The sequence below is a fragment of the Streptomyces sp. NPDC002144 genome (genome assembly GCF_053593695.1).
Window position 1 is genome coordinate 1 of the sequence record NZ_JBSFDB010000062.1, and the last position, 43,026, is coordinate 43,026.

Genomic DNA, 43,026 nt, shown 5'->3' on the forward strand with positions numbered 1-43,026 from the left:
ATCACCCACTACCCCCAACTCCACCCAGACCAGCGGCGCCTGCTCGGCCACCTCGGCCTCACCGAAGATGAAGTGGCCCGCTTCCACACCCGGCCGCACCGCCGCCGCCCGCTCGCCTGTCGACGACGCTGAAAACGCTCATTAACCTCGCGGACGATCACGCCGGGGTGACGCCCGGAGACGGACCGCGCCCGGAGCCGGACGATGTGAGGCACCCGGAACTCGATGGCTCCGGGAACGCATCCCTGCGGAAAAGCGGCCGGCAGCGGTGGTAGTGCCTGCACTACCACCGCTGGGCAGCGCGCGGGATCGATGCCTGCTACCCGTCGGGACAGGCTGGAATCCAGGAATTGGGAATCGTCCAGCAGGGAGTTGTCCCGTGTCGCACACTCGTACTTCAAGGCCCCGTAATCGTCGGCGGTCGGTCCTGGCGGCATCGACGCTCGTGGCACTCGGGCTCACAGCGATGGGCATCACCACTGCGAACGCCGACCAGACCCCCACCAAGTCGGGTGGTGCGGTGCAGAAGAGCCTGAACGCTCTTGTAAATGACGATGGCTTTCCCGCCGCGCTGGCCTCGGTGCAGGACCAGACGGTCACATCCGCAACTACACTGCCGGAGTGGGCGACCGGAAGACCGGTTCCAAGGTCCCAGTCGACGGGCAGGTGCGGATCGCCAGCTCCACCAAGATGTACACGGCGATCGTCGTCCTGCAGCTCGTCGGCGAGGGAAGGATCAACCTCGACGCGAAGGTCGACACATACCTTCCGGGCGTTATCCGCGGACCCGGCGGCGACGGCCGGAACATCACCGTACGGCAGCTACTCCAGCACACCAGCGGACTGCCCAACTACACCGAAACCATGCCGAAGTTCGCCGAGTGGCGGCACACCTACGTGGAGCCTGACGACCTGCTCGAGATGGCTCTGAAGGAGAAGGCGTCGTTCGCGCCTGGCGACGGCTGGGAATACAGCAACACCGGCTACACCGTCGCAGGACTCATCGTGCAGAGGGTCGCCGGCCGTCCGATCGGTGAGGAGATCACTCACCGGATCATCGACCACGTCGGCCTGCGGCACACCTACTGGCCGGACGCCGGCAACCAGACCATCCGCGAAGCCCATCCACACGGCTACGCGTCCGATGTCCGCGGCGGGCCGCTCGTCGACGCCACCGAGGTGGACCCCTCCTGGGGCGGGGCCGCCGGGCAGCTCATCTCACGCCCAAGCGATGTAAATCGTGTCCTCACTGCCCTGCAGGACGGCAAGCTGCTGAAGCCCGAGCAGCTGAAGCAGATGCAGACCTCGGTTGCAACCAAGGGACTCCCCGACGGCTGGCGCTACGGGCTCGGCCTCGTCGAGATGAAGCTGAGTTGCGGCGGCGTGGCCTGGGGCCACGGCGGCGACTTCGACGGCTACGAGAACCGCAACGGCGCCACCGCGGACGGCCAGGCGGCCACGGTCGCCGTGACAACCCTTCCCTCCAGTCCGGAGTCTGCGGAACACGTCAACGCTGCTCTCGACACCGCACTGTGTGCGCGGTGACCCGAACATCCCCCACCCACCACCTCCGCCACTCGCAAGGGGAATTCCATGTCCCATCGTCGTAACTCGCTGCTCGCACTGAGTGGTGTCGTCGCCGCTCTTGCGCTGACCGTGCCCGGTGCGAGCGCGCTGGAGAGCCGTGCCGACGCCTCCGTGAGACAGCAGACGCAGGACGCACAGGGTGGCCGCACCGACGCCGCCGTGCGCAAGAGTCTGAAGGCACTGGTGGCCAAGGACGGCTTCCCCGGCGCGCTGGCCTCACTGAGTGACCAGAACGGGCACACCCGCAACTACACGGCCGGCGTGAGCGACCTGAAGACAGGAGCCGAGGTGCCGGTCGACGGTCGGCTGCGGATCGCCAGCAACACCAAGATGTTCACCGCGACCGTTGTCCTGCAACTGGTCGGGGAGGGCAAGGTCGACCTCGACGCGCCGATCGACACGTACCTGCCGGGCCTGGTCCGTGGTGAGGGGATCGACGGCCGGAACATCACTGTACGGCAGCTGCTCCAGCACACCAGCGGACTGCCCGACTACGACGAGGAAGTCTTCCGGGATTACCTCACCAAGCAGCAGCACCACTACTTCGAGCCGCGCGAGGTGCTCGACCTGGCCCTGACCAAGAAGGCCCTCTTCGCCCCGGGCACCAGCTGGAGCTACAGCAACACCAACTACATACTTGCCGGCCTGCTCGTGCAGAAGGTCACCGGCCGGCCGATCGGCGAGGAGATCACCCACCGGATCATCGAGCGCATCGGCCTGCGGCACACCTACTGGCCGGGCGTCGGCGACCAGACGATCAAGGGCCGGCACCCGCACGGCTACTTCGCGTCCGCGCCGAACACCCCGTACACGGACGTCACTGAGAACGACCCCTCCGCGAGCTGGGCCGCGGGCCAGCTGGTCGGCACCCCCAGTGACCTCAACCGCTTCCTCAGCGCGCTCCTCGACGGCAAGCTGTTGAAGCCCGCGCAGCTCAAGGAGATGCAGACCACCGTCGAAGCCCCCGACCTCGACACGGTCGGCGACGGCCGGTACGGTCTCGGCCTCGCCACCTTCAAGTTGAGCTGCGGCGGCTTCGCCTGGACTCACGGCGGCAACGCCCCGGGCTTTACCACACGCAACGCTGTAACGGCGGACGGCCGGGCGGCCACCATCGCGGTCACCGCGCTTCCGACGACGCTCCCCGCCGCGGAACACATCGAGGAAGCCCTCGACACTGCGCTCTGCAGCTGAGCGTCGCTCGTCCTGATCTGGGCCGCCCTGGCAAGGCGCGGACGCCACCGCCTACCTCGCTCGGATGCTCACCGACCCCGCCGCGTACGCAGGGTCTACGCTATGGCCGCGGCCACCGCACGATCTTCGTTTGTCCACACACCAACCGATGATCACGCGGTGGCCGTACCCGTTCCCGGCCAGGTACGGCCACAAGATCGCGAAACCAGACTGGAATACTAAGCCAGGGGTTCCCAGGTGAAGGCACCATCAACGCGCCGGACCCGGCCGAACGGGACGTCGGCGAAGTGGATACCGAACCCCATCATCCCCTCGTCGGCTAGCCGACCGAGCACCCGGCGCCGGAGCTTGGACGACTCGCCGTCCGCGGCCTCCCCCACGATCACCCAGTCCGGGTGGGCCACCTGCGCCGGAGAGTGCAGGACGTCGGCGAACGCAAGCAGCCGCTGACCGCGGGACGTCACCTCGTATCCCATCTGCCCGGCCGTGTGGCCGGGTAACGCGATGGCGCGCACCCCCGGGAAAACCTCGTCCCCGTCCGTCACGATGCGCAGCCGTGCCGCGAGGGCGTCGGCGATCTCCTCGGTCACTCCGAACGTCGTGTGTCGGTCGTCCCATTCCCTCTGCGAGACGAGGTACGCCGCATGCCCAAAGGCAGGGCCCGGCATGTCCGGCCCCGGGTGGGCCGCCCAGCCCAAGTGCTCCATGTGGAGGTGGGTGATCGCAACTGCCTCGATGTCTTGCGGGCTACGACCGAGCTCGTAAAGGCTGTCCAGGAGCGAACCCCCGTACATGGTCGCCATGCCGTGCTCCATCATGGAAACCGGTTCAGCGAACGGACCGTAACCGGCGTCGACAAGCATGGCACGCTCACCGTGTTCGATCAGCAGACCACCGGCGCTGATCGTCAACCAGCCGGACGAGTCCAAGTACTGGCCGTTCTCCGCCCACGTCTCGTCCGATGTCGCCGGGTAGAGGCTGCGCGGGACCATCTTCACCGCGCCGTCGGGCACATAGCTCACTCGGAGGTCCCCCACTCGCAGTGAACGGATGCGCGCCGGCTGGCGCAGCCTGTCCATGATGTCCAGACTCTTCAATTCCTCTTCCTCCTCGCTATCGGTCATCTTCCATCAGACTAATAGTTTCATCGATTGGGGTGCACGTCCCCTGCATGGCACCGACGGTGACTGCACAAGCGCATCCTTTTTGGCGGCTTTTGGCACATAGTGGGCGCAAGGAGGCGAGGGAGACCCGGGAGAGGTGCTCAATAACATGAGACTAATAGCTCAATAGCGTAGTGACGCCCCGCGCGGACGATCGCCGCCTACACTTCCTCGCGTGAAGGAGAACGGTGACGGGTCCCAGGCAGGGACGGATGGCGAACCAACCGCAAGGGACTGCGCGAGCGGGGCCGCCGATGACTTGTCCGCTACCGCGTACGCCGTCCTCGGGGTCCTGTCCATCAACGGTGAAATGCTCTCGGCCGGCGAGATCAAGCAACGGACGGCCTTCGCCCTGCGCTTCTTTTATTCGGCACCCGCCGTCAGCCACATCCGCCGCGAGCTACGGCGTCTGCTCGCCCTGGGCCTGGTCCAGGACAGCGAGGTGTCGCTCGGCGGCTCCCGCCACGCCCAGGTCTTCCGCATCACCCCCGCGGGCGAGCACACCCTGCGGCAGTGGGTCGCCGAAGGGGCCGATGCTGCCGTGACGGTCAAGGACCCCACACTCCTCCGCATCTTCCTGGGCCGCGGTGTGCCGCTGCCGAGGCTGCTCGCACTCGTCGACGCCCGCCTGCGGCGGGTGGACGAGGACATCCGCGATGTGCTCTGGGGCCACCGCCGGGCCGCGGAGATGGGGCTGATCCCACACCAGGACCGTCGATACACCATGGCCGTGTCGCAATACACCCTGCGGGCCCTGTACTTCGAGCAAGGCAATCTCCGCCAGCTCCGCGACACCCTCGCCGGCTACGACGAGGAGTCGTTCCAGCAAGACAACAGGTGGCCGCGCGAGGAACTCAGCTTCCGCCCCTCGGACGTCCCCCAAGACCCCGCTTAGTACTACAGCAGCACTTCGCTGTTTTCCCTGGTCAGGGGCGGCTTGGGTGAGTGTAGTGAGCTGGTTGCCGGCCCGTGTTCTTTTTCCCGGGCCGCCCCTCGATCGTGTGCAGCCGACGCTGATAGTGGCAGCGGCGGGCGACGGCTTGGCGTCGTCTGCGCCAGTGTGACCATCTCAGTGTGCGTGCGCTGATTTAGGGCTGGTGAACGGCGCGGGATGAGTGGCCAGTTGCCAGGAGTCGCCGAACTTCTGCCACAGTGAGGGGTGCGAGGCAGGAACCGTTTCTGCTGCCCCCTTTGCCGCGGCATCGGCGGCCATGACGGACAGGAAGGCATGCGCCAGCATGGCCAGGGTGATGTGCCGCATCCAGCCGGTGTAGTGGCGGACTTCGTACTGGTCGAGGCCGCATTCGTTCTTCGCTGCCTGGAAGGCTTCCTCAATCTGCCAAGCACACTGCACCTATGAATGGGTATCAGGTAGCTGAAGTGCCGGTTATCGGGCGTGAGGGCCTCTTGCGGCTGGTCTCGGTAGTCGAGCGGCTGCGGGCTCGGCAGGGTGAAGAGGAGAGCGAGTCGTCGTGGACGACGCAGGGGGCTGCTGCCCCAGAGCCTGACCCGTCAGGGCCTGGGCGAGGAGGTGTGGGCGGGGCTGCCGGAGGTGAACCGGCTGCTGGCGGTGCGATGGCTGGCGGTGCTGGCGGGCCGGGCTCTTGCGGAGGCGGCAGCGGGAGCGCCGGTGAGCGATGAGGCGGGCCGGTCATGACGGCGCTGCTGCCGCGGGAACGGTCGGGGAGCAAGGTGACCGACCGGCAGCTGACCAGGCTCGCGGTCGTCTACGTGCGGCAGTCCAGCATGCAACAGGTCGCGGATCACCAGCAATCGACCCGGCTGCAGTACGCGCTGGTGGACCGGGCCGCTGCGCTGGGCTGGCCCGCCTCACGGGTGGTGGTGATCGACGAGGATCTGGGCCGTTCCGGGGCCAGTACGGTCGGACGCTCGGGGTTTCAGCGCCTGGTCACCGAGATCGGGCTGGACCATGTCGGCCTGGTACTGGGCATCGAGATGTCCCGCCTGGCACGATCGGGAAAGGACTGGTATCAGCTCATCGAGTTGTGCGCCCTGTCCGGTGCACTGCTGGCGGACACCGACGGGGTCTACGACCCGGCCGAGCACAATGACCGGTTGCTGTTGGGGCTGAAGGGGACGATGGCCGAGGCCGAACTCTATCTGATCAGACAGCGGATGCAGGCCGGGCGGGTGAACAAGGCCCGCCGCGGAGAGCTGGCCGTGCCGCTGCCGATCGGCTACGTGCGCCGGCCGTCCGGCGAGACGGTCCTTGACCCTGACGAGCAGGCACAGACCGTGGTGCGGCTGGTGTTCACGAAGTTCGCCGAGCTCGGCACCCTGCACGCGGTGCTGCGCTGGCTGGTCGAGCACGGGATCGAGCTGCCCGTCCGGTTGCGCCAGGGCCCGGACAAGGGCGATCTGGAGTGGCGGCGGCCGAACCGGATGACGCTGCAGTGCCTGCTGCACAGTCCGGTCTATGCCGGGATCTACGCCTACGGGCGCCGCCGCATTGAGCACCGCCGGCAGCAGCCGGGGCGCCCGTCCACCGGCAGGGTGGTGCGTGGTGAGGACGAGTGGCTGGTGTTCATCCCCGACGCGCTGCCTGCCTACCTCACCATCGAGCAGTACCGGGCCAACCTGGCCCGGCTCGCGGTCAACGCCGCCCGGGCCGAGACCCCCGGCACGGTCCGCAGCGGCCCAGCGCTGCTGACTGGGCTGGTGCGATGCGGCCGCTGCGGCAAGCGCATGACCGTGCGCTACCACCAGCACTCGGGCAGCGCCCGCCCCGACTATGTGTGCGCCCGGCAGATGACCGATTACGGGGCCGGGGAGCGCTGTCAGGCCCTGAACGGGGCCTGCGTGGACGCCTTCGTCACCGCGCATGTGCTCGCGGCTCTGGCCCCGGCCGCGCTTGAGGCCTCCTTACGCGCCACCGAGCAGGTCCTGGCCGAACGGGCCGAGCTGGTGAAGATCTGGTCCCAGCGGCTGGAACGGGCCGCGATCAGCGTCGACCGGGCCCGGCGTTGTTACCGTCTCGCCGAGCCTGAAAGCCTGGTCGTACGGCAGTTGGAGAAGGACTGAGAGCAGGCCCTGGCCGCCCAGCAGACCCTGCAGGAGGATTACGACCGCTTCACCCGGACCCGCCCGCGCACCCTCACGGCCGCCGAGCAGCGGGCCATCACCGCACCGGCCGGCGACATCGAAGGTTTATGGCGTGCTGCGACGACCACCGCCGCCGACCGCAAGGAGATCATCCGTGCGCTCGTGGAGCAGGTCACCGTCACCGTGCTGGGCATCAGCGAACGCGTCACCGTCACCATCACCTGGGCTGGCGGCCAGACCACCACGGGCGAGACCACCCGCCCCGTCGCCCTCCTGCAACAGCTCAGCTACTACCCGCAGATCAAGGAGCGGGTCCGTGAGCTGGCCGGCCAGGAACACCGCGCCGAGGCGATCGCCCGGCGCCTGCACGCAGAAGGCTTTCGCCCGGCCCGCGGACGCGGGGACCGGATCAGTGCCACCGCGGTCAAGGAGAGCCTGCGCGAACTCGGCTGCCTGCCGCCGCCCGCCCCCGGCTGGCCCCGCCGACCGGGGAAGAACCCGGCCGCGATGAGTGGTGGCTGGACGACCTCGCCGCCGAACTCGACATACCCGCAGTCACCCTCTACTCGTGGATCTACCGCGGCTGGGTGACCGCCCGCAAGGAATCCCGGCGCCCTCACCGGTGGATCCTCCACGCCGGACCCACCGAACTCGCCGAACTCCGCGAGCGACGCACCCGCCCGCCCGGCTGGTACACCCGACTCCGCTGGACCGACACCGAACCGCCCGCCCCGGCCCAAGACGAAGATCAGACAGACATCACCTGTTCGAATGGGCCCGTCGCCTCCTTCAACAACATGGCGACTCCTTCGCGCGCTCCGCTGCTCGAGCACCCGGATCGCGGACCTCGTCCAAACGGTTCTCACCCCCATTTGACCAAATCAGACCGATGATGGAGAAAAGCTCACGTCTGAAACGGATTTGCCATGGTGCTGCGCAACACTGTGGACATCAACCGTAGATAGGAACGGTCGATGAGGTACCGAAGTGATAGGCCGAGTACCATTAACGGTCTTCCGATCTCGGCGATTTAGGGTTCGGGAAACAGGGCGCCGATCATAATCCATTTTTCCGTCCAAGTCGCGAGTTCGGCGCGCACTATCAATGAGCTTTCTTCCCAGGCTTCCGCAAGTCGATCCGCAGCGACACGAATGTTTCCGTCATGCACTCGCAGGGCGATCCACATGGCAGCCGCCTCGGGCGGGCACAGAAGCACCCCCTGTGCAGTTACAAGGAGCAACTCCCCACTCGTTAATATCGAAGTTTTCACTCCGGAGCCGAAGTGAAATGATGAAAAATGTGATTCTCTCAGCGCACCCTCCATAAGATTTGGTATTCTCCATCATGCTCTGTTCTCCATCGGCTAGAAGGGCAGTACAGCTGACGCTGGACCCTTAGCCGACTGATCTCCGGCCAGCAAAACACCGGCAGGAAAGTCGGGACGGTCCACTGCCACGAGACCCATGTATGTGGTGCGTCCCCATTGGGCCGTACAGTCGACCGATATGCCACACTGCAGGAGGCGTTCCTCGAGCCGTACCATCCTGGCCTGCAACGCTCTGCGACTCATCGGTCCCTCTGCCGTGCCTAGCATCAGACACAGATCGTGACAGCACCACGGCCGCGACCCAGCACAAAGGAGGTCGAACAGGACCTGCTGGGAGCGGTGTTGTGGACGGAGAAGGGCGTACTCCCACGCATCCGCCATCGCCCGCTGCGGCGCGGGCTGCCTCATGTCCAACCACCGGCGCTCCGCGGCGATTCTGCTGCCGAGCTCTTTGGGGGACGTATCGCGGGGAACGACGTTGGCGGCCCCCGCCGACAGGAGTTCCGCGGGCTCTGTGCGGTCGGGTACGAGCACAAGCACGGAGGAAATTCTGCTGAGCACGCGTACGCGTTCTTCGAGGCCTTCGCTCCAGCGGCGACTCGGCACGTCCAGGACGGCGAGCGGAATGCCGGCCTCGTGCTGCAGCAGGGCGCCATAAGCAAGTTCGGAGCCCCACGCGTGACTCAGGGGAGGCAGGACATGCTGACTGCGCATGGCACGGAGCAGGGGCGCCGTCTCCTGTCGCCCGAGCGAAATTACGACGCTCACAGGATAGGTGACGTTCTCCTCGGTCACAGGTGAGCGAGTGGCTGCTGGGTCGCGGATTTCAGCGATGAGCATGGAAATGCCTCAGCCAGCCACGTCTCGCGGGCATCCCAGAGGGAGCGTTTTCACAGGCAGAGTGCTCCACCCCGGCCCTCCCGCCCGCCGGCGGGGCAACCGCACTCAAGGGGGCAAACGTACCTGTACCTTCCCGCATCTCCTTCTGGCCTCCGTCCGACACTTGACCTGGGTTCGGTGCTCTGCGCGCAAACGGGCACTGCGCGATTCCCGCGGCAGGATCCAGGGGGGCACACGCGTCTACGCCCCGCCGTTTCAGGTGCGCCGCCCGACGAGGCGCGGGTAACGCCACGCAACACGATGAGGATCAGCCAGCCGCCGTCCACGGGCCCGAAGCTGCGGGCGACATCGGCTCGCTCCAGCGTGTAACCCCTGTGGAGGTACTGGTGCGCGCCGAAACACACGCCATATCAACGCCCTTTGTAAGGGCTGCACTGTTGGCACCGTCGGTGACTCTAGGCACAGACTCACCGTTCCCTGCGGGCAGCTGAGCAAAAAACGGCACGGAAGACCACCAAGGCTTTCCCGTCTGTACCGACGACGAGTAAACCGGTCGAGGACGCGAGATATCCCATGGCCGTCGTCGGGAGAGACCAGTGCGGTGCGAAGGCACCTCGTAATCCGACGGAATCTGGTGCCGGCGACGCGCCAGTGGAGAGGGCGTCAAGGACCACCGCACGCTGGAGGAGTTGACGCTGGCCCGCGACATCGACACCGCTGCCGCAGCCCTGGTTCAGCCCCTCCCCTTGACCCGTTCGGCAAGACCAACGTGCAGATCAGCGCATCGACTTGGACGTATGGTACCGGCCCCCTTCCGGAGGCGATCCAGTGCCGTACGGCCACAACTGCTGGCTCTCCGGGAGGTCGTGTTCCGGCTGAGTCCCATGTTCGGAAGTGTGCTGGCCATGTCGGCCCTCCTGTCCCTGCGCCTCCGTGATCGACACGCTGCGACTGACCCGGGCCACGGTGAAAAACCTCCCCGCGTACACCCTCGACTTCCTGATCAAGCACCTCGGGCTGGACCTGGCCGGTCCGCCGAGGCGGGGCCCCGACCGGCGACCGGTATCGAACCGCGTTCGACGCCTACATCGCAGCGCAGCTCCTGGTCGTTCTGGCCCGCCAATACGACACCTTCGAGGACGTGGTGGCTGCCGCCGTACCTCCCGGGCTGCCTGGAGCCCCGAGCCGGAGCCGAATCTGACCTTGTGGTGACCGGCTCTGGCTGATGTGTGGGACTGCGCCGGGGGGGTCCGCCGGTGAACGAACTGGCCACACATCCGTCTGACCCCATACGCCGCGCCGGAACTCGACGCTCTGCCCCACTACTACCGCGCCCGCCGCAGACCCTGGTGATCAAAGTACCCATGGTGGCCGCCGCCGACTACATGCACGCCGTCCGCCGCACCCTCGCCGACGTTCTCGACCGGCACCTCAACACGCCGTCCCGGCCCCCGGACCCGGGCCGTCCTGGGGCTCGCCGTCCGGGACAGGGCTCAGCCCCGCCATGAGTTCCGCGAAGGCGCGGGCGGCGTTGCCAGAGGTGAAGAGGCGGTCGAGCCTGGCGCGGGCCAGGCCTCGGTGGAAGGGGCCTGAGCGGGTGTCGTCGCCGGCGTCGTGGAGGGTCCGGGTCAGCCAGTGGGAGAACTCCTGATCGTTCCAGACGCGGCGGAGGCAACGCTGTGAGTAGGTGTGCAGGCCGGTGTCGTCGTGATTGAGGACGGAGTCCCGGACAGCGCGGACGAAGATGTCTGCGTCGTGGAGGGCGAGGTTCATACCCTTACCTCCCAGAGGGGAGACGATGTGGGCGGAGTCGCCGACGAGGAAGAGGCGGCCGTACTGCATGGGATCGTGGACAAGGCTGCGGAGCCGGAAGACCTCGCGGTCGGTAATCGGGCCGGGGACGAGGGCGGGATCGGCGAGCCGGGTGCGCAACGCCTCCCAGATGCGATGCTCGGGCCAGGCGTCGGGGTGGTCGTCGGGCGGGCACTGAAGGTAGTAGCGGCTGGTGTGCGGGCCGCGGGCGAAGTGGGCAGCGAAGCCATGCGGGCTGACGGCGAAAAGAGGGCAGGCCGGGGGCGGCGCGTCGGCGAGGATCGTGAGCCAGCCGATGCCGTGATCTAAGGTGTGGGCGGTGAGGACGCCGTCAGGGACGGTGGCACGGCTGATTCCATGCTCACCGTCGCAGCCGGCGACGAAGGCGCAAGTGATGGCACGCAGCGTGCCATCGGCGGAGCGGTAGCGGACGGTGGGGCGGTCGTCGGCCAGGTCGTGCAGGGAGATATCCGCGGCCTCGAAGCGCAGGTCACCGCCTTCGGCGAGGTACACGGCGGTGAGATTCTGGACCAGCACCTGCTGGGGACAGAGACTGGCCGGGGGACCTTCGGAGCCGTCGTCACTGGACACCAGGTGGCTCACGCCGTCCACCCGGAACTCCAGGAGGCCGCTGGACGGGACGCCTCCGACGACTTGGTCGGCCAGCCCCCAGGAGTCGAACATCCGGACGGCGCGGGCTTCGACGATGCCGGCCCGCTGCCGCTGCGCCACGTGCTCGCGGGTCCGGCGTTCCAAGATGACACAGTCGATGCCGCTGCGCCGCAGCAAGTTGGCGACGGTCAGTCCAGCTGGGCCCGCACCAATGACCACGACGGTCGCGGAGTCCGGCGACTCCCGCAACCTCGCACGCTCTTCCACTACTTGACCACCTCCAGTGTCAACACAGCTGGGTATCGGACGTTCGAATTGTTGAACCGGTATGAGGTCAGCACCCATCGCGGTCTAATCGACTCCCGCTCGGTGGGCAGGGGCAAGATTGCCGTGGGCCCGCTGGGATCGATCTGGCGCATCCCACATTGGGTGTGCCACGCAGAGCGGTGTCGACGGTCTGCAGCCCGATTGTGGACGGCTCTCGCCACGCAAACCCCATCCACCTGTCACTACGGGATCGCAACTCAACAGGGTTCGATCTTCACCAGTGACTGGCTTGAAGACGTTCACCTGACGCAAAACCGCTCCCATGTTCAAGCGCGTATGTACCCCGGCGCGGGCAACGGGTCAGCACCAAGTGGCGGCCGGGGTGAGGAGCCACGTCGCGTATTGCGGACGTCGGGACTCCCTCACCGGCGGTGATCAGGCAGGTGGCGGCGTCCGGGACCTGGGCGGTCGGCTGCCGCTCCAGCACGTGGATACGTTTGGTCAGGCCCGCGGGCGAGATGCGCAACTCGCGCGCCGCCGACGTGAAGTTCCGGGTCTGTGCGAGAACCACGAAACTCCGTACCCCCCGTTAAGTCCAATTCCCTGGCCTATCAGTGTGCAGGCAGACAGTGCGTCCGCAGAGACACTGGCGAGGTTGATGATGAAGCCGTTGCCGGCATTCACCATCTCGGGCAGGAACTCTGCAGTCAGGTGCACCGGCGCCATAACGTCTACGGCGATTCCGGTGGCGAGCTGTCCGGGATTCGCGCCGGGGAACAGGGCGAACGAGCCGATCCCGGCATTGTTGATGAGGCTCGTGACGTGGACGCCCCAATCAGCGACCGCCTGGTGAAGCTCGCGTGCGGCGGTCGGGTGAGAGAGGTCGGCTGGGATCGCGCTGCTGCAGGTCGCCAGCCACGCGACCACAGCCAACCTGATCTCGGGCGGTGTGCTCGCGCTGCTGCCCTACCCAGAGCAACTCGCCGCTCTGCACAAGGACATGACGTTGCCCGACGGGCGTGGAGGAGATGCTGCACTACAACGGGCCGGTGAAGGCGGCGACCTTCCGCTTCGCCACCGAACCTGTCGACATCGGCCGCACGGGATCCCCGGCGACTGCGAGCCGGTCCTTGTCCGGTGCGGCGCGGGTGACAAGGCCGCATACGAGTGGACTTAAGTGCAGACCTGCTCTCCTTTCGGGACAGCGAACCCACCATGGCCGTCGTATGCCGCAACCGCACTGTAGAGTCCTCCCGACCGAATTGTGCGAGGGGTTTTCGGCGCGCACTCGTGGTGACGCCACGGCACCCTTTCTTTTTGTTCCGTCGCAATCTCTGAACATGCGAAACCCTCGCAGCATCGGGGCTTTTTCCATACGGCACTGTATCCACCGATGCCAAAGCACGTGGATCAGTAGATATCGAGAACCAAAGACGAGGCACATGCGGTGAACATGCGTACCCAGTGGCCGACCCTGCTCGCTCCCGTGGCGCTGGCCTTCGCTCTGCTGACAGGGTGTTCCGTGTTCGGCGGCCCGCCGCGGCTCGTAGTCGGGATGTCCGATGACGTGCTGGCCACGGACCCGGCCTCCGGCTATGACCCCGGCTCGTGGCTGCTGTTCGACAACGTCTTCCAGACCCTTCTCAGCTTTCCCAGCGGCGGCACGGTGCCGCAGCCAGAGGCCGCCGAGGCATGCGGCTTCACCGACGGCCACGCCCGGATCTACCGCTGCACCCTCAAGAAGGGCCTAAAGTTCAGCAACGGGGACTCTCTCACCGCCGAGGACGTCAAGTTCTCCTTCGACCGCACCGTGATGATTGACGACGACGCCGGACCGGCGGTCATGTTCGGCACCCTGGACCGCGTCGAGACACCCGACGACAGGACCGTCGTCTTCCGGCTGAAGGTCCCCGACGCCGCCTTCCCCAGCAAGATCGCCTCCGGCGCCGGCTCCATCGTGGACCATCGGCAGTACCACAAAAAGGAACTGCGCACCGATGGCCGCGCTGTGGGCTCCGGCCCCTACACCCTGGAACACCTCGACAAGAACGAGGCTGTCTTCTCGATCAACAGCCGGTACAGGGGCACCGCCAGGGTAAAGAACTCCGGCATCACCCTGAGGTTCTTCCACGGCGACCAGAACGCTCTGAAAAGCGCCGTGCTCGGCGGCAAGGTGGACGTCGCCTACCGCGGCCTGACCGCCCGCGATATCGCCGACCTCGGCCTCCGGCACGGCCGCAAGGACATCGACGTCGTCGCGGGCAGCAGCGCCGAGGTCCAGCACCTGGTCTTCAACCTCCGCGACCCGGTGGCCGGAAAATTGGCCGTCCGTAAGGCCATCGCCTACGTGCTCGACCGGAACGCCCTGGTCAACAAGGTTTATCAGGATACCGCCATCCCGTTGTACTCGATCGTCCCGGCAGGCATCGGCGGACACACCACCTCCTTCTTCAACACCTACGGCGAAAACCTCTCCTCGGGCAAGGCGGCCGCCGTACTGCGCGCCGACGGGATCACCGGGAAGGTGAAGCTGACTCTCTGGTCCACCCCAGTCCGCTACGGTCCCGCCACCGACCAGGAACTGAGCGTGATTGCCGCACAGCTCAACGCCAGCGGGCTGTTCGACGCCGACGCGAAGTCCGTGCCGTTCGACCGCTACGAGACGGACATCGCCGCGGGCAAGTACGGCGTCTACGTGAAGGGCTGGGTGCCGGACTATCCCGACGCCGACAACTTCACCGCCCCGTTCTTCGGCAAGGACAACGTGCTCGGCAACCACTACGAGAACCGCACCCTCACCGACAAGCTGATCCCGCTCACCGCCACCGAGACCAACCGCAGGAATGCCGACGCGGTTTTCGGCCAGATCCAGGACATCGTCGCCCGCGAGATCCCAGTCCTGCCGATATGGCAAGCGAAGCAGTACGCGGTCGTCCGTGGCGACGTCCACGGCGTCGAATACTGCCTCGACGCATCCACGGTCTTCCGGTTCTGGGAACTTGGCAAGAACTGAGGCCGGCCCGCGGTGCGGCGGCGCATCTCCTGCCGGGTGTTGCTCGTGTTGCTGACCTTGAGGAAACCATTCGACCCCGGCCCGACCACCGACCATGAGCCCTCGACCATGGTCACGATGGGACACGAAGTCCGTGGTCGGGGTCACGGGGAGCCGACGACGGCCATCGCGTCCGGCGGTGATCCCTGGACCGGTGACCGTTGTGCGATCACGTGCCGCCTTGCCACAGGGTCCGGCAACCGATGCGCAGACCGAGGCTGGCCGGGCCGTGGCAGAGCTTCTGTGCAGTGCGCCAGACGGACCTGCGCAAGAGAAGATCGGGAACGCGCGGCGATTGCGCAGCCGACCCAGCACATCGCCACTGCGCAGGATCCTCAGGGCGGTTGCGCAACAACCAAGATCAGCCATCACTGACACACCGTTCATGCGACGGCGACACGGCGCCCACACCACAGACGCGACCGCGTCGTCGGTGGCCAGGTTATGGATCGCTTCGACCTTCTTCTGGACGCTTTCCGGGGAGTCGACCTTCCAGCTCACCACACGTTTCGCGCTGTCGTGCGTCCAGCGGGGCTCCCCGCCGCGGGGGTCGGGCGGGGGTTGTTCACCGCCTCGAACCGCTCCTCAGGATCCGGGATGCTGGCCAGGATCTTGTGGATCGTGTGCGAGACGTCTGTCCGCCGGCGCTCCTTCGGCCAGCGGGAGGCGACCTACCGGTAGTCGCGGACTGTGGAGGACGACAGGCCGATGTCCTTGGCGAACATGCGGATGACCTCGCTGACCGTGAACAGGTCGTCCTTCCCGGAGGGGTTCGCACCCCCATACGAGCGCATCGGCTCGATCTCCGTAGCCGCGTCGCCGATCCGCCACTAGGGCGTGTTTCGAAAGTGCTGGTCACAGCCACTCGTTGATGGCTGCGACCAGCACGGTCGCCTCGTAGCGGACGGCGAGCTTGTCGTACCTCGTGGCCACCGCACGGTGGCGCTTGAGGCGATTGATCCCGCACTCCACCGCGTGGCGCTCTTTGTAGTCGGCCGCGTCGAACTTCGGCGGCCGGCCACCGTGGGAACCGCGCTTTTTGCGGTTAGCGATCTGGTCGCGCTTCTCCGGGATCGTGCAGCGGATGCCGCGCTTGCGCAGGTAGGCGCGGTTCGCGCGGGAGCCGTACGCCTTGTCGGCACGCACCCTCTCCGGCCGGGTGCGCGGGCGACCCGGCCCGAGCCGGGGCACCCGGATTCTGCCCAGGACCACCTGGAACTGCGGGGAGTCACCGCGCTGCCCGGCCGTGATCACCAGCGACATCGGCTTCTGGGCCTGCTCGACCGCCAGGTGGAGCTTGGTCGTCAGCCCGCCCCGGGAGCGTCCGAGCCCGTGGTCGTCGGGCTCGGTGAACACACCACCTGGCGGCTCGACCTGCAGATCCCCTTTTTGCGGGCACCCGCCGCATGCTGGTGGGCGCGTGCGACGGTCGAGTCCACTGAAACGTCCCAGGTGATCAGCCCCTCGGCGTCGGCCCGGGCCTGCAGCTGCTCGAAGATGCGGTGCCAGGTGCCGTCCCGCTGCCAACGCCGAAACAGTCCGTACACCGTCTCCCACGGTCCGTACCGCTCGGGCACATCCCGCCACGGAGCACCAGCGCGGGTACGCCAGCGAATGCCGTCTATCAGCTGCCGCTTGGTGTGCACCGGTGGCCGTCCGGACTTCTTCCCAGCGGGAAGCAGGGGCTCCAGCTTCGCCCACTGCGCATTCGTGAGATCGTGCCTCCCCATGAAGTGGATCTTGACACATCAAGATCCACTTCTGAAACACGCCCTAGGCGGCGCTCATCGTGGCGGCCCAGTCCCGGCCCAGCTTGACCAGTTCGTCGTAGCGTTCCCGGGTCACGCCGCCGATCATCTTGGGCATCCGGACACCTCCCCCACGGGCCCGGGATCCACACCCTGCCGTGCCGTCAACTCACCCGGGCAGCCCGTCATTTCGCGCCCTCCGGCGACCTCCGGCCTCCGGAGGGCGCTCGGCCCCGGCGCACGGAGCGACCCTGCCCGCCGGATGCGCGGCCTCACACCCCGCTCTGCTGCGTGCGCCGCTTGTGCCAGGCCCGTTTTGCGACAGCAGGGAGAGCAGTACGTTGCCGAGGCAGGATGTTCGACGCCGACCGTCCAGGACGCCCCGCACTCCGGGCAACTGGCCGTCACGCCGGCCTTCGCCGCCTCGGACTTCACCCGCGCCCGCCGCATCCGTCGCCACTGCCGCGAACGGCAGGCAGTCGAACAAAACAGGGCCGTCGCCTTCGCCGACGGCATCAGCGGACCACCGCACCCACGGCACAACCGCGGCCCCGCATCGTCGTCCGTGACCATGACCAGCCGCAGCCGGGGCGCCCCATCCCTGCCCATGCCGCCACCGTACGACCGAGGGTGAACCGCGAAGCCCGGTTCACGTGCTCGGTCTTCCCGGGCCTCAGCGTGTCCGGGTTGTCGGTGCCGGCAGCAGGCCTTCGGCCCATGCCTCCCCAGGGGACAGCCAACGCAGTTCCCCTTCGGGTGTCAGGTGAGGCGTCAGCTCGTTCACGGTTCCTCCGAATTCCAGGGTGTCGGCAACCTGGTGCAGGTAGGCGCCGAGCGAGGGCCACCCATCGTCGAACTGACCGAAGATAGCCAGCGGCTGCTCGAACATCCGCCAACCCTCAACCATGTCATGTCCGGATCATGAACAGCTTCTAACCTTGACTCTGGCTGACGAACTACCGGTAGCCCCCCCCTCCCACCACCGCTAACAGTCCGAGCACTACCGGCAGTTCAATCGCGCGCACGAACGACGCCGCACCCCGGTGAATGCGTCTTCGCCCAGCTCACGGCCCGACGGCTCCGACAGCAAGCACGGGTTTTCACCCGCCGTAAAGGTAAAACAATTTGATTCACCTTAAGCAACTTAAAGCATTAGGATGAAAACGATTAATCGACTCCTATTGCAATGTAGTCGAAATTTCCATTCACGTCGCTTGTTATTAGTTTGAGGGGAATCTGATGTCTACCGAGGGCCGTTCCCAGGTGCGGGAGCCGCTGCCAGTTTGCCGCTGTCAACCCTGTACTTGAGAGGCGTGACAGTGTTTCCTCAAAAGGCGACCCAGGGTTGCCATTCGCCGCGAATAATTCCCTTCCCAGATTCGGGTTCTCTGTAAAGCGCGCATCGAGTTCTCTAATGAATTCATTCTCCCATCCAGTTTGCCGCAGTTTAGCATTTATGTCTGCGTGCACGTAGGGAACCGCTTCATCTTCGTCGAGACTCAACCTAATTCCGTAATAGTCAAATGCGTGCTGCAGGTTTGGTGTGACAAAATCCAAATGCACCTCACCGCGAAAGATGTGAAACATAAGGTCGCCGATTGGGCATTCCGTATTACGATCCAAAAGCACAGTGTCGCCCCGGCTGGGTAGATTCCCGCCCGTCGAAGGATTGTCGCACCATTTTTGGATCGCTACTGCATAGCACTCCGGCCCTAGTTGGGCTGCTAAATTCCGTATCATTTTAGGGATTTTCCCCTTCGATGTATGTGCGGTGTCGCCGAGACTCACAACGTAGCCAGGTGATCCGCGGTTCAAATGACTTCACAAAGAAACGTAGGAACCTTGGTGTACGACCGTAAATCGAGCTAGCCTCGAAGGTTCGTGATGGTCTGCCGACGGAGTCGGTGGACCGTTTTTGGGCTCATCGCAGACCAGGGTGTAGTCGCGGTCTCAAGCCGCCAGCCTCGAGCAGTGATCTAGCGATGTAGTTGGTGAGGTTGCGGAAGCCGAGTGTGCTGCCGCGGAGGTGTTCGAGTCGTCCGTTGATCGCCTCGGTAGGCCCGTTGCTGGTGCCGGGCCGGTCGAAGTAGGCGAGCACGTCGGCGGCGCGCTTCTTCAATGTCATCAGCTCGCGGCCACGGCGTCGGTCCTCTTCGCGGTAGGCAGTGATCATGCGTTGGTAAATGCCCCAGGTCGCTTCAACCTCGACGTGACGCTGGTCGGCGAACAGCGCCGTGAGTCGGCCGATCTGCTTGTCGGTGAGGAGCTTGGCGCCGGTGTGCAGGGTCCGGCGGCATCGCTAGAGCGGGTCGCCGGTGCGGCCACGGTGGCCGTGGATGGCCTGTTGGACGCGTCGCCGGCAGCGGTCGAGTGCGTCACCGGCCAGGCGGACGACGTGGCAGGGGTCCATGACCGCGGCCGCAGTCGGGATCTCTTCGGCTGCAGCGGTCATGAAGCCGGTGAACCCGTCCATGGCGACGACCTCGACGGCGTCGCGCCAGGCCGGGGCCCGGTTGACTAGCCAGGTCTTGAAGACCTGCTTGGAGCGGCCTTCGACCATGTCCAGCAGGCGCGCTGGGCCGGTTCCGGCGCGCACGGCGGTGAGGTCGATGATGACGGTGACGTACTTGTCGCCGCGGCGGGGGTGGCGCCACACGTGCTCGTCGACGCCGATGGCGATAACGCCGTCGAAGCGCTTCTCGTTGTTGATCAGGACTCGCTTGCCTTCGGCCAGCACGGCGTCGTTGGCGGTGTTCCACGCGACGCCGAGCCTCTCGGCGACCCGGGCCACGGTGAGGTGTTGGCACACGATCGCCTCGAGTGCCCACCGCAGTCCGCGACGCGACAGCTTCGCTCGCGGCTCTGCAGCCTTCGTGGTGCCTTGGCGCCACACATGACCGCAGCCGGTGCACCAGTAGCGACGGATCGTCACCAAGTGACCAGGTACTCGTCTGAGTGCGCCACTGAGTACGAAGTTATGTGCACCACTGCTCAGGCCACGTCGGAGTCCCGCTCGATGGCCTGGAGGCGGTTCTTGAGCCGGTAGCTGTTCCCGTTGATCGAGACGACTTCGCAGTAGTGCAGGAGGCGGTCGAGGATCGCGGTGGCCAGGACCTCGTCGCCGAAGACCTGGCCCCATTCATCTGGGGCTGGCACTTGTTCGTTCCCGGGGATCTGTGCTGCCACCGGCCCGTATCCATCTCCTCCTGTTCTCGTTGGTTCTCGTGGTGGGACTCGGATTCTCCAGGTGCCGCCTTGACCGTTCAGGCGCGAGGAAGGTGTGCCGGTGGCCGGGACGAGACTGCAGGTCATAGCCGGAGGGGCGGTTCCGCAGGAGCCGTTGAGTACGGACCCCTGGCAGTTCCAGACGATGTGCATCGACGCGTTCGTCGCCTCGTGGCGGGCCCGCGGGTTCAGCCCGGTGACCATCGACAACGACATCGGCCTGCTGGAGCGAACGCTCAAGGCCCTGGGGCGGCCCGCATGGGAGGTGACCCCGGAGGACATCGACCGGGTCGTCGGCGACCTCGCCGTCCAGGGCCGCAAGACATCGACCCGGCGCGAGTACGTGCAGATCTTCAAGGGCTTCCACCGGTTCCTCCAGGCCCGCAAGGCTGCCGAGATCGAGGCCGCCTTCGGTGTCCGACTGGTCTGCCCCATCGACGAGTTCAACGCCTCGCGGCATGTCGGTGACGACTCACCGGCCCTGGTGCCGCCGCCGACCCCGGAACGGGTCGGCGAGTTCTTCGACTTCATGAAGCAGCGGATCGCGACCGCGCGGAAGTACGGCCCCGCCGCCCGGGACTATGCGATGTTTCGGACGCTGTATCACGCCGGGCTTCGCTCGGAAGAGGCTTCCTTGCTGGAGCGGCCTGATCTGCACTTCACCCGGGGGCCGTTCGGCAAGCTCCACGTCCGCTTCGGCAAAGGCGCCCACACTTCCGGGCCCAGACCGCGCTGGGTGCCCATGCTCGACGGCCTCGACCTGGTCCTGCGCTGGTTCCTGGAGGACGTGCGGCCCAAGTTCCCTGATTCACCGGTGCTGTTCGCGGACGAGTCCGGCGGCAGTCTCCATCGCGGGACGATCCGCAACCGGCTGCGCTATCTCATGCAACTCGAAGGCCGACCTGCAGCCGAGTGGTTCAGCCCGCATGCCCTGCGTCGAGCGTGCGCGACCCACAACTACGAACGCGGTGTTGACCTGGTGGCCATCCAGCAATTGCTCGGTCACTGGACCGTCAGCTCGACCATGAGATATGTCCGGCCGTCGGCCACCTTCATCGAGGACGCCTATCAGCGGGCGGTGGCCAGCACACTCGCCGAACTGACCGGGAAGGAGTCAACGGAATGAAGATCCAATGGCGCCTGCGGATGGCCGCCGCACAGCGCGAGGTCTGGACCGGCACCGAACTGCGACGTCTGCTGGCCGAGAAGGCCGGCCTGGAGCTGTCCTCGGCGTCGGTGTCCGCGCTGTTCACCAAGGAGCCCTCCCAGGTGAAGATGACCACCCTGGCCGCGTTGTGCACCGCACTGGAGTGCACTCCCAACGACTTGATCGAGGTCGACACCACGCCGGTCGAACGGCCCGTCGTCCCGCCCCGTCCGGTCGCCGAACTGCCGCGAGCTGCCTCCGCGCGCGGTCGGTCGATGCCACCCATGTGACAGGCGGCCGACGTGGGGAAGAAGCAGCGGGACTGCGTCACTTGTGGCGCCCCGGTCGGGTTCCTCGACCGCGAGCACTGCTGCCGGTGTTGGCGTCGTATGAAGGAAGAGGCCGCACGATCGACATGTCCGTCCTGCGGCCTCGAGAGAGTGCTGCAGCAGGACACCGGCCGGTGCGTCCTGTGCTCGCGTATCTGTGAAGAGTGCGGTCACCCGGTGCGGGCGGCGGACAGCCGACTTTGCCGGGATTGCCGGAACAGAGCCCGGCGACTGGCCGCCCAGCAGACGTGTCCGCGCTGCAGCCGGCCCGGCTATCTGCGCGAGTCGACCGGCTGGTGCGGGTCGTGCTCACGGCCCCCGCCAGCGAAGAAGCCGCCGCGGGTCTGCCGCGAGTGCGGGCAACTCCGACGCCATGCCGGACTCGGCCTGTGCTCGACGTGCTGGCAGAAGCATCCCGCCCGACCGTTCATCCGCGGCGATCACCTGCGAGAACAACTCGCAGAACCGCCTTGGTGGCTCGATGACTTCGTAGCGCACGTCGCAAGGCGGCACTGCGTCTCGCGGGCCTGCGGATTCGTCACCGAGCTCGGCCGGCTCCTGCGGGACGAGCACTCCAATTCGCCGCAGGCCCTGCTGGAGCGATCCCGCAGACCGGGCCGGTCGATGGGATCCTTCGCTCGCGCTCTGGAGGACTTCTTCACCCGTCATGGCCTGGCACTGCCCACCGACCAGAGCGAACGCCTCGCGGCAGGCCGCCGCCGACGGCGCCTCGATGCCGTCCCCGATCCTCTGCGGCAGGCCGTCACGGCCTTCGATGCCTCGCGGATGCGGGCCCAGGAGCGGGCCCGCCGGGCCGGCACTCGGCCCCGCAGCAACCACACCCTGGAAACCGCCCTGGCCACCCTGCGAGACCTCGCCCACTTCCTCATCGCCGAACGAGCCAAGGACGGCTGGGAGTTGGTCGACGTGCACGACATCGAGGCGTTCTTGAACACGCTGCCCAGAGCACGCAAGCGACGGCTGACCGTGCTGCGGCAGTTCTTCCGCTTCGCCCGTGCCCAGCACCTGGTGCTGGTCGACCCGACACGCGGACTGACCGGGGACGAAGCCCGGGGGTTCCGCGGTGTGACGCTCACCCTCGACCAGCAGCGCGGCCTCTTCCGGCGCTGGACCACGGACGAGACCGTGCACCCCCACGAGGCCCTGGTCGGCATGCTCGCTCTGCTGCATGGCGCCTCCAGCACCGAGGCCCGCCTGCTGCAGATCGACGACATCGACGAGACCACCCAGAGCCTCCGCCTGGGCAAACGGCCCTGTCCCGTGCCGATGGACCCGGCGTCCTGGACAGTCCTGCAACGCTGCCTGGCCCACCGCGAAAGCTGGCGGACCGACAACCCGCACGTCATGGTCACCAAAGGAACGAAGGCCGGGCGGAGCCCGGCCTCAACTGCCTATCTGTCCCACGTTCTTGACCCTTGTGGCTTCCCGCCACGGATGATCCGCAGCACCCGTCTCCTCGACCTGGTGAACACCATGGACCCCAAACTCGTCGCCGCCGCATTCGGGATGACGGCCGAATCAACGCTGATCTATCTCGCCGACCATGTCGACGACGGGCGCCTGCCGAACCCGTGAAACTTTGGCAGCACCTCGCACGGGTTCGTCGGAACATGTGCGCTTTGCCGAAGGTCTTGTTCGAGGTCAGGATGATCGAGCCCTTCTCGTAACGCTTGGAGATGACCTGGAAGACCAGGTTCGCCTCGGCCCGTTCCAGTGGCTGGTAGTCCACCTCGTCGACCACGAGGACGCTGGGGCGGAGGTAGCTGGTGAGCTTGCTGATCAGCCAGCCCTGGTCCTCGGCGGCTTTGAGGTGGCGGACCATGTCGTCAAGGCTGGTGAAGTAGATCGAGTAGCCGGCCCGGCAGGCCGCGACGGCCAGGGCGACGGCGTTCAGGTCAGGGCTGGAGAAGCCCCACGGGTGTGTCAATGGTCGTGAGTGACGAGGCGCTGTCCGTTGCGGGTGGCGGCGTTCCTGGCCCAGCTGCTGGTGGAGATGAGGCCGAGCGCGAGCACGGCGACTCCGCAGCCCCCGATGACGACCCAGGCGGCGCGGCTCGAGTGAACGAACCCGGCGCTGGAGCTGGCTACGATCGACCCGGTCACCGCGACGCCGATCGCGCTGCCGAACTGGCGGGCGCTGGCCGCGAGCGCACCCGCGACACCGACCTGATCGAGCGGCATTCCGGAGACGGCGGTGTGGCTGACCGGCGGGCTGACCATGCCCGCGCCGAGGCCGAAGACGGCGTAGGCGACCAGCAGGTAGACCCTGTCGGTGTGTGCGCTCAGGGCAACGAGGAGAAAGGCGCCTGTGGCCAGGAGCGCGCCGCCCAGCACGAGGGCGAAGCGGTCTCTTTGGGCAGCGACGAGCCGCCCGGAGAGATTGGCGGCGACGGCTTGACCCAAGGCCATTGGGATGATCATCACACCGGCGTGCAGCGGGCTATAGCCGCGGATGTCCTGGAGATAGAGGGTATTGAGGAACAGGAACCCGCCCAGACCGGCCGTCATCATCAGCGAGATCAGGTTCGCACCGGAGAACGGAGGGCTGCGGAAGTACCGCAGGTCGATCAGCGGCTCGGATCGCCGCGGCTCGACGATGAGAATCCCGATCAGGGCCACGACGGCGAGCACGATCAGCCCGGCGATCCAGGGGTCTGTCCACCCGTGGCGGGGGCCCTCGATCGTCGCGGCGATGATCGAGGCGAACAAGACGATGATCAGCGCCTGACCGAAGGGATCGAACCGGCGGGCCCGGGTGGCCTTGGACTCAGGGACGAACTTCTGCGCCAGCGCGAAGGCGGTGATCCCGATCGGGACACTGATCCAGAACACCGACCGCCAGCCGATGCCGCTGACCAACAGGCCACCAAGCGCAGGACCCGCCGCCATGGTGATCCCGATCACCGATCCCCACACACCGATCGCGCGCGCCCTTTCCCCGCGGTTGGTGAAAACGCTGACGATGATCGACATCGCGACCGGGTTGAGCATCGAGCCGCCCACCGCCTGCACGCTGACGAAGGCGATCAGCCACCCCACGCTGGGCGCCAGGCCACACAGCAAGGAGCCGAGAGAGAATAGCGTGAGCCCAAGGTGGAAGATCCGCTTGCGGCCGAATCGGTCGGCCATCGAGCCGGACAGCATTAGCAGGCAGGCCATGACCAGGGAGTAGGTGGAAACGGTCCACTGCAGGCTGCTGAGCGAGGCGTGCAGGTCCCTACTGATCGAGGGAAGCGCGACGTTGACGATGGTGAGGTTGATGCCGGTCACGCCCACGCTGAGACAGCAGATCGCCAGCACCAGCCAGCGGCGGACGGGACGCGATGGGCCGGTCGACGGTCCGGTCGCCGCTGTCGGGCCGGGCGGGTTAGTGGGAGCGTTAGATGTGCTCATGGCGGATCCTTGAACAGGGGCGATAGACTCCGGATTGAAACGGAGTGGGTGTTCAGATAATACGAACACCCTGTCCACTTACGCAAGGACGCTTGAATGCCTGACCAACCGCCTGCTCCCTCCAAGAGGGCTGACGCGGTCCGCAACCGCCAGCGGATCATGGACGCCGCCCGCGCCGCCTTCGCTGCGACCGGGCCAGAGACATCGATGGCCGAAGTCGCCCGGAGGTCCGGGGTCAGCCCCGCAACCCTGTACCGCAACTTCGAGAGCCGCAACGAACTCCTCGAAGCGCTCCTCGTCGATGAGGTCGACGAGGTCTGCGCCGCTGCTGCGACAGCCGAGGGCGACGGCCCGGCGGAGCGCCTTACGACCTGGCTCCGCCGCTTCTTTCAATACGTCACCACCAAACGGCCGGTCGTGATCGCGCTGGTTGAGCACACCGACACCAACAACCCCGTCTTCGACACCCGAGGCCGGATGCTCACCGCCGGTCAGCCGCTACTCACCGCCGCCCAAGACGCACACGAGATCGAACCCAGACTCGACCTGGGCCAGATCCTCGACATGGTCGTCGCCATCGCGAAGATCCCCGGCACCCCGGAATACCGACAGCCGATCCTCGACGCGGCGCTCGCCGGCCTACACAGACGCGACGCCTGACGCCCTCGCCGAGCGGCGCACGGCGCCGGATCCCGCCCCCAGGCTCGCTGCGCTGACCGGCCAACGCCGGCGGAACGCGACAAGCCGCCTTCACCGTGCCGCCCAGGCTCGATGCGCCGCCGACGAGGACCCGTCATCCTCGGCAGACCTGGACTCTTAACCCGGAATGGCGCAAAGCTCCGATCTACACCCTGAACTGCGAAGAGCCCGTTTTTGTGTCGTGGGCTGAGGCTGTGGAGGCCGAAGAGCCGAGTGTCGTCTCGGGGTGGCGCTGGTTTCCACTGCTCCGGGTGTTGAGCTGCTGGCGTAGGGACGGGGAATCCGTTGGTCAGCCAGGGTTCGGCAGGAGTGCGAGCCGCTCAAGAGCTGTGGTGATGTGGCTGCTCCAGGGCCAGTGCCGGGCCAGGCGGAGGACCCGCCGACGGCCGGTGGTCACGAGTTGTCCGGCCGTGGTGACCAGGCGGAGCCGCAGGCGGCGGGGCTCCCAGCACCCGGCCTTGCCAGTCAGGGCGAGCATCGCGCCCGGCGGGGACGGGCGGGACCGCGGGCAGGTCGATGATCCGGCTGGTGTGGGCGTGGGCGGTGCACTCGTTGATACCGAATCCGGCAGCGGTCTTCGCCAGGGTGGTGTGTTCGCGCAGTTAGACCAGTGCCACCATCGCGCGTTGAGACGGGCGGAGCTTGCAGCGCCAGTCGCCCTCACGGGTGACGACAGGCATGGTCACCCCCTCCACGAGCGCATGTAGCAGGTCGAGTGCGGCAGGATAGATGACCAACGAGGCCCCCGAGCAGCGTTGTTGAGACGCCAGACATCTCGACCAACAGCTCGGGGGCCTCGCTCGTTGCGCTTCGCAGCCTGTCACCTGCTCGGGGACCAACTCGAAGAAGCTCAGTGAACCGTTGAGTCGCCTGTCCCGTTTCAGGGGTGGCTTCGCTGAGTCGGAGCCGACCGATCTAATAGGCGAGGCCAGGACGAACCAGGACCGGCCCGCCGAAGCGCACGAGGGGCGGCAGTTCAATCCTCAGAGGGTCCGAAAGCCGCGCCGAAATCAGTCAACGCGGAATCGAGGCAGAAATGCTCTTGGCGCCGCCGAGACACCTCAATGCTCAGAGAAGGGCTGTTTAGTGGTGTCAGTGGATCAGAAGATGCGAAGGGCCAGCTCCATCGCGGCGGTCGTGCTAGCGTCAGTGGTGGCACTGGCGGCATGCTCGGGCAGTAAGGAATCCGCCGCGGACAATGCGTCTTCCGAGACCGTATCGGCGGGGGCCAAGGCACCGAAGCCCAGCGAAAATACTTCAGCGCCGGCTACGGAAGCTGACCAATCGTCGGCTGAGAGCGTCGTCGCCGCGTGGGTAGCAGCAGTGATCAAGGGTGAAATGAAGGAGTCGTGTCTACTGATGGCCGACGCGGAGGCCACACCCGCAAAGGTCGGCAGCGAGGAGATATGCGGCGACAAGGCCCCCTTGCGTAAGGAGATGGAAGAGATTTTCAAGAGCTACCGAGAAGCGTTTACGCCCGATCCACCCATCGACGACCCGCAGGTGAAAGTAGCCGAAGTTGTTGCCCCTGGCGACAAGGCGGAAATCCCTAGCGACAAGATCGCTGTTAATGGCCAGTCGCTCAACAAGATCGTCCTGTCCCACTCGACCGGGGTGACGGAAGATGAGCTGGACATCAAGGTTGAGTCAAGCAAAATCGGAGACATTTGGTACGTGACGAATCTCGGCTTCCACATCGGCGGCTGACCCCTTCTGCACAGTCGATGGCTCTTATCACCGACCTTCTTCAGTCGGGCCGGGTCCGTGAAGCCGATGCATTCGCAGCATGGCTCGACGAACAGGTCGCTGGCACCCTCGGGGTCTCCCACCCCGACGCCCTACGCATCCGCGAGATGCGGGCCCATGTCACCGCCCTTGCCGGGAAAACGGTCGTCGCTGTGCTGATGTTCCGTGACGTCGCCGAGCCCTGGCATTACCAGGGGGGCGCCGAACAGGCCGAGGCCGCGGCGGCCCGCGCCGAAACGCTCTGGCTCCAGATGTGCGACCTGGCCCCTGCGCTGTCCGCCAGGACCGCCATGGTCCGTATGCGTAACCAGATCCCAGGCGAAAGGGGACAGGCGCTCACCGCAGCCCTGGAACACAGGACATGGCTAGAAGCCGCCGCCGGGGCCGCGGGCAGCGCGGAGATTCAGGACCGGGCCCTATCCTGGGAACGCCCCGCGCAGGAACTCAGACCGACGGCATGAGTACGGGGCCTGGCACGAGGAGTGTCTTGCGGATGCAGGCCGCCGCCATCGTCGGTGGCCTGCATCACGGCCGAACCGCCCGTCGGAAGCGTCGAGCGACCTACAACAGCTCCGGACATCGCAGTTGTCACGCCGCAGGCGTGTGCCACAGCGCCGGGGCCTGCCCGTCGACCTCTTGGTCAGGGGCCGTGACGATACCCAGAGCCATCCGTAATGCCCGTACGGCGTGGTACAGGCGCGATTTGACAGTCCCCGCCGGGATACCGAGCACAAGAGCCACTTCGCGAGTCGTCCTGCCGGTGTAGTACGTCTCGTACAGCACCTCACGGTGCTTAATCGACAGCGACTTGAACGCTTCCCTAAGGATCATCGATGAAAGGAGCACATCGAGGTCATCGCGCTTCGCCAGCAACTCGTCCAGCCAGGCGGTGCCATCGACCTTCTGAGGGCGGGTCATGCGCAACCGGTAGTCGTCAATCACGAGGTTGCGGGCCACCCTGAACAGCCACGGCCTCAGAGACTCGCTGCCGTCCATGCTCTGGGTACGCCAGCAGCGCAGCAGCGCCTCCTGTACCAGGTCTTCCGCCCGGTGATGATCTCCTCCCAGCAAACGCAGGACGTAGTTGTACAGGTCCGTCCCATGGTCGTCGAACAGCACACGCATCGCCCGTTCCCGGACCTCGACTGAGCCGGCGGATCCCATCACTGTCAAGCTCACGGTGCAACTCCCATTGCTCTGCGCCCTCGCGGCGAACGTCGGGCGACGGGGCCAGGTCAACGGCCCCCAGAGGCAGGAGTCTTGCGAGCCGAGTTCCACGTTGCATTGACAAGCGATTGACGCATGATCCACAGCTACCGCCGGCCTCATTCGGATCGCAGCCCAGCCAGAAGCCGCACGTCCTTCGGCGGGGCGGCGGCACCGTGGCTCCGCCGCCACATCCCGTTGAACCGGACTTCGGCTCTCAGGCCGCACCCGCCGCCCGGACGTCCGGCTCCACCGTGAGGGTTCGCATACGTAGAGAGACGAGACGCAGCAGTGCCGCGTCGGCAACTGCCCGGCCGCCGTGGTTAGCGTGCCCCGACCATACGGGCGAGCATGACGCCAAGCAGAGCGCTCCCGTGGTCGAGGCCGCGTGCACCTCGTCGATCCTCAGCCACGCAGCGGTCGTCCGTGCCACTTCCTCACGGGCTCGCAGATCGCCCTGCCAGTGACGGATCCAGGCAAGTTCGATGCACATGGCCGCAGCTTGAACAGGGTTGCCGCCGCGGCAGGCGACATACGCTTCCAGAGCGTGAGCCTCCAGCCTATTGGCGTGCTCGGGGCCAAACCTACGCTCGAAGTGCTCGCGCAGCCGGAAAGCAAGTCCCGCCGCCCGCTCCAGCGCGTTGGTATCCAAGTGACGGACGAACCCTACGAGCGCGGTAAGTTCGTCCCGGACCGCTGCCTGGACCAGCACTGCCGCGTCCTCGGGTACTGGCGGCGCGGGTGTCCCGTCATGCTCTTCTTGCAGTGCGACCCGGCTCGAACCGTCAGGATGCACCTCGATCAGAGTCACATCGCTGTGCTGCAGGTTGCTACGAACTCACCCCGCCCACGGCTCCCGCGGCGTGACAGACCGCGATAGGAATCAGTGAGCTTCTTCAGAACGGTCACCGATCGGGTGACGTCCAGGGGCGCGGTTCTGCCCAGCACGGTGGCAGTCGCCCTGTTCACCGACATCGTCAACAGCCGGTGCTTCCTAACTCGTCGGAGGGGCGGCTGAAGAAGCTCAGTGCGTCGGTTCTCGGGGAAACGGGAAGTAGCGGTCGGTGCCGCCAGACCGTGGAAGGCTTTCGTCCAGAACTCCGCCCCGTTGTCCTCCCGAATGGGGCCGTGCCCTCGGTGATCGGGGACCGCACCCAGGGTGCGGAGGAGATGGCGAGGACGAACACCGTGACGTGGCCCGGCCAGGTCGGACAGGAGTACGGCCGTGCTGTGGGCGGCGCGGCGCGGCGAGGGTTCTGACCGGTCGAGAACAGCGAGGATCTGGTGGTCCTGAGGCCCCAGCGCAGCCAGGAGGCGGCCGGAGAGGGCCGGCCGGGCGAATCCGTACAGCGCGGTCCGGTGTGCGGCGGCGCCGAACGCGTTGCCCACCACCCGAACAGCGAAGAAGCGCTTCTCCTCGCCGCGCAGGTGGTCACCCACCGCGCCAAGGCCGGACAGGACCCGGACCTACTGCGGCACGTCGCGCCCTCCTGGAGGCCGTCGCAGACCCAGTGAACGAGTGATGCGCGGGTCCTGAACGAGCTCCGGAAAACCCACGCGAAGCCGGGACGACCAAGCCTGCGCCAGAGTGGTACCGCCTGTTACCATCGGACCATGGCAAAGACACAGAAGGGCTGGCGCGTCGACGACGAAATCGCGGAGTTGGCCACCGCTCGGGCCAAAGACCGCGGTATGGCCGTCGGCGACTACATTGCGGCGCTCGTGCGCGAGGACGTCGGCGGGCTACGGCAGCGGGGCCTGGACGCGGCGCAGCGTTTCCTCGACGAGCACCAGGCCGTCTTCGACGAAGCCGAAAACGCTGACCGTCACGTTCCCGGAGCACACGCCGCGTAATGGACCTGCACATCGATGTCCCGTGGATCTTGCAAGTCGCGGAGATCGCGGGCGCAGCGGATCCCGCTCCGGATGATTACGGGGTGCCGGTGGCGGCGGTCGCCTGCCACCGGGCCGAACTCCTCGAAACCCCTGTCTACGACGGCCCCTATGCCCGCGCCAGCGCTCTGGTCCATATTCTCGGCCGCTGCCGCTGGCTGGAGCGATCCAACCTCGCCGTGGCCGCGGCGACGGGCGTCATGTATCTGGAGGCCTCCGGCATCCCGCTCAAGCCCACCCGCGAAGACGCCATCGCCCTGCGCGACCTGCTGCGCGACTCTACCTGCACCGCGAAGAAGATCGCAGACCTTCTCCGTACCTGGCCGCAGGCCAGCTGAGGAACGACCCCCGGTGCGGGAAACGATGGCAGCGGCGCCCACTCCCGCTCCTGCCCGCCACCGGATACCGCGCTTCCGGCGGTGTCCCTTCATGTCCGGCGGTTCTCAGCCGGCTTGGGGCCGGACCGTCCGTCCACCGAAAGCCCATAGGTCGTTCAGCACTGTGCTGCGCAGCATCACCGCCGTATGGCGCCCTCGCCTCATCCACGGATGATGCTGCAGGCGAGGCTGAGGAAGGCTTCGTGGATGTCGTCGGGTATCTCCCAGCGGATGCGTAGCCGGAGGAACCAGTGCAGGAGCGCGGTTCTGCTCGACGACCCACCGGTAAACGCCCAGTCCTCAGCCATGCTCTGCGCCGCGGCGAGCCCCGGACCTGTGCGCGGTACTTGTCGTGGTCGTAGCCCCGGTCGGGCCGCCGGCGAGGCCGTCCGCGTCGGCCACGTACCGGCGAAATGGCCTGGATCAGTGCGATGAGCGGGGTGACGTCGTTGCGGTTGCCGCCGGTCAGGGAGGCGGCCAGCGGGATGCCGTGCACTTCGGTGATCAGATGGCGCTCGGAGTCTGTTCGGGCACGGTCGACCGGGCTCAGTCCGGTTTGGGACCGTCCTTCATGGCTCGCACGTGGGAGCCGTCGATCACCGCCCGAAACCAGTCCAGGGCGCCGACGGCGTGCAGCTCGGCCAGCAGCGACTCGTGCAGACGCTGCCACACACCGCACGGTCTCCTCTCACGACTCGCCTGTCCGCGAGCGCGGGCTTCTTGATCATTGCAGGAGAGCCCTTAATACGATAAGTCTTCCTTGGCACGATACGGGCCGGAATAGGGGTTAACAGGCTACTCGTCCAGACCTCTTAGCTTTTTTGTCATCTCTTCAGCATCCGGATGATCAAACGATTCGAAGATTTCCAGTGCCGACTGCCAACTAGCCCTCGCTGCACGCGCCTGTCCTGATGCCAAGTATGTGTCACCGACATGTCCGAGGGTATGCCCCTCTCCCCAACGGTTGCCGACATCTCGGTGCGCTTCCAGAGCTCGCTGATAGGTTTCTATCGCAGTGTCGTAGCGGTGGAGCCTGTGGTGGACGGTACCGAGGATATCGCGTGTGACTCCTTCAACCCAACGGTTTCCGTTGGCGCACAGCACGGTTAGCGCCTGCTCCAGGAATGTGACGGCTTCGTCGAACCTTCCAATCCGTTGATAGAGATCACCCAGGTTGCTCAGAGTGATACCTTCCGACCATGCACTCTTGAGAATTCGAGCAATAGTCAATCCTCGACGGTTATATTCAATGGCTTTGGCGAATTGCCCAGACTGAAGATAGGCGTCGCCTAGATTCGAAACTGTCATCAGTCTGCCGAACCTGTTGCCCAGTTCCCTATGAATTGCCATTGCTTTAAAAAGGCAATCGATAGCCTGGTCGAGACGCCCTGAAAGGCGCAGAGCGGCAGCCAGATCCATGAGAGCCTGCGCTTCACCCTTGCGGTCGCATGCTGATCGGGCAGCATGGAGACCCGTCTGCGTGGTGTCGACCCAATCACTCATATGGCTGCGGAGGTAGAAAAAACCCCATAAGACTGCAGGAAGTTGCCATGCAATATTATTGTGCCCGAATTCAACTGCCCTATGGACAGCCTGGACGAGGTTAGCCCGCTCCGTAGTACACCAATGCAAGGCTTGCTCGTGCGTGGTAAAAGCAAGGGGGTTACACGAAGGAGGCCTTGAGCTCAAGGGGATCCGGTGACGATGCGGAGTAATCTGCGCATACGCAGCATCTGCGGTGTATAGATACCAGGTGAGGAGCCGCTCGACGGCCCGGTTCCGCTCGTGTGGTGTTGTCTGAGCTTGAACACGTTCAGTGGCGTAAACGCGTAGCAGGTCGTGTAGCGTGTACCGACCAGGATGATGTTCGATGAGCAAGTGCGCACGCTTGAGCTCGTGGAGGAGATTGCGAGCTTCACGAAGAGAGTGGTCAGCAAGGCTAGCAGCCGCAGGTATAGAAATATCGGGTCCTGAGTGCAAGCCCAGCAGGTCGAACATGCGTGCTGCTGGTCCGGACAAGGCTTTATAGGACGTGGAGAAAACAGCACGCACGTCTGTATCAATATCACCGGCAGCGAAGGCGTCAAGGCTTCCCTGGCTATCCCGTAGTTCCGCAGCGATTGCGCTGAGCGGGAACGTCGGGTTGGTGGCGGCACGGGCAGCGATGATAGCTAGCGCCAGTGGCAACCGAGCACTGTGGTCGACGAGCTCTGCTGCTGCTTCAGGTTCCGCCTCCACCCGTTCGGCGCCGAGGCGTCGCGAGAGGAAGCTATGAGCTTCGGCATACGTCATCGGATTCAGCGTCAGGGGATGCGCGCCGGCATTGGCGACTAGCCCTGTGAGCTCATTGCGGCTGGTGACGATGACAAGGGAACCCGGGGAGCCAGGCAGCAGAGGCTGGACTTGATCGGAGTCTCGAGCATTGTCGAGAAGGATCAGCATTTTCCTTTGTGCAAGCAAGCTACGATACATGGCCACTTGAGCGTCAAGACCTACGGGTATCCGCTGCGGTGCAACGTTCAAGGCGTCGAGAAAATCACGAATGGCCTCACTTGGTGAGACACTCGGCGCAGATGGATCAAATCCGCGCAAATTGATGAAGAGTTGTCCGTCTGGAAACCGATGGGCGATTTGATGAGCCCAGTGCACCGCAAAAGCAGTTTTACCAATAGCACCCATACCGCCGATCACGCTGATTACCACCGTACCTGGCAGTTCTCCGCCTCTTGGCAGCAAAGCCTGAATCTTTTGCAGTTCTGCCTGGCGACCTGTAAAGCTCGCTAGATCGGCTGGCAACTGTTGAGGCCGCGTTATCGTGTCAACGCCGGGTGGTCGCGCTTCACGGAGCGCGGGCAGACCGGCCTCAGTGTCCGGCGGGGCGACCTCCTGTGCAGTTGAGGGAGGATCTAGTGTCCTGTCGGCTGCGAGTATTCGATCATGCAACTCCCTTAGTGGCACACCAGGCTCGATGCCCAACTCATTAACCAAGGTATGACGCATACGGCGATAAGCCGCAAGCGCCTCAGCCTGACGTCCGGACCGGTAAAGCGCTAGCATCAGTAACCGACAGAGTTGCTCACGCAACGGGTATTGACTGGTCAGTGCTGTTAACTCGACGATGGCTTCGCCATGACGCTCAAGCTGGACATCGATTTCCAGACAGTTCGCTAGCGCGTTCAACCGCTCCTCCTGGAGTCGGGAGCGCTCCGCCTCCGCCAGTGGGCCGGGAAGCCCAGCTAACGGTGTTCCTTGCCACTCGTCGAGTGCTGTGCGCAATAGATCCGCAGCGGCACGCAGTTCACCTGCAGTATGTAGGCTTTTAGCCTGAGCTAATCGCCCTTCGAACACATCGAGATCCAGTGCGCCTTCAGGAACTTGGATTAGATAGCCATCGGCGACCGAGATAACCACGCGAGGGGAATCTCCCGCAGCACGCCGGGGTTCCAGCACCTTACGCAGCCGTGACACATAAGTACGCAGTACGGACACCGCAGCCGAAGGTGGATTCTCACCCCACACGGCGTCAATGAGGTCGTTCACCGAAACAGGACGGCTACGCCGTGATAGCAGCGCCGCCAGCACGGCCCTCTGCTGCGGTGAACCAAGGCCTAGTTCCTGATCACCCTGCCATGCCCGAACTGGGCCCAGCACCGCAAAGCGTAACGAGTGAGGTTGCCCAGAGGCTAAGTCTGCCATGTTCACCCCATGCACGATACGGCCAACAGGTGACTCGAAGGCTCCCCGTTACGTGCGGCTCGCCATTCCGTTACATTCGTAACATCAAGCCTCTTCAACGTTGCTGTTCGAGGCATTGATCTCGGCCTCGTGCTCGCTCGATCAAGCTTTCCGGCCTCGTGGTGATTCTCTGCTGAAAGTGACGTTAAAGCTGTGTGGCCGGGTTGCCACTTATGTCCTAGCCTCGATCTGTTCTGAAAATCCCCGTGCCACGCCGATGGCTCTGCGATGCCGGTGAGCTCGTTTGCCAGGATGGTGCGGGGGTCAACCGAGGGGAGCACGGTTTGTCGCCATGGCGGCATCGGCCGTCCGGGAGCATGCGTGTCAGACTCCGAGTCTTCCCTTGACTCCTCCGGGCCAGCCACCGAGCGGGGTGGGTGCGGCCGTCGGGAGCGGCGATGCATCGGCAGGACGTGAGGGACGAGGCCATTGATCTGCGGTCCGCGGGAGTGGACCTGGGCAAGCGATTCCTGCTGGCCTGCGTGCGCACCCCCAGCACGAAGCGGTCGAGACCTGAAGTTTGGAGACGGAGCGGTTCGGGACCACGCAGTCGGAAGTCCGCCGGCTGTTGACCTGGCTGACGGAAACATGAGGTTGAGGTGGTGGTCATGGAGGCCACGGCCGACTACTGGCGGGGTGTCTACTACGTCCTGCAGCCCCATCTGAACCTCATGCTGGTCAACCCCGCCCACCTCAAAGGGATCCGAGGACGCAAGAGCGACCCCCAGCGACGCGGCGAACCTGCGCAAGGAGCGAATTCGGCACCGTGCGCCGCGCGGAGCGGGCATCAGGGTGTCGCGCCTGTGCAGTCCGCCGAGTGCCGCGTCAAGGATCGGCTGTCGGTATTCCGGGGTACCGGGGATCTTCGCGATGGCCACCACGAGGTCGAGGATCTGGTCGAGGTCGAGGTCGCCGGCGATCTGGTATGCGTCCTGGGCGACGGAGAGCAGCGGCTGGCCGGCCGCGAGCATCCGGCCCCGGGTTTGGAAGACGGGATCGGTTGTGTCCGTGTGTTCATGCAGCCCGAGGACGACCGGCCGCTTGGTGGTGACGTACTGGAAAGAACCGGCGCAGCCAGGTCGTGAGCCGGTCCCCCGGGCTGTCACCCTCGACTGTCGCGGCCGCGGCACAGACCTCATCGACAAGCAGCGCCTCCAGGAGTTCGTGACGGGTCGCGAAGTTGCGGTACAGGATTGCCGGGAGGGCCGGGTCGGGGCCGGGTGACCAGGCCGTAGTCCTCGTCGGTGCAGGCTTCGATACGGCACACGGCTTCAGCGATCTTGAAGTGATCGAGTGCCCAGCTGAGCGCGCCACCGGTCGCGCAGGCAGGATCGTCGGCGCGCTCGGTGGGGCGCAGCGGGGAAGCACGAGGAACGCAGTCAAGCCCGACGGCGCCGCGCTACGGCCGTTCGCCCAGGCCAGCACCCGAACCGGCCGCACATGCCCACCACCATGCGACCGGCTCGAACGCCCTGCTGAGCCGAGCCGTCGTGGAGGCCGTCGTTACGGATTTCTGCTTGGCCTGTAATAACTCGACTGGTACGCACATTTCTCGGTGACAGAGCCGATACGAGGAGACGGCGCGTGACCCAAGCCGAACGCTTCCGGGACGTCTACGAGGAGTGCTATCCGCGCGTACTCGCCTACGCCACGAGCCAGGTGGGACGACAGGTGGGTGAGGACATCACCAGCGAGACCTTCACCGTTGCCTGGCGGCGGATACGGCACGTTCCGCAGCCCGCGCTGCCCTGGCTCCTGGGAGTGGCCCGCAACCTGGTGCGGGAGTTACGTCGCCGGGACAGCCGCCAATACGCCCTCGCCGCACAGGAGGCACAGCGCATCAACAGCGGCGCCCTGGCCGAGGCGCAGGACGTGGCCATGGGCGTGAGCGATCGCGAGGCAGCGCTCCAGGCCCTGGCGAGCCTTTCCCCCGCCGACCGGGAACTGCTGACCCTGATCGCCTGGCACGGACTTGCTCCCAAACAGGCCGCACGTGTTCTGGGCTGCCCCGCCGCGACCTTGACCGTCAGGCTGCACCGGGCCCGTCGCCGCCTGGAACGGGCCGTGGAGGCCGTGTCCGTACCACCCGCACCGGCAGCGCGCCGCACTGACAGCCGCACTGACCGCGAAGGAGCACTCACGTGAGGAAGACCCACCCACGGTCCGCGCAGCGTCACGACGTCATGAGGACGCTGGCGGACGCCCGGCCCGCCGAGCTGGACCCGTCCCTGCTGGCGGGCTCCCCGCGGCAGCACGCGGATCTGTCGCGCATCATGGCCGCAGCGCAGGAGAGGTCCGCCGGACTCCCCCTGACGCGCCTGCGTCCCCGGCTCCTGCCACTTGGAGCCGCCGCGGCATCCGCGGTCGTGGTGGGTACTCTCGTCCAGCAGGACTCGTGCGGAACCACGAGTGCGCAGGCGGGCACACACCCGCCGTCCGCCACCGCGACGGCGCCGGCCGGCCGCATGGTACTGCTGGGGGTGGCGCGGGCGGCGGAGGCTTCGGCTGCCGAAGGAACGTACTGGCGGGTGACAACGCGGTCGCAGAACGTGGACGTCGTTGGCGAGCCGGGGCGGCGCTTCGCCGTGCGGAGCACCGCGACCTCGGAGTGGTCTGTGGGTGTGCGCCCGGGAACCCGGAGCCTGATGGTCAGCGGCCTGGACGCCGAGACCCGGCCCCGCACCGCAGCGGACGAGGAACGCTGGCGGGCAGCCGGTTCACCGCGACAAGTGGAGAGCCCGGCAGACACTAACGGCCGGATGAAGGTCGCGCTCAGGATCGGACCCGGGCGGCCCATGGTCATGCGCACGGACAGCGAGAACAAGATCTACGCCGTGGGGCCGGACAACGTCTCCTACCAGGATCTGCGGAACCTGCCCACCGACAGCGCACGGTTGCGCCGACACTTGGAGCGGCTGTACGAGCGGGACGGCGACGCGGAGACCAGCGGCGCCCGTACGGCCTGGATGCTGCGCCAGGCGGGCAATCTCATCACCATGCCGGTGAAGCCCGGCACCCGGGCCGCCGCCTACCGCCTGCTCGCCGACCTGCCGGGCATCCGCGTCCAGAACTCCGCCACCGACCCGCTGGGACGCAACGGCATCGCCATCACGCTCCCCGACGACGCGCAGACCCCGCTGGGGAGTGTGGAGCAGCGGCTGGTCGTGAACCGGACCACCGGCGCTCTGCTCGCCGAACTCACCGTCATGGCCGAACCGTCGGCCACCGCGCGGCAGGCGGGGCTGGACGCCGGCACGGTCGTGACCTACTCGGCGACCACCCGGATGGAATGGGCGCAGCGGCAGATCACCGTGCCGGAGAACGCCCAACACTGACCTTCCCTCACGGCGGGCCCGATCCGCCGGACCACCCGTCCCTCGCCGAAGGTCCACCTCCCCTGGCCGCCTCGGCGGCCAGGGACGCGTGGGAGACCGGCGAGTCTGTCACGGATACACACCTGCGAAAGGCACGACTTGTTGACTTCTCCCCCAGCTGAAGCCGGGAGATTCTTCCCTCGCGGGTTGAGCTTTCTGCTTCCCAGACAGCAGCTGCCCCGAACCAACGGCAAGGGACGTGGGTACGCCCAGCAGTCTTACGCCAGCTCCACAGACCTGACATCCCGCCAGCCCGGCGGTAGGCCCGGCCAGCTTGGTTATCGCCGACCGGACGCCGCACAAACTACCGCTTACCTGCGGGTGGTTGGCGGTGAACGCAGATCCGCCCTGGCGGCGCATCGGCTTTCCCTGCCCTGCTCCGCACGAGTCCGTTTCCTCCCTCGCCTGACGGCGGGGGTATCCACGGAGGAATCCCGATGACAACCCCCATACGACGGTCCACCTCACGCGGCGCCCGCGTGGCTACCGCAGTCGCGGCCTGTGCCCTCGCCCTCACCACACCGTGGGCCGCCCAGGCGCTGCCCTCGACGAAGGCCGCTGCGCAGACGCCCTGGAAGGTCGCGCTACCGCTCTCCCAGGCGCAGTCGGGTGACTTCTTCGACATCGACGCGAGGAGCGGTACCGATGCCTGGGCGGTCGGCAGGAAGGCGGACGACTCCCTTTCCACCAGCCCGCTGGTCAAGCACTGGGACGGCAGGCGGTGGAGCGATGTCCGGCCCGCGGCGACCGAAGGCAGACCCACGCAGTTCGACGCGGTGACCGCCTCGGGCCCCGACGACGCCTGGGCCGCCGGGACGTACACCGACGTGCAGATCGACTCCGCGTCCGCGGCCCGGATGCCGGACCGCCTCGCGGCCCGGTTGCCCGGCTCCCCGGCGAACCGGTTCCGCGGTGGCGCCGCCGCGCCTCCCGCGACCGCCAGCCCGATCGTGCTCCAGCACTGGGACGGCACCCGGTGGAATCGGGTACCGCGTCCGGCACCCGCCGAGGGCTGGCTCCAATTCGTCGGCGACCTCACCTCGTTCGGCCGGGACTCCGTGTGGCTGACCACCGCGGACTGGAACCCGGTGACGAACGCGAACGCCGCGCAGCTCGAGCACTGGGACGGCCGCACGTGGCAGCGGACGGCCCTTCCTCCGGCACCGAACGGCGCCCCGGTACAGCCCTGGAGCATCACGGGCACCGGCCCCGACGACGTGTGGGTCACCGCCCAGGCCGACGCCGACGGCACCGCGACGCCCCTGCTCTACCACTTCGACGGCAGGCGTTGGACGGTGGACACCATCCCCGTGCCCACGAAGTACGACGTCGGCTGGGTGGCCAACCACATCGTGACGACGAAACGCGGAACGGTCCAGGTGTTCGGCAAGACCAACGACCCCGGGGTGCCACGCGGACTGCTCGCCACACGATGGGACGGCCGCACCTGGCAGCCGACCCCGTTGCCCGACGTCGACGAGGTGAACGCCGCGGGCGTGGACGGCTCAGGAAAGGTGTGGATCGCGGGCTGGCCCGTGGGCAGCAGCCACGCGGTGCTCTCTCGATGGGACGGCGCCTCCTGGACTGACGAGCAGCTGCCCGAGGACATCACGACCCGAGCGGGCAGTTCGATCCTCGGTATCGACGGTGTTCCCGGCACTCGCGGCGTACTGGCCGCGGGAGACACCGCCTGCGAGAGCACGTCGTCGGGCGCGTGCGGTTTGGTGGTTTCGCGCGGGATCGACTGACAGGCAGATCGCGGTTTCGGCGGTCGGAGGGGTGGCCGCGGTGACGATGGGTTCGAGGTCGGGGCGGGTGATTCCGCCGTTGACGGTGCGGATGGCGCGGGCGAGTAATCCGCGGGGCACCGTCGCCATGTGGGAGCGCGATCGGCTGGACGGTCTGTTCAGGGATGGCGACTTCGCCGAGTGATATCCGGCTGACGGACGGCGCGGGCTTTCGCCCGCCCAGTTGGCGCTGGTGTCGGTGCTGCAGTACGCGGGAGAATCTCACCGACCGGCAGGTGGCGGAGGCGGTGCGCTGTCGTCTGGACTGGAAGTACTGTCTCGGCCTCGAACTGCATGATCCGGGGTTCGACTTCACGGTGCTGAGCGAATCCCGTGACCGGGTGGCCGAAGGCGACCGAGCAGACCGGCTGTTGGCCCTGGTCGTGGACCGGCTCGTTGAAGCGGGACTGGTCGGGCGGCGGGGACGGATCCGGACCGATTCCACTCACGTCCTGGCCGCAGTTCGGCGCCTGACCGGCGTGAGCTGGTCGCTGAGACCCTGCGCTGTGCTCTGAAAGAGCTCGACCTGAAGGGCGAGCGGTGGCTGGCCGCGCTCGTCACCTCGGACTGGGCGGACCGCTATGGTCCGACCGGTTCGCTATGACCGGCTTCTGCTCGGTCCGGTCCGCGCCGACCCGCAGGCCGCCCAGCGGCCGGGTTTCACGAAAGAGGACTTCGACATCGACTGGGAGGCCCGCACGCTGACCTGCCCGCACGGGATCACCAGCCCCCCCGTGGAAACCCGCCTTGGGCGACGGACACCCCTGGCTGTCCGTCCTCTTTCCCCGAAGGCATGCCGCGAATGCGATGACCGGCTGAAGTGCACCGGCAACATCGACGGCAAGGGACGCCACATCTTGCTGCTGCCCGAGCCCCAGCAGAAGATCCAGACGCAGGTGAGGAAAGACCAGAAGACGAGCAACTGGCAGCGACGCTATGCCATCCGCGCGGGCTGCGAGGCCACCGTCTCCGATACGGTCACGCGCACGGCCTGCGGCACTGCCGCTACCGCGGCCTGGCGAAAACGCATGTCCAGCACGTGCTCACCGCTGCAGGTGCCAACATCATCCGCCTCAGCGAATACTTCCCACCAGGCACTACACCTCCGGCGGGCCGGCTGGGTCGGTGGTGGCCACGACCAGCCGGCAGGGTCAGTCGGGTCCGTAGCCGCCCAGGCGGGCGTCGGCGGCCCACCAGGTCTCGGTGTGCCCGTCACGGAAGTGACGCTCCACGGGCCTCCAGTCGCCTGGACGCCGGGCATCGCGCCAGGCCAGGGCATGGGCAGCTTCGATGGGGTTGTGCGGCTGGTCGGCCCGGGCCCAGGTGCCGCGGTGCGGCTTGAGCGCGACCACGTAGGCCAGGCCGGCCTGACGCAGTGCGACGTACCAGTCGTCGCTGACTTCAGTAGGCGCAGTCGGCGACCACCGCCCGGCAGCCGAAGCCCGCCCCCCGCCAAGACTGATGAACCGTCGGGTTCGATAGATCGTTGTTCAGGGTGTCAGTGAAACAACCCGTACTGCAGGCGGAGTGCTGTCTCGAAACGGGCTGAAGCGCCTACAAGGGCGTGAACCGCGGATCCTTCCGGAGCGATGGTTTATTCCTGTCGTAACAGTTCGTGTCTCGGTTCTCTTGCCGCGCCCAAGGTTTGAGGAGTTCTGATCAGGTGAAGATCACATCGAGGTGGGCTGGTGCGTCGGCACTGGCAGTCGCGGCCACAGCCACGGCCGCCGTGCTGGCGGGTGTTCCTGCTTCCGCAGCAGACACCAATGAGTACGTGGCACTGGGCGACTCATATGCTTCCGGCGTTGGGACCTCCATGTATGACCCTTCCAGCGGAGACTGCCAGCGTAGTCCGCTGGGGTACCCAACGCTCTGGGCAAAGTCTCACTCCGATTACTCATTCAAGGATATGAGCTGCAGTGGGGCGAAGGTGGCTGACGTGGAGGCCAAGCAACTGTCCGCTCTCAGCGGGAACACGGATCGGGTCACGGTCACTGTCGGCGGTAACGATGTCGGCTTCGCCTCGACTGTGAGGAACTGCCTGACCAGTGATGAATTGTGCAGCGTTTCCACGCAGCTCTCAACCTTCTATGCCAAGAATCGGCTCAAGGCTGACTTGGACGCTCTCTTCACTAAGATCCACGAACGCGCCCCGCACGCGAAGACATTTGTACTCGGTTACCCACGCCTGGTGGCACCTGCTGGAACCTGCACTCTCTTTAGCAGCACGAGCCCCAGGCCTGCCAAGATGAACGCAACCGCAGACGCTGTGGACGAGGCCATCAAGGATGCTGCCGCGAAGGCGCAGTTCGAATTCATCGATGTACGCCAGAAATTCTCGGGTCATGAAGCCTGTGGGCCCCTTCCCTGGATCAACTCTGTGCACTTCACGCAACCTACGGAGTCCTTCCACCCCACCAGCGAAGGTTATGCTCGCGGGTATGCGGCCCTCCTTAGCCTCGCGCTCTCCCGTGCCCAGCAGACTCTGAGCTCTTCGTGACGTAGTAGATCTTGAGTCGTAAGTTCGTTGTCGCCTGCCGGTGAAAGTCCGGTCCGGGTAGCTGCCAAGGGGCCCGGTAGCAGACTGGCGGCGTCGGGGGGAAACGCCCGGTGTCGAAGCCCAGTGTCGAAAGCCCTGTAAGGGGGAGCAACGGTCCGTAGCATCACGCGAAGTCTGCGGCGTCGTTAGCCTCGAAGTTTCGTGACGGTCCGCCGACGGAGTCGGTGGACCGTTTTCGTGCCGTGAGCTGACGGTGGGCAGGCCGAAGACCCGAGTGTGGTCTCGGGGTGGCGCCGGGTTCCACTGCTCCGGGTGTTGAGCTGTTGTCGGAGGGACGGGGATTCCGTTGGTCAGCCGGGGTTCGGCAGGAGTGCCAGCCGGCCGAGAGCTGTGGTGATGTGGCTGGTCCAGGGCCAGTGCCGGGCCAGGCGGAGGACCTGTCGACGGCGGGTGGTCACGAGTTGTCCGCCGTGGTGAACAGGCGGAGCCGCAGGCGGCGGGGCTCCCAGAGGCGCGCCTTGCCGGTCAGGGCGAGCATCGGCATCCAGGCCAGCAGGTCGAGAGCAATCTGCACGATCTCCAGCCAGATCCGGTTCTGGGCGCGGACGGCGCTGGAGTAGGAACTCGCCCGGTCCCGGCAGATGATCTCCGCGCCGGGGTGTTCGCGCAGCCAGCCAGCGAAAGTGACTGCTGACGGCGGAAATGCGAAGCTCCCCGCAGGCGGTCTGATCGGCTCCCCGCTCGCGGACACGGGATCTCCCCACTGACGGACGCGTGATCCTTCCGGTGTCTTGATCACCCGGCCTGTTCTCTTGGCCGGGTGAAGACCAAAGAGGAGATCATGGAGATTCTGGAAGCGTACGACCTCACGGGCAGTTACCGTGCGGCGGCCGAGCTGTCCGGGGTCGACCACCACACCGTGAAGCGGT

General features: G+C 66.2%; 30 protein-coding genes and 14 pseudogenes. 23 read left to right on the forward strand and 21 right to left on the reverse strand.

Annotated features, from left to right (window positions below; genetic code table 11):
- Positions 1–621 precede the first annotated feature (621 nt).
- Both ACWCQ1_RS45185 and ACWCQ1_RS45190 read left to right on the forward strand, forming a co-directional pair.
- Positions 622–1,545, forward strand: a complete 924-nt coding sequence (locus tag ACWCQ1_RS45185; protein WP_451029241.1) for a serine hydrolase domain-containing protein — start codon at positions 622–624, stop codon at positions 1,543–1,545.
- A gap of 48 nt (positions 1,546–1,593) precedes the next feature.
- Positions 1,594–2,781, forward strand: a complete 1,188-nt coding sequence (locus ACWCQ1_RS45190; protein WP_451029242.1) for a serine hydrolase domain-containing protein — start codon at positions 1,594–1,596, stop codon at positions 2,779–2,781.
- A gap of 218 nt (positions 2,782–2,999) precedes the next feature.
- On the opposite strand, the gene ACWCQ1_RS45195 is transcribed toward ACWCQ1_RS45190, so the two are convergent.
- Entirely contained in the window at positions 3,000–3,794 is a 795-nt protein-coding gene (locus tag ACWCQ1_RS45195) for an MBL fold metallo-hydrolase (RefSeq protein ID WP_451029243.1), read from the reverse strand.
- 409 nt (positions 3,795–4,203) lie between these two features.
- On the opposite strand from ACWCQ1_RS45195, the gene ACWCQ1_RS45200 reads away from it, so the two are divergent.
- Positions 4,204–4,839, forward strand: coding sequence for a hypothetical protein (locus tag ACWCQ1_RS45200; protein ID WP_451029244.1), 636 nt, complete (start codon positions 4,204–4,206; stop codon positions 4,837–4,839).
- 174 nt (positions 4,840–5,013) lie between these two features.
- Here the strand turns inward: ACWCQ1_RS45200 and ACWCQ1_RS45205 are convergent.
- Positions 5,014–5,286, reverse strand: a pseudogene (locus ACWCQ1_RS45205) (IS701 family transposase); the annotation flags it as partial.
- A 311-nt stretch (positions 5,287–5,597) separates the two neighbouring features.
- Between ACWCQ1_RS45205 and ACWCQ1_RS45210 the strand changes: the two are divergent.
- From ACWCQ1_RS45210 to ACWCQ1_RS45220, 3 genes and pseudogenes are all read left to right on the forward strand, one after another.
- Positions 5,598–6,986: a recombinase family protein gene (locus ACWCQ1_RS45210; protein WP_451029245.1), complete on the forward strand. Its 1,389-nt coding sequence runs from the start codon at positions 5,598–5,600 to the stop codon at positions 6,984–6,986.
- 183 nt (positions 6,987–7,169) lie between these two features.
- The gene (locus ACWCQ1_RS45215; RefSeq protein ID WP_451029246.1) at positions 7,170–7,598 is read left to right on the forward strand and encodes a hypothetical protein; all 429 of its coding nucleotides are present in this window, start codon (positions 7,170–7,172) and stop codon (positions 7,596–7,598) included.
- Between the two features lie 204 nt (positions 7,599–7,802).
- A pseudogene (locus ACWCQ1_RS45220) lies at positions 7,803–7,900 on the forward strand (IS5/IS1182 family transposase); the annotation flags it as partial.
- 2,705 nt (positions 7,901–10,605) lie between these two features.
- On the opposite strand, the gene ACWCQ1_RS45225 reads toward ACWCQ1_RS45220, so the two are convergent.
- From ACWCQ1_RS45225 to ACWCQ1_RS45235, 3 genes and pseudogenes are all read right to left on the reverse strand, one after another.
- On the reverse strand, positions 10,606–11,847 hold the full coding sequence (locus ACWCQ1_RS45225; protein WP_451029266.1) for a 4-hydroxybenzoate 3-monooxygenase: 1,242 nt from the start codon (positions 11,845–11,847) through the stop codon (positions 10,606–10,608).
- Positions 11,848–12,349: 502 nt separating this feature from the next.
- Positions 12,350–12,436 (reverse strand): annotated as a pseudogene (locus tag ACWCQ1_RS45230) (helix-turn-helix domain-containing protein); the annotation flags it as partial.
- 122 nt (positions 12,437–12,558) lie between these two features.
- A pseudogene (locus ACWCQ1_RS45235) lies at positions 12,559–12,792 on the reverse strand (hypothetical protein); the annotation flags it as partial.
- 520 nt (positions 12,793–13,312) lie between these two features.
- Here ACWCQ1_RS45235 and ACWCQ1_RS45240 point away from each other — a divergent pair.
- On the forward strand, positions 13,313–14,878 hold the full coding sequence (locus ACWCQ1_RS45240; RefSeq protein WP_451029247.1) for an ABC transporter substrate-binding protein: 1,566 nt from the start codon (positions 13,313–13,315) through the stop codon (positions 14,876–14,878).
- Between the two features lie 423 nt (positions 14,879–15,301).
- On the opposite strand, the pseudogene ACWCQ1_RS45245 reads toward ACWCQ1_RS45240, so the two are convergent.
- The 6 genes and pseudogenes from ACWCQ1_RS45245 to ACWCQ1_RS45270 form a co-directional block, all read right to left on the reverse strand.
- Positions 15,302–15,564 (reverse strand): annotated as a pseudogene (locus tag ACWCQ1_RS45245) (DUF6192 family protein); the annotation flags it as partial.
- A 24-nt stretch (positions 15,565–15,588) separates the two neighbouring features.
- Entirely contained in the window at positions 15,589–15,711 is a 123-nt protein-coding gene (locus tag ACWCQ1_RS45250; RefSeq protein ID WP_451029248.1) for a hypothetical protein, read from the reverse strand.
- A 61-nt stretch (positions 15,712–15,772) separates the two neighbouring features.
- Positions 15,773–16,647, reverse strand: a protein-coding gene (locus ACWCQ1_RS45255) for an IS5 family transposase (RefSeq protein ID WP_451029249.1) whose coding sequence is annotated in 2 segments (ribosomal slippage) — positions 15,773–16,255 and positions 16,258–16,647 — 873 coding nt in all. Because the reading frame shifts where the segments join, the coding sequence is not laid out codon by codon here.
- A gap of 691 nt (positions 16,648–17,338) precedes the next feature.
- Positions 17,339–17,554 carry a hypothetical protein gene (locus ACWCQ1_RS45260; RefSeq protein WP_451029250.1) on the reverse strand — a complete coding sequence of 72 codons (216 nt, stop codon included), beginning with the start codon at positions 17,552–17,554 and terminating at the stop codon, positions 17,339–17,341.
- Between the two features lie 1,032 nt (positions 17,555–18,586).
- Positions 18,587–19,600: pseudogene (locus tag ACWCQ1_RS45265) on the reverse strand (ISL3 family transposase); the annotation flags it as partial.
- A 56-nt stretch (positions 19,601–19,656) separates the two neighbouring features.
- Positions 19,657–19,806: pseudogene (locus tag ACWCQ1_RS45270) on the reverse strand (ATP-binding protein); the annotation flags it as partial.
- 145 nt (positions 19,807–19,951) lie between these two features.
- Between ACWCQ1_RS45270 and ACWCQ1_RS45275 the strand changes: the two are divergent.
- The 3 genes from ACWCQ1_RS45275 to ACWCQ1_RS45285 all read left to right on the forward strand — a co-directional run bounded on the left by ACWCQ1_RS45275 (position 19,952) and on the right by ACWCQ1_RS45285 (position 22,962).
- Positions 19,952–21,016, forward strand: coding sequence for a tyrosine-type recombinase/integrase (locus tag ACWCQ1_RS45275; RefSeq protein ID WP_451029251.1), 1,065 nt, complete (start codon positions 19,952–19,954; stop codon positions 21,014–21,016).
- Positions 21,013–21,327: a helix-turn-helix domain-containing protein gene (locus tag ACWCQ1_RS45280; RefSeq protein ID WP_328541437.1), complete on the forward strand. Its 315-nt coding sequence runs from the start codon at positions 21,013–21,015 to the stop codon at positions 21,325–21,327. Before ACWCQ1_RS45275 ends, ACWCQ1_RS45280 begins: the two co-directional genes overlap by 4 nt.
- 663 nt (positions 21,328–21,990) lie before the next feature.
- The gene (locus tag ACWCQ1_RS45285; protein ID WP_451029252.1) at positions 21,991–22,962 is read left to right on the forward strand and encodes a tyrosine-type recombinase/integrase; all 972 of its coding nucleotides are present in this window, start codon (positions 21,991–21,993) and stop codon (positions 22,960–22,962) included.
- Between the two features lie 43 nt (positions 22,963–23,005).
- Here the strand turns inward: ACWCQ1_RS45285 and ACWCQ1_RS45290 are convergent.
- Positions 23,006–23,275, reverse strand: a pseudogene (locus ACWCQ1_RS45290) (ATP-binding protein); the annotation flags it as partial.
- A 35-nt stretch (positions 23,276–23,310) separates the two neighbouring features.
- Complete coding sequence (locus ACWCQ1_RS45295) at positions 23,311–24,780, reverse strand: MFS transporter (RefSeq protein WP_451029253.1); 1,470 nt, start codon at positions 24,778–24,780, stop codon at positions 23,311–23,313.
- A 159-nt stretch (positions 24,781–24,939) separates the two neighbouring features.
- Between ACWCQ1_RS45295 and ACWCQ1_RS45300 the strand changes: the two genes are divergently transcribed.
- Positions 24,940–25,440, forward strand: a complete 501-nt coding sequence (locus ACWCQ1_RS45300; RefSeq protein WP_451029254.1) for a TetR/AcrR family transcriptional regulator — start codon at positions 24,940–24,942, stop codon at positions 25,438–25,440.
- Between the two features lie 328 nt (positions 25,441–25,768).
- Here the strand turns inward: ACWCQ1_RS45300 and ACWCQ1_RS45305 are convergent.
- Together ACWCQ1_RS45305 and ACWCQ1_RS45310 are read right to left on the reverse strand one after the other, a co-directional pair.
- Positions 25,769–25,957: pseudogene (locus tag ACWCQ1_RS45305) on the reverse strand (transposase); the annotation flags it as partial.
- 25 nt (positions 25,958–25,982) lie between these two features.
- Positions 25,983–26,216, reverse strand: a pseudogene (locus ACWCQ1_RS45310) (transposase family protein); the annotation flags it as partial.
- A gap of 358 nt (positions 26,217–26,574) precedes the next feature.
- Between ACWCQ1_RS45310 and ACWCQ1_RS45315 the strand changes: the two are divergent.
- Together ACWCQ1_RS45315 and ACWCQ1_RS45320 are read left to right on the forward strand one after the other, a co-directional pair.
- Positions 26,575–27,186, forward strand: coding sequence for a hypothetical protein (locus ACWCQ1_RS45315; RefSeq protein ID WP_451029255.1), 612 nt, complete (start codon positions 26,575–26,577; stop codon positions 27,184–27,186).
- Between the two features lie 17 nt (positions 27,187–27,203).
- A complete protein-coding gene (locus ACWCQ1_RS45320; RefSeq protein WP_451029256.1) occupies positions 27,204–27,686 on the forward strand; it encodes a hypothetical protein in 483 nt (160 codons plus the stop codon).
- A 127-nt stretch (positions 27,687–27,813) separates the two neighbouring features.
- Here ACWCQ1_RS45320 and ACWCQ1_RS45325 read toward each other — a convergent pair whose 3' ends face one another.
- Both ACWCQ1_RS45325 and ACWCQ1_RS45330 read right to left on the reverse strand, forming a co-directional pair.
- Positions 27,814–28,404, reverse strand: coding sequence for a sigma-70 family RNA polymerase sigma factor (locus ACWCQ1_RS45325; RefSeq protein ID WP_451029257.1), 591 nt, complete (start codon positions 28,402–28,404; stop codon positions 27,814–27,816).
- Positions 28,405–28,648: 244 nt separating this feature from the next.
- A complete protein-coding gene (locus tag ACWCQ1_RS45330; RefSeq protein ID WP_451029258.1) occupies positions 28,649–29,242 on the reverse strand; it encodes a hypothetical protein in 594 nt (197 codons plus the stop codon).
- A 473-nt stretch (positions 29,243–29,715) separates the two neighbouring features.
- Between ACWCQ1_RS45330 and ACWCQ1_RS45335 the strand changes: the two genes are divergently transcribed.
- From ACWCQ1_RS45335 to ACWCQ1_RS45345, 3 genes are all read left to right on the forward strand, one after another.
- Complete coding sequence (locus ACWCQ1_RS45335; protein ID WP_451029259.1) at positions 29,716–29,946, forward strand: hypothetical protein; 231 nt, start codon at positions 29,716–29,718, stop codon at positions 29,944–29,946.
- 99 nt (positions 29,947–30,045) lie between these two features.
- Positions 30,046–30,285, forward strand: coding sequence for a hypothetical protein (locus ACWCQ1_RS45340; protein ID WP_451029260.1), 240 nt, complete (start codon positions 30,046–30,048; stop codon positions 30,283–30,285).
- On the forward strand, positions 30,285–30,662 hold the full coding sequence (locus tag ACWCQ1_RS45345) for a fic family toxin-antitoxin system, toxin component (protein WP_358610390.1): 378 nt from the start codon (positions 30,285–30,287) through the stop codon (positions 30,660–30,662). Before ACWCQ1_RS45340 ends, ACWCQ1_RS45345 begins: the two co-directional genes overlap by 1 nt.
- Positions 30,663–30,862: 200 nt before the next feature.
- On the opposite strand, the pseudogene ACWCQ1_RS45350 reads toward ACWCQ1_RS45345, so the two are convergent.
- Together ACWCQ1_RS45350 and ACWCQ1_RS45355 are read right to left on the reverse strand one after the other, a co-directional pair.
- Positions 30,863–31,394 (reverse strand): annotated as a pseudogene (locus ACWCQ1_RS45350) (transposase); the annotation flags it as partial.
- Positions 31,395–31,496: 102 nt separating this feature from the next.
- Positions 31,497–34,397 (reverse strand): BTAD domain-containing putative transcriptional regulator, encoded by a 2,901-nt coding sequence (locus ACWCQ1_RS45355; protein WP_451029267.1) that lies wholly within the window; start codon positions 34,395–34,397, stop codon positions 31,497–31,499.
- A 647-nt stretch (positions 34,398–35,044) separates the two neighbouring features.
- Here ACWCQ1_RS45355 and ACWCQ1_RS45360 point away from each other — a divergent pair.
- From ACWCQ1_RS45360 to ACWCQ1_RS45385, 6 genes and pseudogenes are all read left to right on the forward strand, one after another.
- On the forward strand, positions 35,045–35,521 hold the full coding sequence (locus ACWCQ1_RS45360; protein ID WP_451029261.1) for a hypothetical protein: 477 nt from the start codon (positions 35,045–35,047) through the stop codon (positions 35,519–35,521).
- A 499-nt stretch (positions 35,522–36,020) separates the two neighbouring features.
- Positions 36,021–36,581, forward strand: a complete 561-nt coding sequence (locus ACWCQ1_RS45365; protein ID WP_451029262.1) for an RNA polymerase sigma factor — start codon at positions 36,021–36,023, stop codon at positions 36,579–36,581.
- Complete coding sequence (locus tag ACWCQ1_RS45370; protein ID WP_451029263.1) at positions 36,578–37,771, forward strand: CU044_5270 family protein; 1,194 nt, start codon at positions 36,578–36,580, stop codon at positions 37,769–37,771. Before ACWCQ1_RS45365 ends, ACWCQ1_RS45370 begins: the two co-directional genes overlap by 4 nt.
- A gap of 518 nt (positions 37,772–38,289) precedes the next feature.
- Positions 38,290–39,558, forward strand: coding sequence for a hypothetical protein (locus ACWCQ1_RS45375; RefSeq protein ID WP_451029264.1), 1,269 nt, complete (start codon positions 38,290–38,292; stop codon positions 39,556–39,558).
- Between the two features lie 275 nt (positions 39,559–39,833).
- On the forward strand, positions 39,834–40,112 hold the full coding sequence (locus ACWCQ1_RS45380; RefSeq protein WP_451029265.1) for a transposase: 279 nt from the start codon (positions 39,834–39,836) through the stop codon (positions 40,110–40,112).
- Between the two features lie 66 nt (positions 40,113–40,178).
- Positions 40,179–40,660: pseudogene (locus ACWCQ1_RS45385) on the forward strand (transposase); the annotation flags it as partial.
- Positions 40,661–40,751: 91 nt separating this feature from the next.
- On the opposite strand, the pseudogene ACWCQ1_RS45390 reads toward ACWCQ1_RS45385, so the two are convergent.
- Positions 40,752–41,043 (reverse strand): annotated as a pseudogene (locus ACWCQ1_RS45390) (IS701 family transposase); the annotation flags it as partial.
- A 328-nt stretch (positions 41,044–41,371) separates the two neighbouring features.
- On the opposite strand from ACWCQ1_RS45390, the gene ACWCQ1_RS45395 reads away from it, so the two are divergent.
- Positions 41,372–42,097 (forward strand): SGNH/GDSL hydrolase family protein, encoded by a 726-nt coding sequence (locus tag ACWCQ1_RS45395; RefSeq protein WP_451029268.1) that lies wholly within the window; start codon positions 41,372–41,374, stop codon positions 42,095–42,097.
- A 350-nt stretch (positions 42,098–42,447) separates the two neighbouring features.
- Here ACWCQ1_RS45395 and ACWCQ1_RS45400 read toward each other — a convergent pair.
- Positions 42,448–42,698: pseudogene (locus ACWCQ1_RS45400) on the reverse strand (transposase); the annotation flags it as partial.
- Positions 42,699–43,026: the final 328 nt, after the last annotated feature.

What these genes read in the sequence shown, in the direction of transcription:
- ACWCQ1_RS45190 (WP_451029242.1), top strand. Translation starts at nt 1,594, where the DNA reads ATGTCCCATCGTCGTAACTCGCTGCTCGCACTGAGTGGTGTCGTCGCC.
- ACWCQ1_RS45210 (WP_451029245.1), top strand. Translation starts at nt 5,598, where the DNA reads ATGACGGCGCTGCTGCCGCGGGAACGGTCGGGGAGCAAGGTGACCGAC.
- ACWCQ1_RS45250 (WP_451029248.1), bottom strand. Translation starts at nt 15,711, where the DNA reads ATGCGCTCGTATGGGGGTGCGAACCCCTCCGGGAAGGACGACCTGTTC.
- ACWCQ1_RS45260 (WP_451029250.1), bottom strand. Translation starts at nt 17,554, where the DNA reads ATGTTCGAGCAGCCGCTGGCTATCTTCGGTCAGTTCGACGATGGGTGG.
- ACWCQ1_RS45280 (WP_328541437.1), top strand. Translation starts at nt 21,013, where the DNA reads ATGAAGATCCAATGGCGCCTGCGGATGGCCGCCGCACAGCGCGAGGTC.
- ACWCQ1_RS45285 (WP_451029252.1), top strand. Translation starts at nt 21,991, where the DNA reads ATGGGATCCTTCGCTCGCGCTCTGGAGGACTTCTTCACCCGTCATGGC.
- ACWCQ1_RS45295 (WP_451029253.1), bottom strand. Translation starts at nt 24,780, where the DNA reads ATGAGCACATCTAACGCTCCCACTAACCCGCCCGGCCCGACAGCGGCG.
- ACWCQ1_RS45300 (WP_451029254.1), top strand. Translation starts at nt 24,940, where the DNA reads ATGGACGCCGCCCGCGCCGCCTTCGCTGCGACCGGGCCAGAGACATCG.
- ACWCQ1_RS45320 (WP_451029256.1), top strand. Translation starts at nt 27,204, where the DNA reads ATGGCTCTTATCACCGACCTTCTTCAGTCGGGCCGGGTCCGTGAAGCC.
- ACWCQ1_RS45340 (WP_451029260.1), top strand. Translation starts at nt 30,046, where the DNA reads ATGGCAAAGACACAGAAGGGCTGGCGCGTCGACGACGAAATCGCGGAG.
- ACWCQ1_RS45345 (WP_358610390.1), top strand. Translation starts at nt 30,285, where the DNA reads ATGGACCTGCACATCGATGTCCCGTGGATCTTGCAAGTCGCGGAGATC.
- ACWCQ1_RS45355 (WP_451029267.1), bottom strand. Translation starts at nt 34,397, where the DNA reads ATGGCAGACTTAGCCTCTGGGCAACCTCACTCGTTACGCTTTGCGGTG.
- ACWCQ1_RS45360 (WP_451029261.1), top strand. Translation starts at nt 35,045, where the DNA reads ATGGAGGCCACGGCCGACTACTGGCGGGGTGTCTACTACGTCCTGCAG.